At 42.3% G+C, this 57,501-nt stretch carries 57 protein-coding genes and 2 tRNA genes (2 of these 59 cut by a window edge); 31 read left to right on the top strand and 28 right to left on the bottom strand.

The features are described from left to right. From PQ461_RS19175 to PQ461_RS19165, 3 genes are all read right to left on the bottom strand, one after another. Positions 1-2,292 carry the 5' portion of an AsmA family protein gene (locus PQ461_RS19175; protein ID WP_274207167.1) on the bottom strand. It extends 132 nt beyond the left edge of the window, so the window shows 2,292 of its 2,424 coding nt (coding positions 1-2,292); the start codon lies at positions 2,290-2,292; its stop codon lies off the left edge, out of view. A gap of 251 nt (positions 2,293-2,543) precedes the next feature. Then, positions 2,544-2,867, bottom strand: a complete 324-nt coding sequence (locus PQ461_RS19170; protein WP_274207166.1) for a phosphoribosylpyrophosphate synthetase — start codon at positions 2,865-2,867, stop codon at positions 2,544-2,546. Between the two features lie 65 nt (positions 2,868-2,932). Next, positions 2,933-3,877 carry a bifunctional helix-turn-helix transcriptional regulator/GNAT family N-acetyltransferase gene (locus PQ461_RS19165; RefSeq protein ID WP_274207164.1) on the bottom strand — a complete coding sequence of 315 codons (945 nt, stop codon included), beginning with the start codon at positions 3,875-3,877 and terminating at the stop codon, positions 2,933-2,935. A 98-nt stretch (positions 3,878-3,975) separates the two neighbouring features. On the opposite strand from PQ461_RS19165, the gene PQ461_RS19160 reads away from it, so the two are divergent. Continuing rightward, the gene (locus PQ461_RS19160) at positions 3,976-5,058 is read left to right on the top strand and encodes a DUF3810 domain-containing protein (RefSeq protein ID WP_274207162.1); all 1,083 of its coding nucleotides are present in this window, start codon (positions 3,976-3,978) and stop codon (positions 5,056-5,058) included. A gap of 59 nt (positions 5,059-5,117) precedes the next feature. On the opposite strand, the gene PQ461_RS19155 is transcribed toward PQ461_RS19160, so the two are convergent. The 5 genes from PQ461_RS19155 to map all read right to left on the bottom strand — a co-directional run bounded on the left by PQ461_RS19155 (position 5,118) and on the right by map (position 10,306). Next, complete coding sequence (locus PQ461_RS19155; protein WP_274207161.1) at positions 5,118-6,920, bottom strand: DUF885 domain-containing protein; 1,803 nt, start codon at positions 6,918-6,920, stop codon at positions 5,118-5,120. Between the two features lie 63 nt (positions 6,921-6,983). Next, positions 6,984-7,757 carry an exodeoxyribonuclease III gene (xth, locus tag PQ461_RS19150; RefSeq protein ID WP_274207160.1) on the bottom strand — a complete coding sequence of 258 codons (774 nt, stop codon included), beginning with the start codon at positions 7,755-7,757 and terminating at the stop codon, positions 6,984-6,986. A 56-nt stretch (positions 7,758-7,813) separates the two neighbouring features. Then, positions 7,814-8,887 carry an acyltransferase family protein gene (locus tag PQ461_RS19145; RefSeq protein WP_274207159.1) on the bottom strand — a complete coding sequence of 358 codons (1,074 nt, stop codon included), beginning with the start codon at positions 8,885-8,887 and terminating at the stop codon, positions 7,814-7,816. A gap of 54 nt (positions 8,888-8,941) precedes the next feature. Beyond that, positions 8,942-9,439: a nuclear transport factor 2 family protein gene (locus tag PQ461_RS19140; protein ID WP_274207158.1), complete on the bottom strand. Its 498-nt coding sequence runs from the start codon at positions 9,437-9,439 to the stop codon at positions 8,942-8,944. 102 nt (positions 9,440-9,541) lie between these two features. Then, on the bottom strand, positions 9,542-10,306 hold the full coding sequence (map, locus tag PQ461_RS19135) for a type I methionyl aminopeptidase (protein WP_274207156.1): 765 nt from the start codon (positions 10,304-10,306) through the stop codon (positions 9,542-9,544). Between the two features lie 359 nt (positions 10,307-10,665). Here map and PQ461_RS19130 point away from each other — a divergent pair, with 359 nt between their 5' ends. The 3 genes from PQ461_RS19130 to PQ461_RS19120 all read left to right on the top strand — a co-directional run bounded on the left by PQ461_RS19130 (position 10,666) and on the right by PQ461_RS19120 (position 13,224). After that, complete coding sequence (locus PQ461_RS19130; RefSeq protein WP_274207154.1) at positions 10,666-11,985, top strand: outer membrane beta-barrel protein; 1,320 nt, start codon at positions 10,666-10,668, stop codon at positions 11,983-11,985. Between the two features lie 168 nt (positions 11,986-12,153). Then, positions 12,154-12,588, top strand: a complete 435-nt coding sequence (locus PQ461_RS19125) for a VOC family protein (protein WP_274207153.1) — start codon at positions 12,154-12,156, stop codon at positions 12,586-12,588. Positions 12,589-12,648: 60 nt separating this feature from the next. Continuing rightward, positions 12,649-13,224, top strand: coding sequence for a DUF6438 domain-containing protein (locus tag PQ461_RS19120; protein ID WP_274207151.1), 576 nt, complete (start codon positions 12,649-12,651; stop codon positions 13,222-13,224). 48 nt (positions 13,225-13,272) lie between these two features. Here the strand turns inward: PQ461_RS19120 and PQ461_RS19115 are convergent. The 8 genes from PQ461_RS19115 to PQ461_RS19080 all read right to left on the bottom strand — a co-directional run bounded on the left by PQ461_RS19115 (position 13,273) and on the right by PQ461_RS19080 (position 19,962). Next, positions 13,273-13,344, bottom strand: a tRNA-Glu gene (locus PQ461_RS19115). A 79-nt stretch (positions 13,345-13,423) separates the two neighbouring features. Next, positions 13,424-13,495 (bottom strand) — tRNA-Glu (locus PQ461_RS19110). 132 nt (positions 13,496-13,627) lie between these two features. Then, on the bottom strand, positions 13,628-14,611 hold the full coding sequence (egtD, locus tag PQ461_RS19105; protein WP_274207149.1) for an L-histidine N(alpha)-methyltransferase: 984 nt from the start codon (positions 14,609-14,611) through the stop codon (positions 13,628-13,630). Between the two features lie 3 nt (positions 14,612-14,614). After that, positions 14,615-15,769 (bottom strand): ergothioneine biosynthesis protein EgtB, encoded by a 1,155-nt coding sequence (gene egtB / locus PQ461_RS19100; protein WP_274207148.1) that lies wholly within the window; start codon positions 15,767-15,769, stop codon positions 14,615-14,617. 1 nt (position 15,770) lies between these two features. Further along, positions 15,771-17,342 carry an ABC transporter permease/substrate-binding protein gene (locus tag PQ461_RS19095; RefSeq protein WP_274207147.1) on the bottom strand — a complete coding sequence of 524 codons (1,572 nt, stop codon included), beginning with the start codon at positions 17,340-17,342 and terminating at the stop codon, positions 15,771-15,773. Continuing rightward, entirely contained in the window at positions 17,339-18,298 is a 960-nt protein-coding gene (locus PQ461_RS19090; protein WP_274207146.1) for an ABC transporter ATP-binding protein, read from the bottom strand. The genes PQ461_RS19095 and PQ461_RS19090 overlap by 4 nt, the downstream gene beginning before the upstream one ends. Before the next feature lie 3 nt (positions 18,299-18,301). Then, the gene (locus tag PQ461_RS19085) at positions 18,302-19,684 is read right to left on the bottom strand and encodes a mercuric reductase (RefSeq protein WP_274207145.1); all 1,383 of its coding nucleotides are present in this window, start codon (positions 19,682-19,684) and stop codon (positions 18,302-18,304) included. After that, entirely contained in the window at positions 19,681-19,962 is a 282-nt protein-coding gene (locus PQ461_RS19080) for a DUF427 domain-containing protein (protein ID WP_274207144.1), read from the bottom strand. Before PQ461_RS19080 ends, PQ461_RS19085 begins: the two co-directional genes overlap by 4 nt. 313 nt (positions 19,963-20,275) lie before the next feature. Here PQ461_RS19080 and PQ461_RS19075 point away from each other — a divergent pair, with 313 nt between their 5' ends. From PQ461_RS19075 to PQ461_RS19065, 3 genes are all read left to right on the top strand, one after another. Beyond that, positions 20,276-20,539: a helix-turn-helix domain-containing protein gene (locus PQ461_RS19075; protein WP_274207143.1), complete on the top strand. Its 264-nt coding sequence runs from the start codon at positions 20,276-20,278 to the stop codon at positions 20,537-20,539. Positions 20,540-20,575: 36 nt separating this feature from the next. Continuing rightward, positions 20,576-21,229, top strand: a complete 654-nt coding sequence (locus PQ461_RS19070) for an HD domain-containing protein (protein WP_274207142.1) — start codon at positions 20,576-20,578, stop codon at positions 21,227-21,229. A gap of 85 nt (positions 21,230-21,314) precedes the next feature. Further along, the gene (locus tag PQ461_RS19065) at positions 21,315-22,625 is read left to right on the top strand and encodes a carbohydrate porin (protein ID WP_274207141.1); all 1,311 of its coding nucleotides are present in this window, start codon (positions 21,315-21,317) and stop codon (positions 22,623-22,625) included. A gap of 204 nt (positions 22,626-22,829) precedes the next feature. Here PQ461_RS19065 and PQ461_RS19060 read toward each other — a convergent pair whose 3' ends face one another. Further along, on the bottom strand, positions 22,830-23,717 hold the full coding sequence (locus PQ461_RS19060; protein WP_274207140.1) for a UbiA family prenyltransferase: 888 nt from the start codon (positions 23,715-23,717) through the stop codon (positions 22,830-22,832). A gap of 66 nt (positions 23,718-23,783) precedes the next feature. Here PQ461_RS19060 and PQ461_RS19055 point away from each other — a divergent pair, with 66 nt between their 5' ends. The 16 genes from PQ461_RS19055 to PQ461_RS18980 all read left to right on the top strand — a co-directional run bounded on the left by PQ461_RS19055 (position 23,784) and on the right by PQ461_RS18980 (position 38,104). Beyond that, positions 23,784-24,320: a YceI family protein gene (locus PQ461_RS19055; RefSeq protein WP_274207139.1), complete on the top strand. Its 537-nt coding sequence runs from the start codon at positions 23,784-23,786 to the stop codon at positions 24,318-24,320. A 6-nt stretch (positions 24,321-24,326) separates the two neighbouring features. Beyond that, entirely contained in the window at positions 24,327-25,424 is a 1,098-nt protein-coding gene (locus tag PQ461_RS19050) for a type III polyketide synthase (RefSeq protein WP_274207138.1), read from the top strand. 10 nt (positions 25,425-25,434) lie between these two features. Further along, on the top strand, positions 25,435-26,559 hold the full coding sequence (locus PQ461_RS19045; RefSeq protein ID WP_274207137.1) for an NAD(P)/FAD-dependent oxidoreductase: 1,125 nt from the start codon (positions 25,435-25,437) through the stop codon (positions 26,557-26,559). 29 nt (positions 26,560-26,588) lie between these two features. Further along, entirely contained in the window at positions 26,589-27,284 is a 696-nt protein-coding gene (locus PQ461_RS19040) for a methyltransferase domain-containing protein (RefSeq protein ID WP_274207136.1), read from the top strand. Positions 27,285-27,293: 9 nt separating this feature from the next. Further along, positions 27,294-28,364 carry a sensor histidine kinase gene (locus tag PQ461_RS19035; protein WP_274207134.1) on the top strand — a complete coding sequence of 357 codons (1,071 nt, stop codon included), beginning with the start codon at positions 27,294-27,296 and terminating at the stop codon, positions 28,362-28,364. 44 nt (positions 28,365-28,408) lie between these two features. Beyond that, a complete protein-coding gene (locus PQ461_RS19030; protein ID WP_274207132.1) occupies positions 28,409-29,059 on the top strand; it encodes a DUF47 domain-containing protein in 651 nt (216 codons plus the stop codon). A gap of 16 nt (positions 29,060-29,075) precedes the next feature. After that, complete coding sequence (locus PQ461_RS19025; protein WP_274207130.1) at positions 29,076-30,083, top strand: inorganic phosphate transporter; 1,008 nt, start codon at positions 29,076-29,078, stop codon at positions 30,081-30,083. A gap of 40 nt (positions 30,084-30,123) precedes the next feature. Then, positions 30,124-30,837 carry a DUF4197 domain-containing protein gene (locus tag PQ461_RS19020; RefSeq protein ID WP_274207128.1) on the top strand — a complete coding sequence of 238 codons (714 nt, stop codon included), beginning with the start codon at positions 30,124-30,126 and terminating at the stop codon, positions 30,835-30,837. A gap of 114 nt (positions 30,838-30,951) precedes the next feature. Next, on the top strand, positions 30,952-32,487 hold the full coding sequence (gene flxA / locus PQ461_RS19015; RefSeq protein ID WP_274207126.1) for a flexirubin biosynthesis tyrosine ammonia-lyase FlxA: 1,536 nt from the start codon (positions 30,952-30,954) through the stop codon (positions 32,485-32,487). Positions 32,488-32,500: 13 nt separating this feature from the next. Then, entirely contained in the window at positions 32,501-33,229 is a 729-nt protein-coding gene (gene flxB / locus PQ461_RS19010; protein WP_274207125.1) for a flexirubin biosynthesis SDR family reductase FlxB, read from the top strand. A 2-nt stretch (positions 33,230-33,231) separates the two neighbouring features. Further along, the gene (locus PQ461_RS19005; protein WP_274207124.1) at positions 33,232-33,654 is read left to right on the top strand and encodes a hotdog family protein; all 423 of its coding nucleotides are present in this window, start codon (positions 33,232-33,234) and stop codon (positions 33,652-33,654) included. Next, positions 33,651-34,778 carry a beta-ketoacyl-[acyl-carrier-protein] synthase family protein gene (locus PQ461_RS19000; RefSeq protein ID WP_274207123.1) on the top strand — a complete coding sequence of 376 codons (1,128 nt, stop codon included), beginning with the start codon at positions 33,651-33,653 and terminating at the stop codon, positions 34,776-34,778. Before PQ461_RS19005 ends, PQ461_RS19000 begins: the two co-directional genes overlap by 4 nt. Position 34,779: 1 nt before the next feature. Beyond that, complete coding sequence (locus PQ461_RS18995) at positions 34,780-35,391, top strand: hypothetical protein (protein WP_274207122.1); 612 nt, start codon at positions 34,780-34,782, stop codon at positions 35,389-35,391. Positions 35,392-35,493: 102 nt separating this feature from the next. Further along, positions 35,494-36,693, top strand: coding sequence for a beta-ketoacyl-[acyl-carrier-protein] synthase family protein (locus PQ461_RS18990; protein ID WP_274207120.1), 1,200 nt, complete (start codon positions 35,494-35,496; stop codon positions 36,691-36,693). Continuing rightward, positions 36,693-37,751 carry a beta-ketoacyl synthase chain length factor gene (locus PQ461_RS18985; protein WP_274207118.1) on the top strand — a complete coding sequence of 353 codons (1,059 nt, stop codon included), beginning with the start codon at positions 36,693-36,695 and terminating at the stop codon, positions 37,749-37,751. The genes PQ461_RS18990 and PQ461_RS18985 overlap by 1 nt, the downstream gene beginning before the upstream one ends. Next, entirely contained in the window at positions 37,745-38,104 is a 360-nt protein-coding gene (locus tag PQ461_RS18980) for an ApeI family dehydratase (RefSeq protein WP_274207116.1), read from the top strand. The genes PQ461_RS18985 and PQ461_RS18980 overlap by 7 nt, the downstream gene beginning before the upstream one ends. Positions 38,105-38,433: 329 nt before the next feature. Here the strand turns inward: PQ461_RS18980 and PQ461_RS18975 are convergent, their stop codons facing one another. From PQ461_RS18975 to PQ461_RS18940, 8 genes are read right to left on the bottom strand one after another with little or no spacing between them, the layout of a single operon-like run. Further along, positions 38,434-38,697 carry a phosphopantetheine-binding protein gene (locus PQ461_RS18975; protein ID WP_274207114.1) on the bottom strand — a complete coding sequence of 88 codons (264 nt, stop codon included), beginning with the start codon at positions 38,695-38,697 and terminating at the stop codon, positions 38,434-38,436. Continuing rightward, the gene (locus PQ461_RS18970) at positions 38,697-39,974 is read right to left on the bottom strand and encodes an ABC transporter permease (RefSeq protein ID WP_274207113.1); all 1,278 of its coding nucleotides are present in this window, start codon (positions 39,972-39,974) and stop codon (positions 38,697-38,699) included. Before PQ461_RS18970 ends, PQ461_RS18975 begins: the two co-directional genes overlap by 1 nt. Beyond that, positions 39,974-40,729 carry an ABC transporter ATP-binding protein gene (locus PQ461_RS18965; protein WP_274207112.1) on the bottom strand — a complete coding sequence of 252 codons (756 nt, stop codon included), beginning with the start codon at positions 40,727-40,729 and terminating at the stop codon, positions 39,974-39,976. The genes PQ461_RS18970 and PQ461_RS18965 overlap by 1 nt, the downstream gene beginning before the upstream one ends. After that, positions 40,720-41,733 (bottom strand): BtrH-related acyltransferase DarH, encoded by a 1,014-nt coding sequence (darH, locus tag PQ461_RS18960; protein ID WP_274207111.1) that lies wholly within the window; start codon positions 41,731-41,733, stop codon positions 40,720-40,722. Before darH ends, PQ461_RS18965 begins: the two co-directional genes overlap by 10 nt. Next, positions 41,723-42,130, bottom strand: a complete 408-nt coding sequence (gene DarG, locus PQ461_RS18955) for a flexirubin biosynthesis protein DarG (RefSeq protein WP_274207110.1) — start codon at positions 42,128-42,130, stop codon at positions 41,723-41,725. Before DarG ends, darH begins: the two co-directional genes overlap by 11 nt. A gap of 16 nt (positions 42,131-42,146) precedes the next feature. Continuing rightward, positions 42,147-43,295, bottom strand: a complete 1,149-nt coding sequence (darB, locus tag PQ461_RS18950) for a dialkylresorcinol biosynthesis protein DarB (protein ID WP_274207109.1) — start codon at positions 43,293-43,295, stop codon at positions 42,147-42,149. Positions 43,296-43,302: 7 nt separating this feature from the next. Beyond that, entirely contained in the window at positions 43,303-44,202 is a 900-nt protein-coding gene (locus tag PQ461_RS18945; RefSeq protein ID WP_274207108.1) for a hypothetical protein, read from the bottom strand. A 9-nt stretch (positions 44,203-44,211) separates the two neighbouring features. Next, positions 44,212-44,697, bottom strand: a complete 486-nt coding sequence (locus PQ461_RS18940) for a hypothetical protein (protein WP_274207107.1) — start codon at positions 44,695-44,697, stop codon at positions 44,212-44,214. Positions 44,698-45,598: 901 nt separating this feature from the next. On the opposite strand from PQ461_RS18940, the gene PQ461_RS18935 reads away from it, so the two are divergent. The 5 genes from PQ461_RS18935 (at position 45,599) to PQ461_RS18915 (ending at position 52,878) form a co-directional block, all read left to right on the top strand. Further along, complete coding sequence (locus PQ461_RS18935) at positions 45,599-46,924, top strand: APC family permease (protein ID WP_274207106.1); 1,326 nt, start codon at positions 45,599-45,601, stop codon at positions 46,922-46,924. 493 nt (positions 46,925-47,417) lie between these two features. Continuing rightward, on the top strand, positions 47,418-48,800 hold the full coding sequence (locus PQ461_RS18930; protein WP_274207105.1) for a glycosyl hydrolase 53 family protein: 1,383 nt from the start codon (positions 47,418-47,420) through the stop codon (positions 48,798-48,800). 130 nt (positions 48,801-48,930) lie between these two features. Next, a complete protein-coding gene (ku, locus tag PQ461_RS18925) occupies positions 48,931-49,698 on the top strand; it encodes a non-homologous end joining protein Ku (protein WP_274207104.1) in 768 nt (255 codons plus the stop codon). Between the two features lie 3 nt (positions 49,699-49,701). Next, positions 49,702-52,254, top strand: coding sequence for a DNA ligase D (gene ligD / locus PQ461_RS18920; protein ID WP_274207103.1), 2,553 nt, complete (start codon positions 49,702-49,704; stop codon positions 52,252-52,254). Between the two features lie 75 nt (positions 52,255-52,329). Beyond that, positions 52,330-52,878, top strand: a complete 549-nt coding sequence (locus PQ461_RS18915) for a YciE/YciF ferroxidase family protein (protein WP_274207102.1) — start codon at positions 52,330-52,332, stop codon at positions 52,876-52,878. A gap of 59 nt (positions 52,879-52,937) precedes the next feature. Here the strand turns inward: PQ461_RS18915 and PQ461_RS18910 are convergent, their stop codons facing one another. From PQ461_RS18910 to PQ461_RS18900, 3 genes are all read right to left on the bottom strand, one after another. Beyond that, positions 52,938-53,312 carry a hypothetical protein gene (locus PQ461_RS18910; protein WP_274207101.1) on the bottom strand — a complete coding sequence of 125 codons (375 nt, stop codon included), beginning with the start codon at positions 53,310-53,312 and terminating at the stop codon, positions 52,938-52,940. 135 nt (positions 53,313-53,447) lie between these two features. Further along, positions 53,448-53,603 (bottom strand): lmo0937 family membrane protein, encoded by a 156-nt coding sequence (locus PQ461_RS18905; RefSeq protein WP_274207100.1) that lies wholly within the window; start codon positions 53,601-53,603, stop codon positions 53,448-53,450. A 92-nt stretch (positions 53,604-53,695) separates the two neighbouring features. Next, positions 53,696-55,492 carry a M61 family metallopeptidase gene (locus tag PQ461_RS18900; RefSeq protein WP_274207098.1) on the bottom strand — a complete coding sequence of 599 codons (1,797 nt, stop codon included), beginning with the start codon at positions 55,490-55,492 and terminating at the stop codon, positions 53,696-53,698. A 120-nt stretch (positions 55,493-55,612) separates the two neighbouring features. Between PQ461_RS18900 and PQ461_RS18895 the strand changes: the two genes are divergently transcribed. The 3 genes in view from PQ461_RS18895 to PQ461_RS18885 are tightly spaced (at most 9 nt apart) and all read left to right on the top strand, a layout consistent with a single transcriptional unit that may run on beyond the window. Next, entirely contained in the window at positions 55,613-56,089 is a 477-nt protein-coding gene (locus PQ461_RS18895; protein WP_274207097.1) for a MarR family winged helix-turn-helix transcriptional regulator, read from the top strand. Continuing rightward, positions 56,086-57,162, top strand: a complete 1,077-nt coding sequence (locus PQ461_RS18890) for an efflux RND transporter periplasmic adaptor subunit (protein ID WP_274207096.1) — start codon at positions 56,086-56,088, stop codon at positions 57,160-57,162. Before PQ461_RS18895 ends, PQ461_RS18890 begins: the two co-directional genes overlap by 4 nt. A gap of 9 nt (positions 57,163-57,171) precedes the next feature. Beyond that, on the top strand, positions 57,172-57,501 hold the beginning of the coding sequence (locus PQ461_RS18885; RefSeq protein WP_274207094.1) for an efflux RND transporter permease subunit. The gene runs 2,796 nt beyond the window's last position; the window shows 330 of its 3,126 coding nt (coding positions 1-330); its start codon is at positions 57,172-57,174; its stop codon lies beyond the right edge, outside the window.

The following is a 57,501-nucleotide window of genomic DNA, read 5'->3' as shown; positions in this document are numbered from 1 at the left end:
CGGTACATCTAAAGAAATATCCGTACCCCTGCCCAAGCTATAGATACCAGCCACATCGGCATTAATTACGCTTGACGTAATCTGCATAGGATGAATGGTGATCTTTTCGCCGTTGATGTCAAACTGAGCATCAAGCTTTGGTATCTGGATATTATTTAAATCACGGAATGGGAACGCAATTTTACCAACCGTTTTCAGCGGATTAAAGTTTAGTAATGCGCCATCGGTAAGGTTCAGAAGCACTTTACCATTAAGCGAACGCGGAACCAGATCTCCGGCAGATGTTAGCGTACCGCTTATCTGTGCCTTTGCTGATAAATAACCACGAAGGTTTTGATAAGTAGGGCCTGTTAAGCCGAAATTGTTAAACTGGTAAAAGAACTGCTGAATGTTGGCCCGGGTAACAACGCTGGTAATATTAAACCGGTTTGATGTATTGTCCTGTAAAATCCGGCCGCGTATAGCCAAAGAGCCTCCTGCGTGTTTTACATTAAAGTCTTTGATCTCTATGCCGTCTTCAGATAAGTTAACATCCATAACGGCGTTGGTAGCCACAAACTTTTTGTAGTATACTTTGGCAACGCGCATATGGAAGTCTGCCTGTGATTTATTAAGTACCGTACTCAACTGGTCTATCAGGTCGCGGCTGTTTGCCGTTCTTGATGACCTGCCACCTGCCGACTTTCTGGAAGCATGATTATTAAGATATCCTAAAAACTCAGCAATATGTATCTGAGGGCTGTTGATGTACCAATTAATCACAATTTTCTCCGGCGCATCATAATACAGGTTCATCAGGTTTTCTGCTTTGCCCTGCATAGTTACAATGCTGTGTCCGCTTTGTAAACGCAGGTTATCAATGGCCAGGTTGCCGTTTTCTATTGAAATAGCCACGGAAGAGTTTCTGAAATTTAGTCCTGACGGTACATAATTAATATCAGCATTATTAAAGTTAATATGACCGGCAATAAATGGTTTATTGATTTGCAGGTTTACCACATCAGCCTTAAACCGCATATTGATATCAGCATTACCGGCACTAAACTTGGCCACCTGCGGCATCATATAGTTCATGTCAGAAAGCGGGAACTTCGCCCTGAAATTACCCCTGATGATAGGCGTGGTTAAGTTGATAACGCTGGCCGTGTCCGTTGTAAAGGGAACATGCTTGTAGGTGCCAGTGAATTTATAAAAGTTGATGATCGAATTTTCGTCAGTTAAACCTTTACCTTTCAAATACTCATTGGTAAACAATCCGTTGAAGCTGCAATTATCAATCACTATACCCGGAGCATTAAGCTTATTATTTTTAACAACTGTGGTTATGTAAAGCAAGGGATCACCACCACCAAAATTTCCTGAGATGGTAGCATCTATTGATATAGGTTTCTCCAGGTTGAATTTATAAAGCGTTTTAGAGATATTATTTGATACCAGCGATGCCGCATCTTTCCATAGGATCTGGTCGGCAATTAAGTGAAACTTAAAGTTGCGCGATTTAGGTGCAGGAGTGAAGAGGGCATTAAGTTTAAATACATCGCCGCCAATGCTCAGGTTATCCGAATGTACATTGATAATATCCTTGCCTTCATTGTAGCCTGCTTTAAGATCGCCCTCAATCAACTTATCTTTTATAAAACTGCCGTTGGATGTTTTGAATGCCAGACTGCGGGATCTTACTTTTAAATGTACATTACCCACCCAGCCAGAATCGGGGAAATCCATTTTACCGTTTAGCTGATCAACATCAAACTTATATAGCTTATTAGCTTGTTGATTATTAATAGTCAGGCTGACATTATTCAGGTTAAAACGGCTCAATTCGGCATCGGCACTGCTGCCACTTTTATCAGTTTTGTTTTCTTTCTTATTCTTCTTTTTAAAGATAGATGTATTGCTGTAACCGGTACTGTCAGAGTAAATATCTATAGCTGCATTGTTAATATCAATATGATCAATACTTATTGTGCCAGATAATAGCGGCCCTGTATTTACAGCTACATCAAAGTCTTTGGCATCAAGCAAAGTATGTTTATGCTCGGCCCATCTTTTATCCCTTATCACCACATTGCTTAGCGATAAAGAGGCATGCGGAAAGTTTTTGAAAAACGATGCCGACATGTCGCCGATCTCAACTTTGCCGTCAAGGCTGCTGTTTAGCTTTTGATTAATAAGCGCAATTACTTTGGCTTTGTGCGTGTTAATATAGATGCCCAAACCTGTGAGCAATAAAAGCACAAACAGGATGACACCTGCCAGTACTTTTAATAGAATTTTTAACCATTTGGGCATATCAGGTAGTTTAATGATAGATAACACCAAAAACCCTGCCTTTGTGTGTTTTATGCTTCTAAACCAATGTTTTACAACAATCAGGTTTATAAATCAGGTGAAAATTTCGTTCTGACAACTGCTTAATAACTAATACGATAAATATATGTGCTATGCTTGCTGCATTATGTATCTTGTGTGATACAGTATCAGGAACAGTTAAAATGATAAAAGCCTCTGGAAGAGGCTTTTATGTGTAATTGGATATCAGATTACTCTCCGTAATGGTGGAGGTATTTGTAATGCAGTTGTTGTAAGGTATTTGCAGAATCCTCGTCTGTTGAGTTGCCGTAACCTGATACCAGTAAGCCCTTTAAGCCTGATTTAGAAGCCAGCGCATAAACAATGGATTCGTCCGCAGGGTCTGACGGGCCTTCGTAACGATACAGGTCAACAATCTCAAACTCATCGGCAGGATATGCCTGCTCGCCCACTAAAAACTGGTTCTCTTTTAAGTTAAGGTCGAGTGTGAAGCCTTGTTTCTTTAACTCTTCAATAGCCTGGGTTATGGTAGCATAATGAAATTTCTGTTTCATAGGTATAGTATCTGTTTGTTTTATAAAGTTACGCAACTCCGTTTAAAAACCAACCCTCTACCTGCTTAAATATCCAATTCCATCTGGATATTGCAGCGCTCATAAGGGGAAGGCACACCGGTGATTTTCTTAAAGCCAAGCTTTTGGTAAAGGCTTAATGCTGGCTTTAAAACGGTGTTACTTTCCAGGTAGAGTTTGTTTGCTCCAGCCGATTTAGCTTTTGCAATGGCAGCTTTACCCAGTAACTCACCAATGCCTTTGCCCTTAGCTTTTGGCGATACCGCCATTTTAGCCATCTCAAATTTATGCTCGTCCATTTTTATTAATGCACAGGTGCCAACAGGTTCTCCGTTATAAAGGGCAATTAGTACATAGCCGCCTTTATCAATGATATATTCCTGCGGATGATCGAGCGAACGGTAATCAGCTTCTTCCATTTTAAACCAGGTTGAGATCCATTCTTCATTGATCTCCCTGAACGCACTTTTAAATTCGGGGCGATATGCTACTATTTCTACTTCTTTACTTTCTCTCATTTTCTTTTCTTCGGCTACACGTTTATCCAGACTTTTTTGCTCGAGCAGGTATTCCCACTCTTCTATGGCTTTCCACAGGTTGTTGTTGGTTTCGCTTAATGCTTTTTCAATAGCTGCATTCACATCGGTGTACTGGTGTTGTATGCGGTCATTTATTGCCAGCCCGCTTTCGGTAAGTTGAACATAATTACGGCGTGCATCGCCGGTATGTTTTGCCTCTTCGGCAATGCCTTTGCGCATCATTTCTTTTATAATTGTACTTACCGAAGGGTGCGAATGCCCGATCTCCTGTGCTATTTGCGTAATGGTTTTCTGTTCGCCTGTAGATAAAGCGTAAAACACAGGAAACCACTTCGGCTGCAGATCAATATCGTAAAAGCCATATACCTGGCCGGCCTGTTCTGTTATTTTTTCGCTTAACCGGCGCAGGCGGCTACCAATAGCCATCTTACCCGTCTTATCATAAAATTCCATAATAAATCAATTACGTAATCAATTACGCAAATTTAATTTTTGGTTTGATAAATACAAACTTTAAGTGAAAATCTGAGCATGCAATGTATATTTACCCTGTGAGCAGGTTAAAAGCATTTGCAAAAAATAAGGTTGTCATCATCATATTATTGGCAGCAATAATTGTAATCATCACCAATTTGCCGCCGCAATTTGTAGAGACTTTTTACAGCGAAGGCTTATATAAAGGTATTAGCTGGATCCTGCACCCGCTTTTAGGTTGGTTGCCCTTTAGCGTTGGTGATTTGATTTACATCGCAGTGATTGGCTATTTAATTTATGCGGTATTCAATTTCTTCCGCTTACTCTTTACAGCCAGATTTAAAGCCGTTGGTACTGCGGTACTAAAGTTCTTTATTGGTTTTGAAATAGCTATTTGCTTGTTTTACCTGCTTTGGGGCATTAATTATTCGCGCCCGGCAGCTGCCGACTTACTTAATCTGCGAGACACCAGTTATACCATTAAAGATGTTGCCACAGTTACAAAGCTGCTTATTGATAGTACCAACACCTTACGGAATGAATTAAAGCCGCAAGATTTTAACCGCGACAATAGCGCTATTTATGATACTGCTGTTAGTGCGGTAAAAAGATTAAGTACCGTATCTCCTAAATACCAAAGTATAGTACCGCGAATAAAACCATCGCTGATTACGCCATTGCTTAATTACCTCGAAACGTCAGGTTATTTTAACCCGTTTACCGGTGAAGCACAGCTGAACTGGCAAATGCCTGTGTTCGACCGTCCGTTTACAGCCTGCCATGAAATGGCACACCAGATAGGTTTTGGCAGGGAGGACGAAGCTGACTTCGGCGGTTACCTGGCAGGTATACGTTCGCGGGATAAACTACAGCGATATTCGGCTTACTATGCAGGCACAATCGAATTTTTACGCTACCTGCGTCGCCGTGATACCACTGCACATCACCAGTTAAAAGCCATGCTGAATACCGGTGTGCGGCAAGACTTGAAAACTGATAGTCTGTACTGGACAAAATACGCCGGACAGATCGGTATGATCAGCGGCCGCTTTTACGATAATTTCTTAAAAGCCAATAAACAACCCGCCGGCCTGTATACCTACAACCGCATGATCAGGCTGACCATGGCTTGGTATAAGCGCGAGGATGTATGGAAATAAGCAGTTGAAAGTTTAAAGTTAAAAGCAATAAAATTTAGCTTTAAACTTTCAGCTAAAAGCTATTTCTTCTCTGCTATCCAGGCGTTGATCTTGCTTTCCAGTACGCTTAAAGGCATTGATCCGTCCTTAAGTATCTGGTTGTGGAAATCGGCGAGGTTAAATTTGCTGCCTAATTCTTTTTCGGCTTTATTGCGCAACTCACGTATTTTAATCGCACCTATTTTATAACCCAAAGCTTGACCAGGATTTGCCATGTAACGTTCAATCTCAGCAGTGGCGCCCTGCTCGTCGATGGCCTCGTTGCTCATCATATAATTGATAGCCTGTTCGCGGGTCATGCCCTTGGTATGGATGGCAACATCAACCACCAAACGTACGGCGCGGTGCATTTCATCGCCCAAAGCACCCATGTGCTGGTAAGGGTCGGTAAATAAACCAAGCTCTTTGCCTAAAGATTCGCAGTAAAGCGCCCAGCCCTCTACAAATGCATTATCTACCTCAAACCTGCGGAATTTTGGAAGCGATGTATTTTCCTGTGCTAAAGAAATCTGGTAATGATGTCCCGGTATCGCTTCATGCAAAAACAGCGACTCCATGCCCGACGTCACGTTAAACTGCGTAGCATCTAATATCGGCACATAAAATATACCGGGACGCGTACCGTCTGCACTGCCTTGCAAATATTCGGCGCTGGCCGATGCTGCACGGAAGGCTTCTGTCTGCCGTATCTCGAACGGTGTTTTAGGCACATTTGTAAACATTTTCTTCAGGTTGGGCTGCATTCGCTGGTGTATATTCTCGAAAGCATCTAGCACCTGCTTAGGGGTTTTATAAGGTTTAAATTTAGGATCGGTGCGCATGTATGCAAAAAACGCTTTCAGGTCGCCTTTAAAGCCAACTTTATTTTTAATGCTGTCCATCTGGCTTTTGATCCTTGCAACCTCGCGTAAGCCTAACTGGTAAATCTCTTCGGGCGATTTGGTAGTGGTGGTATTTTGTTTAACCATGTAAGCATACATGGTTGTGCCGTTTGGCCATGCCGACAAGCCAGACGTGCTAAGCGCATGCGGCAGATACGTGTTTTTAAGATAGTCGCCAAGCTTTTTATAGGTAGGTACAATATCAGCCATGATCGCTTTTTTATAAGCGGCCGTTAGCCTGTTTTTATCTGCCTCGCTGAAAGATTTAGGCAGGCTGTCAATCGGTCCGTAGAAAAGGCTTTTTTCAGGCGATGCCACTACCATGCTTTGCATCTGCGGAATCATTTTTACCACATTGGCCTTTGGCCAGATGATGCCCAGTTTTATGCCTTTATCCATGTTGGCCATAGCGGTATCAGCCCATAATTTAAAAGCGCTTACACGTTTCAGCCAGTTGTCGTAATCTGCAACGGTTTTAAACGGCTGTGCCCCGGTTCCAGATCCTAACTGGCCCATGGTAAGCGGAATGCTCACCATTTGGTTAAATGGCGTATATACAGAATGTGCAAAGTTTAGCACATCATAATAAATATGTAGCTCCTGACCCTCAAGTGCGGTATTCAATTGGTAAAGCAGAATATCATAAGATAATTTATCCTCATCGCTGAGTTTATCGCGATCAAAGGCTTTGAGCTTTGTTAAATAACCGGCAAAAAAATCATGCGATTGTTTTTGAAATGCTGCAGAGCCATCGTTCTTTAATTCGCCGTTATAGCGTTTATCGCCATTGAAAGTAGCTTCGAGTGGATAAAGCTTCAGGCGGTCCTCATAATAATTGTCGAATAGCTTGGCAATATCCTGGTTTGATGAAGTTTTGTTTGCAGGTTGTTTACAGCCAGCCAGTGCTGCTGCACATACAAGGGCTAATAAAATCTTACGCATGATGTGGGGTTAAAGGCTAAAAGTAACCAATATCATGCTTGCAACAAAATGAATGGAAATTGGTCAGACGGCCAGCTCGATCCATACCGGGGCATGGTCGCTTGTTTTTTCCCAACCGCGAACATTTTTATCAACGCCTGCTACTTTTAGTTTGCCTTCAATTTGCGGACTTAACAAAAAGTGATCGATGCGCAGCCCGGCATCGCGGCCATAGGCATTGCGGAAATAATCCCAAAAGGTATAGATCTTTTGATCCGGATATAATTTGCGGATGGCATCCGTCCAGCCCTGATCAACTAAAGTTTTAAAGGCCTGGCGAGTCTCCGGGCGGAACAAGGCATCGTCCACCCAGCGTTCGGGTTTATAAACGTCAAGCTCGGTTGGCATCACGTTATAGTCGCCTGTTAGTATAACGGGGACTTTTTCCGATAACAGACCTGCTGCATGAGCTTGCAGGCGTTTAAACCAACTCAATTTGTAATCGAATTTTGGCCCTGGTGCAGGGTTGCCATTCGGCAGGTATAAACCACCTATGATGATGCCGTTAATTTCAGCTTCAATGTAGCGGCTGTGCAGGTCTTCATCATCGCCGGGTAGCACACGGCGGCGCTCTATGATATCATGATCTTTTGAAAGAATCGCTACGCCGTTCCAGCTTTTTTGGCCATGCCATATGGCTTTATAACCGGCATCATTAATCGCTTCCTCGGGGAATTTCTCCTGCGGGGCTTTTAATTCCTGAAGGCAAACCACATCTGGTGCGGTTTCATTTAACCAGCGAAGTAAAACAGGCAGGCGGCCGTTAACGCCATTTACATTGTAGGTAGCTATTCTCATGATAATTTATAACGCACAATAAATGTAGCTGTTCTTACCGAAGTAAAAAAGTGTAGTTACACTGCTTGGGGCCGGTTGAATTTTAAGGTTAAGAATCTTCTTACCGGCTTATCGTAAAAAGTCATGACAAGCCAGGCAAATACTACAAGCAAGATAATACTGCTTACAATAACAAGTGCAAGCGTTGTACTATCCGGTTTTTGCGATGCATAATAATTGCCAAACATCCATAACACGCAATAATGCGTCATGTATAAAGGATAAGATATTTCACCTGAGAAATTGCAAAGCTTTTTCAAACCTCCTGAAACTGTACCTGCTCCCAAGGCTACAATCAGCGGATAATAAATAAGCACCACAAATGGTTCGGTAAGCCAGTTCCATTTGCCAAAAGGCATTAAAAAAGTAAGCAGTAGTAAAATACCCATACCAATAAAGCCAAGTGGATTTTTGATGATGAGGTTAAAACGATAAATGATAAGCCCGGCAAGGAAAGAATAGGAGATACGTGCAGAACCATCCCAAAAGCTGGGGCCGCCCCAACCACCCATTACCGAGCCCGAGCGGTAAGCCACATAGCAAATACTACCCGCGGCAATGATAACCAGCGGAATTAGCCATTTGCGGTTTAAGCGGCACAGTACAAGCGCATAAATAATGTTTGCGATATACTCCCAGAACAGCGACCATGCCGGAGCATTGAGTCCGAAAAGATTATTTGCCCGGTCATTCATCACCGGGAAGGGGATCAATAAAACAGAGGTAATGAAAAGAAGCAGTATGCGGCCGGGGCTGTAAGCAGATAAATTTCCGCCAAACGGATCAAACAAAAAAGTAATCAGCCCTAATACCGACCCTAAAAAAACTAACGGGTGCAGCCTTATCAGCCTCGACTTGAAAAATTGGCCTAATCCTATTTTGCTGATACGATCGTCATAAGCGTAACCAATTACAAAGCCCGACAGGCAAAAGAAAAAATCTACCGCAAGAAAACCATGACCGATGAAGTTTTTGCTGTAATCGGTGATAAACATCTCCATGAAATGAAAGGTAACTACAGCTAAAGCCGCAATACCCCTCATGCCATCCAGTACTTCAAAATGCTTTTTGGTTTGCAGCAGATTAGTCATACCGGTAAGTATACAAATAACTTTACCGCATGTAGCGAACCGTCTGTAACTTTATTAATGCAAACTGATTACCCGCGTCATTTGCCACTTGCCATCTTTTAACCGCCAGATAATGACAAATTTATCCGGACGACTTTCGCCCGGTTCCTGAATGTTGCGAAAAGTATGATAGCCAAATTCTACGGCACCATAGCCCTTTATTTCATAAACTTCGATACTGCCTTTAACCAAGGTACGGGTCACTTTGCCGCAAATGTTGTTTTTAATAGATTGTATTAATTCCTTTTTTGAAGTGGTTAGTCCGCCGCGATCATGATAAAACTCAATATCCTCGGCAGTAAGCGAATCCATCTTTGACAAGTTACAATGATTGTAAGTATCAAAGTAAGTGCTGTCCAGTTTTACTATGGTATTGTAAAGTTCTATAGAAGCCGGTTTGTAAGCCTCAGGTACGTAAGGTTTATCGGCAGCACCTGTTTGTGCAAAGCTATTTGTACTTGCAATCAGTCCCAGGCAAATGGTAAGTAATAAGGATGAGATTAATGTTTTCATACTTATTAGTCGGTTGTAATATGCTGATTGTTACACGTTAGACTAAAAACACAAAAGGCGCCTACCATAGTAATCGCCTTTTATATAGTGGCTTGTAGGCCTTTAATCCCAAACGCCGTTTTGTGCCGTAAATATAAACGGCTCGCCGCCGGTTACCATAATGGTATGTTCGTGCTGGGCAACAAAGCCGCCCCTGTTGCCGGTTAATGTCCAGCCGTCAGCTTCTGTTTCAGCAATGGTCGACTTGGTAGAGATAAAAGTTTCTATAGCCACCACCGAATTCTTTTTAAAACGGGTTAGGTTAAACCTGTCGCAATAATTGGCAATCTCATGCGGTTCTTCGTGCAGGCTGCGGCCAACGCCGTGGCCAGTAAGGTTTTTGATAACGGTATATCCTGCTTTTTTAGCTTCGGTTTCAATCAGTTTGCCAATCTCCGAGATCCTGACACCGCCTTTGATATTGCTGATCGCTTTTCTTAATATATCTTTAGATGCCTCTACCAGTTTGCCATGACCGTGTATATCTTCGCCTAAAACAAAGGAACCGCCATTGTCGGCCCAATAACCATTAAGTTCGGCAGATACATCGATGTTAATTAAATCACCTTCCTGAAGGATCTTGTTTTCAGATGGTATGCCGTGCGCTACTTCGTTGTTAACACAGATGCATGTATATCCGGGGAAATTATAAGTAAGCTTCGGTGCCGATTTTGCGCCCATTTGAGCCAGTAACTCACCGCCATATTCGTCAAGCTCTTTGGTAGAGATACCCGGTTTGGCATACTCCCGCATCTTTTTTAGCGTGATGGCTACAGCATCGCTGATCTGCTGCATTCCTAATTTCTCGTTTTCGGTGGATATCGACATCGTGTAAAATATTAACAATACAAAATTAGCGATAAATCAGCTTGTAAAGGTTCATTGAATGTCAAGTTACGCAAGTATGATTTACAAGTGCTTACCCCGCCTCAATCTTCGTTTTTGAAAACCATCGTTTTCATTTTGGAGATGTTCTATTTCATCTTTAACTATCAAAGGCTAAATAAGGTATTTCAATTACTTAATAATCAATAATTTATTTGTTAATGGTGGCTGGTGGCACTCTGTTTGACAAGCGCATATCAAATTGAGAGGATGATATCTCATGATCGAAGCTTTCAATTTTTACAAAGATTTAAACGAGATGCTTTAAAACAGACAGTCATAAATAAATACCCCCCTGTTAAATGAAAAAAATAGTCTTTTTAGTGGCTGCGTTCGCAGCAATTACTTTTAGGGTCAAGGCCCAAAATTCTACCGTTAAAACTGATACTGTTGCACGTTCGCTGCCATCTCCGCTGGATTCGCCGCCTTTTCCTTCGAGCGACTGGGATGGTATGCCGCTTGTTGGTGTGGATGCTACTGCACCCATTTATCCCTTACAAAAGGCACTTGGCGCTACCAATACCCGTTTCAGGTTTTATGGCTGGGCTGACGGCGGCGGGAATATCAGTTCTTCAAAGCATTCCAATGCGCCAATGTCATACGGTATTATTCCTAACCAGGTAGTGCTTGACCAGTTGGGTATTAAAATGGAGCTGCAACCCAATACCGTACAAACAGACCATGTTAGCGCAGGCTTTTTGTTTACCAATATCTTCGGTACTAATTACCGTTATACTACTGCTAAAGGCTATTTCAGCGATCAGTTATTACAGCATAACAACAAGTACGGCTGGGATCCGGCTGAAATTTATGGCTTGGTTTACTTTCCTAAAATTGCCGATGGCATGCTGCTTAAATTCGGACGTTTTATCTCACCTGCCGATATCGAGGCGCAATGGGCACCCGACAACTACCTCTACACCCATTCTTTGATGTTCAGTGTTGACCCCTATACATTTACAGGTGCGCAGGCTACCTTTAAAATCGGATCGTACTGGCAACTGGAAGTGGGCGTACATGCCGGTAATGACGTAGCGCCCTGGAGCAATTCGGCCAGTGTAAATGGTTTGTTAATGGCACGTTGGGTATCGCACGATAATAACGACTCGTTTTACGGCGGTATCAATTCGCTTGGTGCAGGTAAATACAAAAATAACCACGACGACCTGCAAATGATAGTAGGTACCTGGGGGCACCGTTTTAACAGTACCTTCCACATGATGACCGAGGCTTATTACATGTGGCAAAAAGACGCCTTGGTTGGCGGAACAGTTGTTGATAGGCCGCCTCGTCCGTTTTTTACTGGTGTAGGCCCGGGTTCCATGATTCCCGGCTTATCGCAGGCTGTAGGTGCGGTTAACTACTTCCAGGTGAAATTGTCTAACAACAACTACCTGTCTATCCGTAACGATTTCCTGAGCGACCCGCAAGGTAACCGTACCGGTTACGCCACTACTTACAGCAGCCATACCATTGGTTTTGTGCAATACCTGAACAAGTATATGCGCATTAGACCAGAGATCCGTTATGAGCGTGCTTATGCCGATGGCATTACACCGTATGATAACGGCGCCAAAAAAGATCAGTATACTGCCTCAATGGACCTGATTGTAAGGTTTTAATATTCGAGTTATAGATATTTACGGAAAGCCGCTTTACGAAAGTAGGGCGGCTTTTTGTTGTTAGTAATTTGGGTTACATATTAATAGATAGTATATTTATTTAAATATCTGTATATCAGATATGTTCAATTTAGGCGCACTAATAGCAACACTAAAACCAATTAAACCATGAGAGCAATTAATCCCTGGATCAACTTTAATGGTAATGCCGAAGAAGCATTCACCTTTTATAAATCAGTTTTTGGTGGAGAATTTACCAAGATTGTCCGTTTTAAAGATATAGCAAGCGAGGATTTTCAGCCATCAGAAAGTGATACGAATAAGATCATGTACATCGCTTTGCCGCTTGGTAAAAATAACTTGTTAATAGCTAACGATGTTCCTGAATTTATGGGCCGGGTAAGCGAAAATGAAAACAGGTCTAAAATATTATTGAACGCCGAAAGCCGTGAAGAAGCAGATAAAGTATTTAACGATTTATCAGCAGGTGGAGAAGTTGAAGGCCCGATTGGAGACAGCCCTTGGGGGACTTATGCCGGAATGTTCAGGGATAAGTATGGCATTGAATGGATTATAGAGTTTGATCCTAATTACAATGGGTAAGTAAATATAAAGGTGGCTACTGTTCAACGTTAAATCTTGACTAAGTATCAGCTTGTAATTATGAAGAACCATATCTTATTCCTGCTATTCACAATATTGTCTTTATTATCTGTCTGTAGTTGTAACTATGGTAAAAGATATAATGAGATCACCAAAATTGAAATAGCCACAGGTAGCTGCTTTGGGCCTTGCCAGCCAACTATAACTAGTATTGATAGTTCTCTTAAATATTATTTTTTTGGTGATAACATTCCCTTTGAGTTGAAATCAAACACTGTTAAAGGGATTAAACTTGTAGGACACTATTCAGGTAAAGTGAGTAAGGAATTTTGGGATACTTTAAATATTAAAATGGAGAGTATTAATTATAAAAATCTTGATACGTCTTATAACCACTCTATAGATGATCAAAGCTTAGAAGTATTCATTCATTACGGCGATAAAATTAAACACATAAGGGCTCAGTCTGGTAGTTTACCAGATAACGTTGCAAATGTATTTTACTATGTGATTTATAGTTATAAAACAATAAAGCTTAAACCGATTAAAGATACAATTCGATTTGAGTCAGAAGCTCAGCGGCCTGTGCACATGCTGAATGTTAAGAAGATCAAGTTTCCGCCTAACGGTAAGTAATTAAAACAGAAAAGCCGCTCTGCAATAGCAAAGCGGCTTTTCATTTAGTAGCCCGTAGGGGAATCGAACCCCTGTTTCAAGAATGAAAATCTTGCGTCCTAACCCCTAGACGAACGGGCCTTTTGTTAAGTTTCGAGTTACTGAATCGTGAGTTAGCGAATCATTTAAAATCCACTCCTTCAAAATTCTAAATTCAAAGTAGCCCGTAGGGGAATCGAACCCCTGTTTCAAGAATGAAAATCTTGCGTCCTAACCCCTAGACGAACGGGCCTTTTATCAAGGCAATTTTTTAGTTAAAGAACTGCTTTCCCTTATTTTGGGATTGCAAAGATATAAACTTGTGGCTTAAATCAATAGCCTAAAATAAATTTTTTTAAAAAGCTTAATTTTTATGGTTTCAGCATTACAAAGCAAGCCATACGGTATCTAAAAACCAGCCTTTACTATCGTAAAAATCCTGCAGTGGTTTAAAGCCTGCCTGTATAGCCATACGGCGTGTTTGTTCAACAGTATATTTTTGCGATACTTCCATGTAAATGTATTCGTCTTTCTTAAAGTCGAAGGTTTCATCACAAAGGCTAATGTTCTGGTCGCAAAGGCTGATCAGGTAGCTTTTGCAGGCCCCGGTTTCAGGATCGTAAGTGGCATAATGCTCAAACTGGTCAGGTTTAAAATCTGCGCCAAGCTCGTTATTAATGCGGTGTAATAAGTTGATATTAAACTGCTTGGTAATGCCCTGCTTGTCGTTATAAGCATCCAGAATTACTTTCGGGTCTTTCTTCAGGTCAAAGCCAACCAACAGCATATCTCCGGGCGAAAGATACTTACGCAGGTTTTTACAAAAGGCTTCTGCATCTGCAACCGGCATATTGCCAATATTTGATCCCAGGAATAGCACCACTTTGCGGCGGTTAGAATAATGCTGCGCTTTATCCAGTGCCTCAAAGTAATCACCCTGTATACCTTCCACTTTCAGGCCGGGAACGGCAGGAGGCAAGGTTTCGTTTAGCAGGTCTATTACATGTCCCGAAATATCTATCGGTACATAATTGAAATCGGCATGACTATTTACCAGTCCGCGCAACAGGTGAATTGATTTTGTAGCATCCCCCGCACCCAGTTCGATCAAATCGAACGGGCTGTCGTCTTTAAGTAGTTTGCTTAAATCGGCAGTTTGCTCCGAAAATATTTCCATCTCGCAATCAGTCGGGTAATATTCGGGCATGTTCATGATCTGCTGAAAAAGCTCATCGCCTTTGGCGTCATAAAAATACTTGGCATCCAAATGCTTAGGTACCGAGCTTAATCCCTCTATTACATCACGGCAAAACTGGCCGTTAGTAATGTCAGACTGATCATTTAAGTGCAGGTTTTTTACAGGTTGCATGTTTTATTTTGCTAAGCGCAGGCCGCTAAACAGCCAGCGCAGGTTTGGATGAAAAAAATTGCGGTAAGTAACACGTTCATGGCCCGGTGGCGTAACTTCTGATGCCCCACGCAGCACTTTTTGATTTACCATAAACTTACCATTGTATTCGCCGATGGCACCGGGTGCTTTTGTAAAGCCCGGATAGGGGAGATAGGCACTTTCTGTCCATTCCCAGCGTAATCCCCAGTTAAATTTGCTGGCAGCGGCTTCCCACTCAAATTCGGTAGGCAGGCGCAAGCCTTTCCACGATGCATAGGCATAAGCTTCATAATAGCTGATGTGGCAAACCGGTTCATCAGCATTCAACGGTTCAAGTCCGCGGTACGTGTAATTGTGCCACTGCTCGTCTATTTTGTACCAGTACAGCGGTGCTTCAACCTGGTTGTTCTTTACCCAATCCCAGGCTTCGGCGTGCCAGTAACGGAAATCATGATAGCCACCGGCTTCAATAAACTTTACGTACTCTTCGTTAGTTACCAGGTTAGGGCTGATCTCGTAAGCGTTAAGATATACCTTGTGGCGGTTAAGCTCATTGTCGAAACAAAAGCCTTCGCCCTGGTGGCCAACTTCATACACGCCTTCGGGCATGGCAATAAAATTGCCGCTTGCATCGGCTTCTACTTTTGGCGACGAATACTGAGGGTTATAAGCAGGAAACAGCGGGTTATGCCCTAAAATATATTTAATGTCGTAATATAAAAGTTCCTGGTGCTGCTCTTCATGGTTGAAGCCAAGAATCAACAGTTCCTTTAATTCTTCAGACGGCTCATTGTATAGGAAATGAAACATCGCCTCGTCAACATAAGCGCGGTATTTATACACGTCCTGCACGGTAGGGCGGCTTAAATTGCCGCGGTCTGTGCGAATAACCCGCGCGCCAACACTTTCGTAATAGCTGTTGAATACATAGTTGTATTCGGGATCGTATTCCTGGTACCCGGTAACATAAGGCTTCAGGATAAAAGTTTCGAAAAACCAGGTAGTATGCCCAAGGTGCCACTTCGGCGGACTAACGTCTACAACAGGTTGTACCACATAGTCTTCCGTTTGCAGGTAGCTGCAAATTTGTTCTGAGCGTTGCCTTAATGTTTTATAGGTATCGGAAAACGACGACATATTAATTATTATTCAAATAGCGTTTTAAATCGGAAATTGTTTTAATGTTCAGTTGGGCCGCCTGCTGCCCGCGCATCATCAAAGCGTATGCATTATTAAAGCCGATGGGTTTTAACCACTGCAGGTTGTATTTTTTTGCGAACTCATCTTTAACATAAGCATAAGTTTTATCCGGATCGTGGCTTATGGCATCAACAGTTTGCTGGCTGGGTTGTAGCATTACCAGTAGGCCAGTGCCGGTATATTCGGGGTAAAAATCAATCTGGTCGTTGTTCAGTGCATCAAAGCAGATTTTGGTTCCGCCTAATCCTGTTTTGGTTGATACCTGGTAATCGGTATAGCCGCGGATCAGCATGCTGTACATTGCTGCCAGGATATATTGCTCGCCGAAGATTTTTGAGCCGATGCGTACTACATCGCCATGCCCGTTTCTTGACGGTTTATAGAGGTGTTGTGTTATTAAAAAATCCTTTGCCACTTTTTCGGGACTTTGGTGCAGGTAATCGGTTCGGTAATTCAGTTCGGTCATTACCCCATCCGTGATATGGCCCGATAGCAGGTTCAGCGTTTTCTCTAATTCTGGGAAACGGTGTAAAGCGCCTTCGCGCACTAATGGTGCTGCATAATAAGGTGGAAAAATGCCTTTATCATCTTTAAGTACCGTAAGGTTGAAAGCTTTAAGGCGGCCGTCTGTTGAGTAGCCGCTGATTACATCCAGTTGTTTTTGGTAAGCCGCCTTATACATAATGGCATCGCTTAAAACAAGGGTGTGTATTTTAAGACCATACTTTTGTTTAAGACCCAGGTCGCCATCCTGCCTGCCCATAAACTCGGGTGTAAAACCGGCTTCAAGCTTACCTGCATAGGCTGAAGGAATAATGTAAAGCATAGCCAGTGCAACAATAAATATTGGCAAGATTTTAACAGCAGTTTTAAAACGTTTTACATCCAGTTTTTGTAACAGCGCTAAGAGGGTATCAAACAATATCGCCAATATGGCTGCGGGAATAGCCCCGGCCAATATCATGTTGGTATTGTTAAGCGATATTCCGCCGAAAATAAACTCACCCAAGCCACCGGCAGCTATTAATGAGGCCAGCGTGGCAACGCCAACGTTGATAACCGCAGCGGTGCGTATACCTGCTAATATTACGGGCATAGCCAAGGGCAGCTCAACCTTGGTTAATATCTGTGCCTGCGACATGCCCATCGCCTGTGCCGCTTCTTTAACCGAGGCATCAACCCCGGAAATGCCAGTGAACGTGTTGCGAATAACCGGCAGTAGTGCATAGATTAATAATGCAGCTATGGCAGGTTTGGGGCCTATACCTAATACGGGGATCATAAACCCAAGCAATGCTATGCTGGGTATGGTTTGTAATATACCGGCTATGGTTAATACAATGCCCGAGTATTTTTGCCTGCGCGCTATAAATATGCCCAATGGCAGCCCCACAAGAATAGCTAACAGCAATGAGATAAACGTAAGGCCGATATGCTGCAAGGTTTGGGTCAGCAGCTTGTCCGACTCCTGCACCATAAACTGCCAAAGGTTTTGAGGTTGCTCGTTCATGCGGCAGATTGCGTTTGTTTTTGATACTGGTTAAAAGCCGACATCAACTGCTGAAAGGTAATTGCTTTATACCCATTCTGATATTGCACCGTAACAGCATCATGCTTTTGACCAAATATGTTAAGGCAATCCCAAACGCTGGTTTTAGCATTGACATTAGGAGCAGATTGTGTAGTTGGGGTAGCTTCCAAGAGATACCAAAGCTGCTCCATTGTGATCAGCCTTAACTCTAATTGCAGGCGTTGCCCTTCTAAGAATTGCTTTACAAAATCATTAGCAGGCTTGAATAGCAGCTCTTGCGGTTTACCAATCTGAATGATATGGCCCTGATCCATCAGGCAGATCCGGTCGGCTAATTCAAATGCCTCCTGAACATCGTGCGTTACCATTACAATGGTTTTGCGCTTCAGCTCGTCCAACTCTTTAAATTCTGTTTGTATCCGGGTGCGGGTGATGTTATCCAATGCCCCGAAAGGCTCATCCATTAACAAAACAGGAGGGTCGGCAATTAATGCACGTGCCAGCCCAACCCGCTGCTGCTGTCCACCGCTTAATTGAGATGGGTACTGTCGAAGCATCTCTGTCGGTAAATGCAGTTTTTGCATTAACTCGTGCATACGTTCAGTGGTTTTTGCCTTATCCCATTTCAAAAGGTTGGGTACAATGGCAATATTTTGCTCTATGGTATAATGCGGAAACAGCCCGGTGTTTTGTAGAACATACCCAATGCCGCGGCGTAATTCCTCCGGCGATTGTTTTTTGATGTTGACGCCATTTACAGCCACATCGCCACTGGTGGGTTCAATCAGGCGGTTAAGCATCTTCAGCGTAGTTGTTTTCCCGCACCCGCTTGATCCTAAAATGATCAGCGTTTCCCCTTCATTAACATCAAAGGAGATGCGGTCAACTGCTATTTGTTGATTGTAATGTTTGCTTAACTGGCGTACAGATATCATGGCTTAATCATCAAGCTTCATGAATAAATTATTCAACGATTCTGAGTAAGTAGGGTGCGCAAAAACACAATACCGGATACGGTCATACGTAATGCCGCCTTCCATAGCCATTTGCATTACTGACATAATTTCGCCGCCTTCTTCGCCAAGTATGGCTACACCCAATACCTCTTTAGTATCAGCATTAACCACTGCTTTCATCACGCCGCGCGTTTCACCGGTTTCAATGGCACGCGCCACGTGTTTCATTGGTAATGTCGCGATTTTAATATTCAGTCCTTTTTCTCGTGCCTGTTTTTCAGTGATGCCGACACGGCCAAGTTGCGGATCGGTAAACATGCAATAAGGTACCGGCCTGTCGGTGGTGCTGTAATACGTGCCTTCAAAAAGGTTTCGGTAAACTATGGTGTAATCATTATAAGCGATGTGCGTAAATGCAGGGCCTCCGTTAGCATCACCCAAAGCGTAAATGCCTGGTGCTGTAGTTTCCAGCTTATTATTTACTTTAATGAAGCCTTCTTCGTCGAGTTCAATTCCGGTTTTGTCCAAGGCAATGGATTGGGTTTGTGCCTTTCGGCCGGTTGCTATCAATACGTCTGAGCAGGTAAGTTGCTTTATATCTTCACCAACTTTTACAGTGGCTTTAATGGTTTCGCCTTCTTTTTCAAAAAGCGTAACATGGGCATTGGTTAACATATCAAGCCCTTCTCCAATCAAAATTTCTTTCAGTTCATCGCTGATATCTTCATCCTCATGCGACATGATACGCGGGCCACGTTCCAATACGGTTACCTTGCTGCCAAAGCGGTGAAACATCTGTGCAAACTCAAGTGCCACATAATTGCCGCCGATAATTAGTAGGCTTTCCGGTATCTGTTCTACATCGAGCAGGGTAGTAGAGGTATGATAATTTATGGTATCAAGTCCGGGGATTCCTGGAATAATTGGTGTTGTACCGATGTCGAGAAAAAACAGGTCGGCCTGCAATTCTTCTTCACCGCCATTGTTCAGCAGTACTTTTACAGTTTTGTGCCCGGTAAATATGGCTTCGCCCCATATCAGGTCAAGGTTCTCGGTTGCTTCTATGGCCTTTTGGCCACCATTGCGCGATTGAAGCACGATCTCGTCCTTACGGCGTTTGATCTGCTTCATGTCGATATGATAGCTGTCTATACTTACCCCTAAGTTACTGCAACGTTTAGCTATGTAAGCCGCCTTTGCCGATGCCACCATGGCCTTTGTTGGCGTGCAGCCATCATTAACGCAGGTGCCGCCAATAAATCTTTTCTCAATAAGTGCGGTTTTTTTGCCCGCCTTCGCCAACTTTTTGCAAAGCGGCGAGCCTGCCTGCCCCGAGCCTATTACTATGGCATCGTAATGTTTCATTCAGTTACCTTAACCCCTTTCCAAAAAGCCACATAGTTTTTAATGTTTGCTGCTGCTTCTTTGGGTTCGGGGTAGTACCATGCTGCATCTTTGTTTTCCCGGCCATTAACATTTAACGTGTAATAAGAAGCCAGTCCTTTCCATGGGCAGGTAGTGTGTGTGCTGCTATCTTGCAAAAAGCTTTTATTTACACTTTCTGCGGGAAAATAATGATTGTTTTCTACAACAATGGTGTTATCGCTCTCGGCAATAACCTGATCGTTCCATATTGCTTTCATGGTATAGTTTTAAGGTATCAGATTTACTAAAGATACAATTTCTGCATAATGTTTTCAGTCGCAGAATAATTATTACAACCTCCTTTTGTTATATGTCAAATAATTTTTTGATGGTTTAAAACGTAATTATTTAAAATACTTATGACTATATATGAACAACTATGGGTTGTAACAAAATATAATCTTTTATAAAAGTTTTGTGTTAACATTAACCTTGGGTGAGGCGGTTATCAAAAATAAGTTAACCATTAATTAAAATCTGAATCCAAATCGAGGCACGCTCCGTATCTATACTTAAAATTGTTATTACAAAATGGCAGACATATCATCAAAAATAAAATCTGTAGCTTCTAACATACGCCAAATAAGAGAAAGAAAAGGGTATACGCAAGAGTACCTGGCCATGAAACTGGGTATATCACAAAATGCTTACAGCAAAATCGAATTGGGCTATACTAAAATTACTTTAGAAAGATTATTTCATATTGCCAGACTGATTGAAACTGATGTGATCAGTTTATTGGGCGAGGAACCGGCCGAAGAGCAATTACATCAAAGGCGCGCTGCTTCAATGTAGATATCAATAAATATATTTGCAGCCTGAACTGCAAATATGGACAACCTTAATTTAATAAACCTCACTGTTAATTTCGTAAAAAAAGAACTGCAGAATGCGGAAGCCGGACACGACTGGTGGCATATTTTGCGCGTATGGAATAATGCCAAACTAATTGGCAGTACTGAAAAGGCCAACATGCTGGTTGTTGAACTTGCTGCTTTGCTGCATGATATAGCAGACAGCAAGTTTAATAACGGCGATGAAGAAATAGGCCCACAAACAGCGGCTGATTTTTTACGCTCTGTGAATGCTGATACATCTGTCGTTCACGAAGTGGAAATGATCATCAGGCATATGTCTTTCAAAGCCAGCTTTGATGAGCAGTCTTATTTTTCTCCCGAACTGGCTGTGGTGCAGGATGCCGACCGCCTGGATGCCATAGGCGCCATTGGTATTGCCCGCGCATTTACTTACGGTGGTTTCAAGAACCGTGAGCTTTATAATCCTGAAATAAAGCCCGATTTAAACTTAACCAAAGAGGCTTATAAGAAAAGTACCGCACCCACCATCAACCATTTTTACGAAAAACTTCTTTTACTTAAGGATAAGATGAATACCGTTACAGGTAAGCAGTTAGCCGCTCAGCGTCATGATTTTATGCTGCAGTATCTTGATCATTTTTATAGGGAATGGAACGGAGAGGCTTAAAATTTAGATTAGTCTAAAAAAAACTTTAGATTGATTTAATAGTTTTTATATTTGCAGCAGGTAGTCAATAAAAAATTGAACATTTATGGTGAAAAAATTACCCCTATTATTGGTATTAATCATTTGTGCAGTAAGTGCAAATGCACAAGATACACTAAAGCAGCAACGCTTTAACTTTCATTTTCAACAAACGGTTATCACCCAGTCAAAGCTTGGTTTTAGTGCGCCTTACACCGGTCAAAATAGTTTGTTAACACAAAAAGAAACGCAAACCTCCATAACCACGTCGTTATTTGGCGGTGCCAGGTTATGGAAAGGAGCGCAGGCATTTTTTAATCCTGAAATGTCGGGTGGTTCGGGTTTAAGTAAAACGCTTGGTGTAGCGGGTTTTCCAAATGGTGAAACCTTCCGTGTAGGATCTGCTGAGCCTAAAATCTATATTGCACGGTTGTTTCTTACCCAGAATTTTGAATGGGGTAAAGATAAGGACACACTTAATGATGATTTTAACCAGTTGGCAGGCTTAAAAAGTAAGCGATACTTTTCTGTTACTGTGGGTAAATGGGGCATGGCGGACTATTTTGATCAAAATAGCTTTAGCCATGATCCGCGTAGCCAGTTCATGAACTGGTCGCTGATGAGCAACGGCGCATGGGATTACCCAGCTAATACGCGTGGTTATGCTATTGGTGTGTATGCCGAGTTAGGCCAGCCGACGTGGACATTGCGCTATGCCATGACGATGGTAACAACACAACCAAACGGCTACATTTGGGACGAGCGCATTGGTAAAGCCAATTCGCAAACAGTGGAATTCGAGAAGCGCTATGCCATCAGTAATAAAAAGGGGGCTTTCAGGATACTTGGATTTGTAAACAATGGCAAACCTGGAAATTACAACCTGGCCCTGGCCGAATCTCCGGTTGCGCCTGATGTGGAATCAACGGAAAAATATGGCCGCAATAAATATGGGTTCGGTTTAAATGCAGAGCAGAACCTGACAAAAGACTTCGGTGTATTTGCACGCGCCAGCTGGAACGATGGGCACACAGAGACATATTTCTTTACCGAGATTGACCGGTCGTTGAGCTTTGGTGGTGTATTGAACGGACAATCATGGAAACGTAAGTACGACGAGATCGGGCTTGCATTTGTAGGTAACGGTTTGTCAGGCCCGCACAGAAATTACCTGGCAGCAGGAGGCTATGGGTTCATCATTGGTGATGGTAGGCTAAATTACGGTACTGAAATGATCGGCGAGTTGTATTACAAGATCAATGCTTTCCAGCAGAAGTTCTTTATCTCGCCAGATTACCAGTTTATCCTGCACCCCGCTTACAATAAAGACCGCGGACCTGTAAACGTGTTTTCACTCAGAGCGCACGTTGAGTTTTAAGACATTGACCCTCTCACTCGAGAGGATTTTTTGTTTAGGGGTTGTGAGTCGGATAAGAAGTTATGAGGGCCTCATGCCAACCCTTCTCCAAAAGAGAAGGGTTTAAAATAAATATTTATAAAACTGAAGTCCTCTCCAAAGGAGAGGACTTAGGTGAGGCTATATGAATTTCTCTTTTTTTTAAGAGGATTTAGGTGAGGCCAGTTAGCTGAATATCCGCACAACCATTAATCCGCCAAAGTAGAGCAGCATACAACCTGCGCTGATAAAATTCATGCGCATGGCATTTTTGTAATTGGCGTTTGCTGTTGATTTGCCCACCAGGTAAAACCAGTAGTTGAAAAAGATAAATACTGGCGCAGAGCAGACTAAAAATACGTAAAAGGGCAGTAAGGAAATATGGTGCCAGTAGATAAAAGTAAGCGCAATAGCCGTTGCAAACAACGCTCCTGAAAATATAAACGAGCCTTTATATCCCAGCACAATGCTTAAAGTACGGTCGCCTCGGCTGCTGTCTTCCTCGTGTTGATAAACCTGGGTTAAGGGATATGATGCGCCAATAAGCAAAGAGCTTATGACACCGGCAATAATAAAATGGGTATCCCACTTGTTAAAAATACTAACGCCTGCAAGGGCGGTGTAGGTAGTCCAGTATATAAAACATCCCTGAAAGATAAACACAGTTAAAAAGCTGATGACTGGATATTTTTTTAACCGGGTTGAGGGGTGGCTGTATAACTTTGACATGATACCATAAAGCAATACGGCCGCGGCAAATTGCCAGCTTATGAATAAACCGAGTAAAAAGGCAAGCGCTTCGATAAATATCGAAAAATAATAAAGTGATATATCTACGGCTGGCGGTTTCTCGAGTAAGCCTATACTATCTTCATCCCTGTCAAAATAGCTGTTATAACCATTGCTTGCCGGGAAAGCCAGAAAATGCCAGATAAAAAAGATCAAAACGGCTTTTCCGGTTATTATCTGCGGCGCCTGGCTGTATGCGAAGCAAAATACAGGCAATAAAAAAAGGGAAAATACAAAGCGCAGATGTGCAATTGCCGAACGTGTGGGAATTAAATGTTTTAACATTAGTAAACCAAGGTAGTAATACTTACGTCATATATTTTATATATGTTTGAATACATTAGTAAAAATATGAAAAAGTATATTCTTATTACGTTGATGTTGGCAGCTACGGTTGCCTTTGCACAGGTAAAACAAACAGTAACCAGATCATCTGTTAAATACCAGATCAAAAATATGGGTATCAATACCGATGGTGTATTTGGCGAGGTTGCCGCTGATATCCGTTTTGATGATGCTCATCTGAATACCAGCAGCATTGATGCCTCAATTGATGCGGCAAGCATTAATTCTGAAAACAACATGCGCGATAACCACCTGAAAAGCAATGACTATTTTGATGTGCAGAAGTATCCGAAAATTACCATGAAGTCGGTATCATTCAAACGCAAAAGCGCAGGCAACTATACAGGTGTTTTTAACGTAACTATAAAAGATAAAACAAAAAGCATTGAGGTGCCTTTCACCTATACTGAAAAGGGTGAAGCCGCCGTTTTTAAGGGAAGTTTTAAAATTAATCGCCAGGATTTTGGCGTAGGTGGTAAAAGTTTAATGCTTAGCAACGAAGCTACCATAACCATAGAAGTAGAAACAAACAAGATACCCTGATTATATATGAGCAGTTGCATAAGCGCAATAGGTACAGCCAACCCTGAAAATAAAATTGACCAGACAGATATTTTTCAGTTTATGGCCAATGCTTTTGCGCTGAATGACATTAACAGATCACGCCTTAAAAGTATTTATGACCATGCCGGAATAAACTATCGTTATTCGGTAATTCCCGACTTTGGTTATACCAATCCGGATGATTTTTCATTCTTTGAGAAAAATGCCGGACTGGAGCCCTTTATTCCTACAGAAAAGCGTATGCAGGTTTACCAGCAGCAGGCAATTAATGTTGCTGTTGAATCTGTTAAAGATTGTTTAAAAGGCCGTTCGGAAGATATATATCAGCAAGTTACCCACTTGATTACCGTTAGCTGTACGGGGATGTATGCACCCGGGCTGGATATTGACCTGGTTGAACGCCTTGCGCTTAACCGCCATACCGAGCGTACCTGTATTACATTTATGGGTTGTTATGGTGCAGTAAACGCACTTAAAACGGCTGATTACATTTGCCGGGCAAACGCAAACGCTAAAGTATTAATCGTAAGTGTTGAGCTATGTACGCTGCACTTTCAAAAACATAATACGCTTGATAACTGGGTGGCTAATTCGCTTTTTTCAGATGGGGCAGCGGCCGTATTAGTTGAAAGCAACGCCCAAGCCGGCAGTATTGCCATGGAAAGTTTTTATACCGAATTTTTGCCGGAAGCCCGTAATGAGATGGGCTGGTATGTAGGCAATACCGGTTTCGAGATGCGTTTAACATCGCGGGTATCTAAACAAATCAAAAATTATATTAAGCCTATAACACACCGTTTGCTTAAACATGCAGGTTTGGATATAGGCAAAATTGGGGCTTATGCCATCCACCCGGGTGGTAAAAAAATACTGGAAGCGGTGGAGCATGCGCTTGAGCTGCCCGAAGAAAGTAATACCTACGCTTACGAGGTATTGCGCGAATACGGAAATATGTCATCAGCCACAATATTGTTTGTGCTTAAAAGAATGATGCAGTCGGGGGATTTTTCCGGCAAACGGATATTAAGTTTCGCCTTTGGTCCAGGCCTTACGGTAGAGGGTATGGTACTTCAAATGCATTAATTATACTGCCATGAGCGATGTAATTATCATTGGCGGGGGGCTTGCCGGTTTATTTAATAGCCTATTGCTTAACCGTGCAGGGCTATCGGTAACTGTAATTGAAAGAAAAACTTATCCTTTTCACCGGGTTTGCGGCGAATATATTTCTAACGAGGTACGCCCGTTTCTTAAAAGCCTTGATATTGATGTTGACGATCTAGGTGCCTCGCACATCAAACGGCTACAGGTAACTTCGGCAAACGGAACAAAGCTATCTCAAACACTTGATTTGGGTGGTTTTGGGTTAAGCCGCTACACGTTTGATCATTATCTTTATCAAAAGGCAGCAGCCGAAGGCGTGAAATTTTTGCTGAATACCCGTGTAGAGGATGTGCAATTTGCCGGTGACGAATTTCAGGTAACTATCCCAAATGAAATTTTGGAAGCTCCCATGGTGATAGGCTCATATGGTAAACGGTCCAATCTTGATCAGAAACTGAAACGGGACTTCTTTTATAAACGCAGCCCTTACCTGGCTGTAAAGTTTCATATTAAGACTGATTTTCCGGATGATGTGATCCAGCTCAATAATTACCAAAATGGGTACTGCGGTATCAGCAGGGTAGATGGCGATAAATATTGCATGTGTTACCTGGCACACCGCGATGATCTGCGTAAATACGGCAACCTGGCAGAGCTGGAACAAAACATAATACTTAAGAACCCGTACCTGCGCCAGATTTTCACCAACGCAGAGTTTTTGCTGGATAAACCTGAAGTGATCAATGAGATCTCTTTTGAAAAGAAGCAGCCCGTTGAACAACATATTTTAATGAGCGGTGACACTGCCGGCATGATTGCACCGCTTTGCGGCAACGGCATGACGATGGCGATACACTCGGCAAAGATCCTATCTAACATTGTCATCAAGCATTATCAGGCTGGCAATTTCAATGCGCAGCGCCGTGGCTTGCTTGAACAGGAATACACAACCGTTTGGAACAAGCACTTTGCACAGCGCCTTTGGATAGGCAGGCAATTGCAGCGCTTGTTTGGAAATAATACCACAACCGATCTTACACTCCGCGCCCTGAAAATGTTGCCTCCGGTAACAAATTATCTTATTAGTAAAACGCATGGCAAACCTTTTGCCTGATGCGTCGATTTATATAATAAAGATAATTTATGATTGACCTGAGCGAGCGTTCGGTAGCAGCCGAATTAATGGATGATTTTAACCTGCCCTCAAGCGAGATTGACCCGGTATTGGCCGGCCTTGCTAAAATGAATGCATTGTTTGGCGGCCATCAGTCCATCATAAATGCTTTAAAACAATTTCCGGTCGATAATAAAAATATCATAAGCGACTGGGGTTGTGGAGGCGGGGATGTGCTGATAGCCATTGCGCAATGGGCGCGAAAACTTAATATAAATTTAAAACTGACCGGTGTTGATGCCGCTCCTGCTGCTATTAACTTTGCCCGGCAACAATCAGCCGCTTTTCCTAACATCGGTTATGTAAAGGCTGATGTTTTGCAGGATAATTTTGCAGAAAATCAGTTTGATGTTATTATCTCAAGCTTATTTACGCATCATTTTACAGATGATGAGTGGGTAGCCCTCATCAGCAAAATGTATCGGGCGGCTAAAAGGGGCATCATTATTACAGACCTTCACCGGCATTGGGTGTTGTATTATGCAGTTGTAGCTATAACAAGGCTGTTTAATAATAAAATGGCCAGTTATGACGGGCCACTTTCTGTGCAGCGCAGCTTTACACGCAAAGAATTAAAAAAACTGCTGGCAATGGCCGGTATAAAAAATTACAGATTACAATGGAGATGGGCCTTCAGATGGCGTATCGTAATTTATAAGTCGTAGATTTAGATTATGAAATTTCGTGTACTCATATTTATTAATGCCCTTGCGGTAGCCCTCGCGTTGTCGGCCGTTAATTACTACTTCCGGCATAATTGGTACGACATGAGCATCACCTTTGGCGCCAGCTTTCTGATCAGCTTTGTGGTCTTCTATTACCTTATCGAAAAATATGTTTACTCGAAGATCAAGATCATCTACAAGCTGATTCACAACCTGAAGCTTGGCCGCGACCTTCGCGATGCCTTAGGTGAGAGTACCAGCGCTGACCCGATCAATGATGTAGAAAAAGAAGTGAAGGAATGGGCTCGTCAGAAAAAAACGGAAATTGATGCGCTTAGAAGCCAGGAGAAATTTCGCAGAGAATTTCTTTCCAATATCTCGCACGAGTTTAAAACCCCGCTTTTTGCCATACAGGGTTATATTGATGCCATCGTAGACGATGATTTTGAAGATGTGGACATGGCACGCCAGTTTCTGCAAAAAGCATCAAAAAACGTTACCCGCTTAACTTATCTGATTAAGGACCTGGATGAAATTTCAAAACTCGAAAGCGGAGAGATCCCTATTAACTACAGCAAGTTTAAAATTAACGACCTGATTAAGGAAGTGCTGGAATCCATGGAAATGAAGGCGAGCCAGCACCATATTAGGCTTGTTTTTAAGCAAAAATATGATGAACCTATTTTGGTTAATGCCGACAGAAATAAGATTACACAGGTGCTTACCAATTTGTTGGATAACGCGTTAAAATATGGTAAAGAAAATGGTACTGCTGCCGTAAGTCTTTTTGAATTGCATGACCAGGTTTTAATTGAAGTAACAGATGACGGCCATGGTATTGAAGAAAAAAACCTGAACCGTTTGTTCGAGCGTTTTTACCGTACCGACTCCAGCCGATCACGCGAGATAGGTGGTTCTGGCTTAGGTTTAGCCATTGTAAAACATATAGTTGAGGCACATCAGCAAACCATAAGCGTACGCAGTACAGAAGGTATTGGCTCTACTTTCGGCTTTACGTTACAGAAAGTACATCAGGGTTTGCCGCTTCCTTTTCAGACTTTACCTGGATTAAAGAGTTAACATTAACTTAACATAGTAACCGTACATTTGTCAAAATTAGTATCATGTCACTAAACAGTATTTTCCAGTATTTTGTACCGAAAGATAAAAAAGTATTTTTCCCATTGTTTGAACAAGCTGCAAGTAATGTAGTTGCTATGGCAACTGTGTTAGTAGAAGCAGTGAACACTAACAACACCGCTACCCGCGAAGAGCTGTTTAAACAAATTGACAAACTGGAAAACAAGGGTGACGAAATTACGCACCAGGTTTACCTTGAATTAGGCAAAAACTTCATTACTCCTTTTGACCGTGAAGACATTCACGCTTTAGCCTCAGCTATTGATGATGTGGCTGATAATATTCAGGGTTCGGCTAACCGTATGTTACTGTACCGTATAGAGGAGGTGAACGAGCCGATTTCAAAACTGTCTGAACTGATATTGCAGGCAAGTATTGATTTAGAGAAAGCCGTACGCGAACTGAAAGATCTTCGTAATGTGCGTAACATTGCAGATTCATGCATCCGCATCAACAGCGTTGAAAACCAGGCAGATTATGTGTTTGACCGCGCCGTTGCCGACTTGTTCCTTTACGAAAAAGACGCACTAAAAGTAATTAAGCATAAAGAGATATTGGCAGCCTTAGAGACAGCCACAGATATGTGTGAAGACGCAGCCAACGTTATGGAATCTATCTTAGTTAAAAACGCCTAAGCAATATAAACTTTTCATGGTTACTACGATACTCGTTGCAGTAGTTATACTGGCCCTTGCGTTTGATTTTATCAACGGCTTTCACGATGCCGCCAACTCAATAGCTACCATTGTATCAACAAAGGTACTTACGCCGTTTCAGGCTGTGTTATGGGCTGCTGCATTCAACTTTCTGGCCTTCTTTTTAATTAAAGACCATAAAGTAGCAAATACCATAGCCAAAACAGTATTTGAACAGTACATCACCATTCATGTAATTCTTGCCGGGCTTATTGCGGCAATTACCTGGAACCTGATCACCTGGTGGTTTGGTATACCTTCAAGCTCGTCGCATACGCTGATAGGTGGTTTTGCAGGCGCAGGTATGACAAATGCCCTGTTTTTGGGTGTAAACCCGATGCATGCGGTAAACTTTGGTCCTATCATCAGCATTGTACTTTTTATATTTCTGGCGCCAATTATCGGCTTAATTATCGGTGTAATCATCAATATCCTGATCTTGCATATCTGTAAAAATGCCCGCCCGGCAATAGCCGAAAAGTGGTTTAAGCGTTTACAGTTGGTATCGTCAGGTGCATTGAGCTTTGCACACGGTGGTAACGATGCGCAAAAGGTGATGGGTATTATTTACGTAGCCCTGGTATCGCAAAAGGTGATTTCAAGTGATCATAAAATGCCCGACTGGATCCCGCTGGCTTGTTATACTGCTATTGCGTTAGGTACCATGTCTGGTGGTTGGAAGATCGTTAAAACAATGGGTACTAAAATTACCAAAGTAACACCGCTTGAGGGTGTAAGTGCTGAAACTGCAGGTGCGGTAACTTTATTGATCACCGAGCGTTTCGGTATCCCGGTATCAACTACACACACTATTACAGGTTCAATTATCGGTGTAGGTTTAACTAAACGTGCTTCGGCTGTACGGTGGGGTGTCACCATCAACCTGATCTGGGCATGGATAATTACCATTCCTATTTCAGCTATAGTAGCCGCCCTGGTTTATTCTGTCATTCATTATTTATAGTCTCAAACTAAGCGGCAAGTATTTCGTTTCTTTATTTGCTATGAAGAGAGGGATTTTTACGCTAATGCTGCTGATTGCAGCTATTTCATTAAGTAGTTTTGATAAGGCACCGGCAAGAGTATTGCCCTTGCCTACCAATACCGAAATGATCAGCGGCCTTAAACAGGCGCTTGAACAGGGAACCACTAAAAGTTCAGATCAGCTATCGGCGCTTAACGGCTTTTTCGGCAATGCAGCAGTTAAAATTTTAATGCCGCCTGAAGCTAAGAAAGCAGAAACCACATTGCGTAAGTTGGGATTAAATAAACTTTGTGATAATGTAATTCTTTCGCTTAATCGTGCGGCAGAAAGCGCTGCAGGGAAAGCCAAACCCATCTTCATCAACGCGCTTAAACAAATGACCGTGCAGGATGCTGCCAATATTCTTTTAGGCAGCCAGGATGCAGCTACTCAATATTTCAAACGGACTACTACAGCACAGCTAACTACGCAATTCAGGCCGGTAATCCATACCAGCCTCTCCAATGTAGGCGCAACCAATTTATATAGCCAGCTGGCAACACAGTATAATAAAATTCCGTTTACCTTTAATAAGGTCAACCCCGATCTTGATGATTATGTTACTCAAAAAGCCATTGATGGCCTTTTTTATGAGATTGCGCTGGAAGAACTGAACATCCGCAAAAATTTATCGGCCCGTACAACGCCATTGCTGCAAAAAGTATTTGGCTTTGTTGATCAGAAATTAAAATAATTTAGAAAGCTGCCTGTTTATATGGTGCTTATATCTGACCTTAGTTACTGTTTAACAAGAGATTTTTTCTAAATTTACCAGCTATACATTTGCTCAAATAATAAAAATTTGCCCATGATCGTAATTGGACAAAGTACGCTTCCTTTACAAGACTTTGCTGACATTATTTTCAATAATCAAGAGGTTTCTTTAGATCCTGCTGCTTTAGAAAAAGTAAAAACCAATCATAGTTTTCTTAAAAGCTTTGCTTCAAACAAGCTTATTTACGGTATTAATACCGGTTTTGGGCCAATGGCTCAATACAAAATCAGCGACGAAAACCTGTTGCAGCTGCAATATAATCTGATCCGCAGCCACTCGTCTGGCAGTGGTAACCTGATACCGGCCCATTTGGTTAAAGGCTTAATGGTTGCCCGCTTAAACAGCTTTATGCAAGCCCGTTCAGGCGTGCATCACGAAACTGTTGAACTACTGGTAACGCTGATTAATAAAGGCATAACCCCATGTATTTATGAACATGGAGGAGTGGGTGCAAGCGGCGACCTGGTGCAATTAGCACATTTAGGATTAACACTTATCGGTGAGGGCGAAGTAACCTTTGAAGGTCAGATTCGTGATACTGCCGAAGTGTTTAAAGAGCAGGGAATTAAACCGCTTACCATTTACGGCCGCGAAGGTTTAGCTGTACTTAACGGTACATCAGCTATGACGGGCATAGGTATGATCAACATCATACGTGCTAAAAAGCTGTTGAACTGGTCGGTAATGCTATCGGCCTTAATGAATGAGATCGTTGAAGCTTATGACGATCATTACTCGTACGAGTTAAATGTGGTGAAACGCCACAAAGGCCAGAGTGATATCGGCGTGATGTTGCGCGATGTGCTGAAGGATAGCCAAATGATACGCGACCGTTCTGAGCACTTATATAATCCGGATAACCTGGATCAGGAAGTATTTGAAGATAAGGTACAGGAATATTACTCGCTGCGTTGCGTTACACAGGTTTTAGGGCCTGTACTTGATACCATAAGGCATGCGGAAGAAACCGTAACTAATGAACTGAATTCGGTAAATGATAACCCGGTAATAGACCATGAAAATCAAAACGTTTTTCATGGCGGTAACTTCCACGGCGACTATGTTTCGCTGGAAATGGATAAGCTGAAAACAGCTGTTACCCGTTTATCCATGCTATCAGAACGCCAGTTAAATTATCTGTTAAACAACAAGCTTAACCAGAAATTCCCGCCGTTTGTTAACCACGGCATCTTAGGTTTAAACTTTGGTATGCAGGGTGTGCAATTCACTGCGGTATCAACGGTTGCCGAAAACCAAACACTATCGTTCCCGATGTATGTACACAGTATCCCAAACAATAACGACAACCAGGATATTGTGAGCATGGGTACCAATGCGGCATTGATCGCCAAAAAGGTGATCGATAACTCGTTTGAGGTATTGGCTATTCAGCTGATGTCAATCACGCAGGCAATAGATTATTTAGAGTGTACCGACAGGTTATCCAGCCATTCGTTAACGGTTTACAATAAAGTACGCGAGGTATTCCCGAAATTTGTGGAGGATGCTCCGCGTTATAAAGAACAAAAACAGGTAAAAGAACTTTTAGAAAATAACGATCCATTATAATTAGCTATCTACAATGAAATGTGCATTGGTTACAGGCGGTTCGCGAGGTATTGGCAAGGCAATTTGCATTAAGCTTGCCGAGTTGGGTTACTATGTACTGATCAATTATAAAAGCAATGCCACCGAAGCCGAGCGTACACTTGATATCATCAAACAAATTAACGGCGAAGCAGAATTATTGCCGTTTGATGTGGCTGCTAAAGAGCAGGTACAGGAGGTATTGGGTAAATGGATAGATACCAACCCGGATAAGCACATTGAGATATTAGTGAACAACGCCGGTATCCGCGATGATAGTTTACTGGCCTGGATGAGCGACGAGCAGTGGGACAATGTTTTAGATACTAACCTTAACAGTTTCTTTTACACCACCCGCTTGGTACTTAACAGCATGATGATGCAGAAGTATGGCCGGATCATTAACATAGTTTCATTATCAGGCTTAAAAGGCTTGCCTGGGCAAACCAATTATTCGGCTGCCAAAGCAGGTGTAATTGGCGCTACCAAAGCACTTTCACAGGAAGTGGGCCGGCAAGGAATTACTGTAAATGCGCTTGCTCCCGGTTTTATCAAAACTGATATGACCGAAGGGCTGGATGAAAAGGAGTTGCGGGCTTTAATCCCTGTTAGGCGTTTCGGTTTACCCGAAGAGGTTGCCCATGCGGCGGCATTCCTGGCATCGCGCGAAGCGGCGTACATCACCGGCCAGGTGTTATCAGTTAACGGCGGTTTATATTCTTAAATATGTTTCCGCAAAACGCTGTTCCGCTTATTCCGCAAAAGGAGCCATTTGTATTGGTAGATACCTTGCTGTATGCAGATGAAACCTCAGCAAGATGTGGTTTCACCATCCCCGAAAGCCATGTACTGGTAAACAACGGTTATTTTACCGAAGGTGGTTTGCTCGAAAACATAGCACAAACAGGAGCAGCACACGCAGGCTATCTTGCTCAGCAAAACAATGAAGAAGTTAGGGCCGGATTTATAGCATCGGTAAAAGACCTCGTTGTATTTTCTTTGCCCAAAGCAGGTGATGAGCTGCAAACAGAAGTAACTATTGAAAATAATATTGCCGGTGTAAACGTTGCTTTAGGTACTGTATGGAACAATGGCGATATAGTTGCCACTTGTGAAATGAAGATATTTATACAGGAGGCAAGCGAATGAGTGCAGGTAGAGATTGTTACATTATAGCCGATAACATATATGCTCCGTTAGCCAATACCACGGCATCTAATTTTGAGCAGTTGCTGAAAGGCGAGTCTGCTGTACATGTTCATAACCGCCCTGATTTATCAGAAGTACCATTGGCTGCATCTTTGTTTAATAAAGATGAATTTGCAGAAAAGGAAATATACTCAAAATTCGAGCAACTGCTTATCGCTTCTGTTCAGGAAGCATTAAACCAAACTGATATAGCAGTTAATAGTCCGCGTACTGGATTAATTATCTCTTCCACAAAAGGGAATATCGCTTTGCTGGAAGATCACCCTTACAGCGCGGAATTGCAGAAAAGGATTGCGCTTACTACTTCGGCAGATCTTGTAGCAAATTATTTTGGTTTTGTGAGCAAACCTGTTGTCATATCTAATGCCTGTATATCGGGTGTTATGGCAACGGTAACAGCCATGCGGTTAATTAAATCAGGGTTATATGATGATATTGTAGTTACCGGAGCTGATGTGGTATCAAAATTTATTGTTTCAGGCTTTCAATCGTTCCAGGCGCTAAGTGCTACGCAATGCAAGCCATTTGATAAGGATCGTACAGGTTTAAATTTGGGAGAAGGAGCAGCTACGGTGATCTTATCTTCAAATGAAAAATATAGGGGTAGCATCAGGGTTACAGGTGGCGGAATCAGTAATGATGCCAATCACATCTCCGGGCCGTCAAGAACCGGCGAGGAATTAGCGCATGCCATAAAGCAGGCTATGCATACCGCCGGCCTTAAGCCACAGGGTATCGACATGATATCGGCCCACGGTACCGCTACGCCATACAACGATGAAATGGAGGCTAAAGCGTTAACCATTGCCGGGCTTGCCAATGCGCCTTTAACAGGTTTGAAAGCGGTTTACGGGCATACGCTGGGAGCCGCAGGGCTTATTGAAGCTATTATAACTGCGGAAAGTATGCGGAGAAGCATTATTTTGCCTACTGCCGGGTTTCATGAAACAGGGACGGCTCCTTTAAATATCAGCACATCAATAACCAGGACAGATATCCATAATGCGGTAAAAACTTCTTCAGGATTTGGGGGATGTAATGGTGTATTAATTTTGAGCAAATAAGATGGCAGAAGCGTCTTTACATATCACAGGTAGCTGTATCATTCAGGAGAATGCCATATATCGTAATGGGCAACAAGTACTGAATGTTCCAGATGCTGATATGAATACGTTTTTATTAAGCGCTTATCAGCAGCTTGAACTCAATTATCCAAAGTTTTATAAAATGGATAATCTGAGCAAGCTTGGCTGGCTGGCCTCAGAAGTTTTATTGAAAGATAAACTGCTGCTGCAAATATATCAACCAGAGGGAGTAGGGTTGTTATTAAGTAACCGAAACTCAAGCCTTGATGCCGACGTTAAATACTGGGCATCGGTCCATGATTTTGCAAGCCCGTCGTTATTTGTTTACACCTTGCCAAATATCGTAACGGGTGAAATTTGCATCAGGAATGGGTTTAAAGGCGAAAACGCTTTTTATATTACCGAGGGCTTTAATGCAGATTTTATTCACAAGCAGGTTGCTTACTTAATGAATAATGATATTTTGCAGGTATGTATCTGTGGCTGGGTTGATGTAATAGGAGAGGAATACAAAGCCGCATTGTTTTTAGTAGAAAAAGACAAAGAAGGTGCTGTTTTTACAGATGAAGCATTGGAAAGAGCTTTTAAGTAAAGCACTTAATATTTCAAACAATAGCGTCATTGCGAGGTACGAAGCAATCACAAACTATATAGCTGATCTCATAGCGAGATCAGTAAATGATATAAATTATAAATGAGTTCAAAGGTTTACATAGCAGGATTAGGTGTAATATCAGCCATCGGCAACAATGTTGACGAGTGCTTTGCGGCATTGAAAAGCGGCGAAGCTGGCATAGGCGATATTAACTATCTAAAAACCATTTACAAGCATGAAATCCCTGTAGCCGAAGTAAAGCTTGATAATACAGCGCTTGCTTCAATGGCGGATATGCCTGAGCATGTAAGCCGTACAGCATTGTTAAGCACTGTTGCAGCAAAAGAAGCACTTAACGACTCGGGTGTTAAAAATATAGAAGGCCTGCGTATCGGGTTTGTATCGGCTAATACGGTTGGTGGTATGGACAAAACTGAGCGGTTTTACGAAGAGTTTATCACCGACCCCGATGCAGGAGAGATTGAACAGGTACGCAACCACGGCTGCGGGAATATTACAGAATTAGTTGCCGACCAATTAGGGGTAAACCACTATACCACTACCATCAGTACCGCATGTTCATCATCTGCTAATGCCATATTTTATGGTGCAAGGCTAATCAGGAGCGGTATGGTTGATGTCGTGATAGCGGGTGGTGTGGATGCCTTTACCAAGTTTACCCTGAACGGCTTTAATACCTTAATGATCCTCGACCGTAATTTTTGTAAGCCATTTGACGAAGAGCGTAAAGGCCTTAACCTGGGCGAAGGCGCAGCTTACGTAGTTTTAGTGTCTGAACAGGTGGCACAGCGTTTAGTCAAAAAACCTTACGCAACACTTAGCGGTTATAATAATAGTAACGATGCTTATCACCAAACGGCATCGTCGCCGGATGGAGACGGACCTTACTTAGCCATGCAGGGCGCACTTAAAAAAGCTAACCTGCAACCGGCAGATATCGATTATATTAATTTGCATGGCACGGGTACGCCTAACAACGATGCCTCGGAAGGCAGAGCTATTACACGCATTTTTGACGGAAATTACCCGCCTCTAAGCTCTACCAAATCATATACTGGTCACACTTTAGGCGCAAGCGGTGCTGTTGAAGCTGTTTTTTCTGTATTAGCGCTTCAGCATGGGGTAATTTATCCTAATTTACGTTTCGAAACACCAATGAAGGAATTGCCTTTCACTCCTCAAAAAGATTTGCTGCAAGGCCAGGAAATAAATCATGTACTGTCAAACTCTTTCGGATTCGGCGGGAATTGTTCATCATTAATATTTTCAAAAGTATAATGGCGAAGATTTATATCCGGTCGGCATCTTGTATATCGCCGCAAAATACTTTTGGTGATGTTCCGCTTTTGACTGACATTGTTCAATACAATGAACCGCGCTTAAGGGTAATAGAGCCAGACTACAGGCAATTTATGGATCCCAAGCAGAGCCGCCGCATGAGCAGGGTCATCCGCATGGGGGTAGCTGCCGCGAAAGATTGTTTGCAACATGCAGGGGCAGATATGCCTGATGCTATTGTTACCGGAACTGCCTATGGTTGTGTTGAAGACACTGGGATATTTTTAACACGTATTATTGAGCAGGAAGAAGAGATGCTGTCGCCAACGGCATTTATTCAATCAACACATAATACGGTGGCAGCGCAAATTGCCCTGGCGTTAAAATGCCATGCCTATAACAATACCTTCGTTCATAAGCATTTTTCTTTTGAAAGTGCTCTGCTGGATGCTGCCATGCTAATGGAAGAAGGCGAAGCTGCAAATGTACTGGTAGGCGGAACAGACGAAATCACTGATATTAACTACGCTATATTTAAACGTTTTAACCTTTTTAAAAAAGGCGAGTTCGTAAATACCAACCTTTACGCCGACAAAACACCCGGAACTGCAGGTGGAGAGGGGGCGGCTTTCTTTTTATTAGCCAATGAAGCATCAGAAACGGATTTAGCTTGTATCAAAGGTTTTGAAACAGTTTACAAGCCAGCCGATATTAAAAAGAATATCAGCCAGTTTTTAGAAAGATATGAAACAAGCCTTACTGGTATAGATCTGGTAATTTCTGGCCGAAATGGTAATGAAGCCACAGATATATTACCTGCCGAGCTTGAGAATGAATATTTTGCCGGTATCCCCGTTATTAATTATAAACATCTGTGCGGTGAATATCCGGTGGCATCGTCATTTGCACTGTGGCTTGCAACCAATATTGTAAAGCAGCGTAGTTTACCGCCTGTCTTTAATCCTGAAGTTGCTGTCTTGGGTGAAATTAAAACCGTGTTGATCTGCAACCAGTATCAAAATAAATATTGGTCGTTAATGTTGCTTACGGCATGCTAAAAGGAAATCTGTATCAAATTTCTGATCTGCAATTTCAGCATGGCATTGTCAACGCCACCATAAGGCTTGATGCAGGGCATGAAATATTTAAAGGGCATTATCCTGCACATCCGGTATTACCCGGCGCCTGCATGCTGGAGATGATCAAAGAAGTTTTGAGCGATGCGTTGGTCAAACCACTCATGATGCACAAAGCCACTCAAATCAAATTTTTGAAAATGATTGATCCCCGTGAAAATAGGGAGTTAAAGTTGGAAATAAAGCTAAGTGAGGATGAAGGTGCTTACAAGGCTAATGCTACGTTAATAGTAGCAGGCTCAGCAGCTTTGAAATTTCAGGGAGTTTTTAAGTAGATAGTTACCTTTTGTCATCCTATGTTTGTGAGGAATCTATAAGTTAGGTTAAGCATATCTCAGAAGATCTCTCGCCATGCTCGAGATGACAGTATGGTATCCAAATTAATTTGGGATTCTGAGCATCGCGAAGAATCTGTATTTTAAATCACAATAGTTATTTATAGATTCTTCACTTCGTTCAGACTAACAGGACGATCTTTATAATTATTAATTTGAAACTTCAGGTGGAATAGCTGTATAGTTATTTTGTCATTCCGAACGTATGTGAGGAATCTATTAATTAAACAAGATTCTTTACATACGTTCAGATGAGTTTTGTTATGCAATTACTTTGTAGAATGCTCTGCAATGTAATCAGCCATTGAGTTTACGTCGGTTAAAATCTTACGGCCGTCTTTAGGATCTTTAATGGTAATGCCGTATTCTTTTTTTAACAGAACAATAAGTTCAAGCGAGTCGATAGAGTCAAGCCCTAAGCCATCACCAAACAACGGTTCATCATCTTTAATATCTTCTGGTTTAAGGTCGGTAAGGTTCAAAAATTGTATGATCTGTGCTTTCAGCTGTTGTTTCAGCGCTTCTTTTTCCATTATATCAGGTTCTTTCTTTTTAATCCAATAAACGACACTAACTGAAAAATTAGTGTAATTATGAGCAAAGGTATAAGATTAGGAATTACATCGGCTAATCGTCCGCCTTCTAAAAATAATTTATAATAAGCCTCAAGGCACCAATGCAACGGCGAAATTGCGGCTAATGTTTTAAAAAACGCAGGCATAGCAAATATAGGTACCATTAACCCGCCTATGGCCGCTAATATTACTATGGAAATTGCGCCAAGGCTGTTGGCCTGTTCCTGCGTTTGTGCATATACGCCGATACAAATGGCAAAACTTACGGCGCACCATCCGCATAACAATGATACTACGATAAGGGCGAGTATATCTGACGGTGGGTTCAGTATCGGCAACCCTAGATGCGGGAATAGCCACAAGCCCAAGGCAAAGATGACAGCTGCCTGTAATATGGTAACAGCCATATAGCTGATTTGCTTGGAGACAAGATTAATCACAAAGCTTGTAGGCAGGGTTTTAAGCCTGATAAAGCTGCCGCTTAGTTTTTCGCGCACTACGCTGCCACCAAGTGACACCGTGATAAAAAACATAGCAAATACTGTCCATGCGGGTACGTTATGCTGCGATGCATTAGGCGTTGCACTGCTGCCGCTGATAGATACGGGTACCTGGTTGATCTTGGCCTGATTGCTTAATAATTCATTCTCTAATTTAGCAGGTAATGGCGCATTGTTAATAGAGAAGTAAAGCTTGCGAAGTGTTTCGCGGCTTTCTACAATCTGTAACGCGCTCATTAAAGCACCCTGCACCGAAAGCCGGTATGATTCCTGCATTACGGGCTGGTAATATACCGTAAGCGGACTTACCTCTGTTCTTTTTTTTGTGGTGTCACCTTCTAAACCAAAGCTGTTGAGCGCTTTGCCTGTCAGGTTTTTTGCCTTATCGGCAACCTTTACAGAAAAATCTGATGGTATGATAACTGACAGCAAAGCATCATGATCATGCATGCTGATTTTTATTTGCTCATCGGTTTCATTTGATGCAGCGTTTATCAGTTTAAACATCCCGATATGGTCAACAGCCTCTACAAATTGTTTACTGGCTTTTCCTGTATCGCGGTTGGCAATAATGAGCGGAAGTTTGTTTTTATTAACCAACTGAAAGGTACTGCTTTGGATGGCAGTAACTACAATTACCAGCAGTATGGGCATGGCAAACATCAGGATAAGCCCTACCTTATCGCGAAGTAAAACCCTTACATCTTTTTTTATGGCTGCCCAAAGTTTATACATCAATCGCGGTATTTACGGCCGGTTAAATTTAAAAATAAGTCTTCGAGCGAATGTTGGTTATATTGAGCTAAAAGATCATTAAGATCACCACGTGCAATGATCTGTCCCTCGTCAATCAGTGCAACATCATTACAAAGGTCTTCTGCCTCATTTAGCTGATGCGAAGTATAGATAAGGGTAGTACCCTGCTCATTTAACTGATGGAGGTAGTTGATGATAGCATGCCGGCTTTGCACGTCGACACCTACGGTAGGTTCATCGAGTAACAATATAGCAGGATTATGTATAACACCTATAGCCAGATTTACACGGCGTTTCATACCGCCCGAAAACTGCCCCACGGGTTTATTGCGTACATCATCAAGCCCCAGAATTTCTAATAGCTCTACTATACGACGACGTATCTGCATCCCTGATAGCCCGTACATTGCACCGAAAAATTCCATGTTTTCTTTAGGGCTCAATTCGTTATAAAAAGAAAAATCCTGCGGTATAAGCCCGAAAAGTTTATTAACCGACTTATCGCTTACGCCCACCTGCTGCCCAAGCATACGCACGGAGCCTTCTTCTGTACAAAGTAGGCCGGTCATTAAGCTCATTAGCGTGGTTTTACCGGCACCATTTGGACCGAACAACCCAAAGCGTTCGCCTTTGGGTATTTGCAAGCTAAAGCCGTTAAAATGCACACCTTCTTCGTCGTTGTACTGGAACCGGAGGTTCTGTATGTCAATTGCAAAGGGTGCTGTTACGTCCATTTGATGTGATTTAGCGCGGTGAATGCATTGCGCTCAATTTCAGATATTTCTAACAGATAATCACCCATTTTGTTATAATCTTCCTGGCTGCCCAAACGGCCTTTGTAAATACCCGCCGCCTGGATAGCGCCTTCGCGCCACAGGTCGCCTGCCCGGGTAAATTCGTTAGAGATATCCATTAACTCATCTATGGGCCACCATTGAGTAGCTTCCTGCAAAAATGCGGCATACATATACCGGAAACCACCACCACCGGTACCAATTTCTTCCTGCATGCGCACTAACTGCGCCAAGTATGATCCCGCACGTTGCGGCCCCAGGTTATCGCGCCATTTTTTAATGCGCTTGCCTGTAAATTTGATACCCTTTGTCCCTGCAAACCATCCCGGTATGCGTAGCATGTTATCGATGTTTTGTTTGATGCCATGCTTGATGGCTTTTTTTATTACTTCGTCTGTCACTTCTACATGAGCCGCCGGGTAATAAATTTGCCCTTTAGGCGCTAAGGCCCCTTTCGCAAAACGGACCCGCTCCAGTTCATAGCTGGTAAGCATGGTAGGCGTTTCCATAATCGGGTCGCTGATAAGGTAATTGTCTTCCTCTTTGCCAAAAACAATTAAATTATGGGCATTAAAATGAAAACGGTATTCGCGCGGAAAGTAGGACAGGTAATAAACACCTACCTGGCAACCAACAGGCTGGCCGCTTTGCAGTGCATTCTGTAAGTATTGTTCGGCTTCTTCCTTGGATCTGAATTTTTTACGGATAATAGGAATACCGAGTGCTTTGCAGGTACGCTTAAAAATTAAGCCCGGTAACGTGCGGAACGCAATGGCTGGGCCATTATTCACCTTGATAAGCGGTATATAAGCGAAAAATAAACCAGCGCCAATACCAAAAGCCAAAGGCTCGGTAATTTTTTCGGCACCGGCATTTTTTAATAAACTGGAAGTAACACCTGATTCGCAATGAGCAGACTGGCGGTGTGTAAAATCAACTTTCATGCACGGTCATGCTTTTAAGGTCGTTAACCTTAACATTAAACGCTTCGGCGTATTTTTGTAATTTTTTATCTGATAAATTCTTAAACACATCGGGTTTTAAGTGCCGCTTGATCTGCCATTTCCAAAAGCCGGTATAATCGGCCACCAATTGCAAATCCATCAACCGGTATTCCATGAAGAACAACAGCTGACTGGCTTCTCCTGCCTCCACTTTTTTACGCGCTTCTGTGATGCGATTGTCAATGTCATTCCAGGCAACATCAAGCGCCCTGGATTTAATGTCCCAGCCGCTGCTCAGTTCAGTAGTATACTTACCGGTACTATCGGTAGCATAGCATACTTCACGGGTTACTTTGCCCAGTGAGCCATTATCCTGCGGAACATCCTCTTTCTTCATCTGATCAACCTAATGTTTAAACCACGGTAAGCATGGCATACATATAAGAGAAACGCGAGCTTTCTGGTACTAAAAGCAATAACTTTTCACCTTTTTTAAGGCGCCCGCTGTTAAACAGCTCATTTATCATCAGGTATATTGATGCTGCGCCCACATTGCCTACGGTATAAAGGTTGATAAACCATTTTTCGTAAGGGATGCCACCGCCATAGATCTGGATCAGATCATAAATTTTACTGCGGAAGAAATCGCTTGATATGTGTGGCAAAAAGTGATCGATATCATCGGCAGTTAAACCTTTGCGCTCAAATATCTCTTTGATTTTCTGACCACCTAAGGGAACAATATTGTCGCTCAATAAACCAATATCCTGCTTAACGCTGAAGATAGACTTGGTCATTACTTCTTCGGGTGTAAAATCCATGAAACCTTTTAATGTACCGTCTGGCTGTTTCTCGGCACCCATGTACATGCAGGTTTCCATTTCATTAGCGAAAGATACTCCCTCGATCCAGTCGATACGCAGGCTGATGCCTTCCGCGTTCGGCTTGTCGCTCATTAAAAATGCCGATGCACCGTCAGAAAGCATCCAGCGAAGAAAATCTTTTTGAAACGCGATGTACGGATTCTCGTTAAGCTCTTTCAGTTTCTGTGCTTCTTCTTCAAAAACATCAGAAACCAGCAAACCTGAAAACCGCTCAGAACCTGTAGCTACTGCTTTAGTAACATCACCTGTTTTAATAGCAAGATAAGCGTATTTTAAAGCGTGCATGCCAGCACAGCAAACGCCTGAAGGAGATACTACTTCAACAGGGCCAATTTCAGGCATCCATCCGTGTGTCATTACACCGTGGCTAGGCATCATCTGATCTGGCGACGATGTACCGCATGATAGCAGGTCGATCTCTTTTATTTTATCAGGATCATCCTTGAATAGTTCTTTAACGGCAGATGCTGTCATCTGCGCATTGGTATGCGTAGGTTTGCCGCCTTTTGTTAAAGCGTAATAACGGTTGGTAATACCATTATTGCGAAGTACTATTTTCTTTGATTTAGAAGGTTTATTATCGATATAACCCAGGTAAGCTTCCATTTCATCGTTTGAAACAGGCTCGTTTGGGAAATATGCCGATGTCGCATTAATATATACCGTATTGCCAGACATGTATGTTTTAATTAAGTAGCAAGTAATGTTTTTTCTTGTTCCGTATTTGTTTCCCTGTAAAAGGGCGTATTAAAAAAGCATCTAATGTAAGCAGAATAGGGGCGCCCAAAAATAGTGCAATAAATAGATAATATTTAAAGGCCTCTGTCCACGGCAGCTGGTTTTTGCGTTTAACAATGATTTTGGCCCATGCTTTAAAAATATGTTTAGCCTTGCCTTCAATTACCATTAATGGGTATTTGATCATCACTGCGCCTTTATCAACCAGTTGCTGCTGTAGCCCTTCCCAGTTTCCGCTTAGTAAATGTTTATTTACTATTTCGCCATAAACAGCTGTTTTTTTGATGTCCTCATCAGAAACACCAGGTTTGGGGAAAATGTTGAGGTAACGTTCTTTTTTTCCTTTCAGCATCCAGTAAAAAATAGTGACGAAGCTTACCGGGTTCGAGTGCCTGTCTACAAGCGCCACGTTGCCCACATGTTTAGCGCCTGCGTCAGCAAGTAAAAGCTTAATCTTGTCAAAAGCATTAAGCCACATGTTGCGGCCGGCACTGATGGTTACAACAGGTGTATCTTTAATTACAGCTTTAAATTTTTCGTCCTGAAGTAAGGTACTCGATGGGATACTTGGTGATAAAAACCAGGGCTGATAGCCTAAAATGATCAGGTCGTACTTGTTTTCGTTTAGCGTGTAAGGCTGCAATGGTCTTGGGTTACCCATCACGCAATCGGGCATTACGCTGAAAAATCGTTTACCGGTCCACGGGAAATCAAAGTTGGTAACCGGATGTACCTGTACCTTTTCAACCGTTACATCAGGCGCAGCAATTGTTGATGTAAAGGCATCAATAATTTCCTGCATCTGCCCCGACTGGGTATAGTATATAGCTAAAACCTTTTTTCCCACGTTACAAAATTACAAATCTTCCGGACGTAACACTTTAGAGGTTTTGCTATACTCTTTTATGGCATGTTGTACTACCGGCGACTGGTTTTTAAAATGGGCAATTACATAAGCCTTATCAGCACTGATGTCGCTTTTATATTTTACAATGTTGGGGGCGTGTTCCTGAATGGTGAGGCGCAAAAAATGAAGTTCTGTATTGGTGCTATCAGTATTATAAGCCTGCTGAAATTTAATGCGGCCATTTTTAAAGTATTTAAGCTTGGTTTTAGGGATGGTTACCAACCCCGCTTTACGCATTAAAAGCGCACCTTCATAGCCGTTATATTCGCTGCCTGCATTTTCAAGTATAGTTAGCATAGCATTTACCTGTTTTAAATCACCAGAAGCCATAGCTTCATAAAATGCTGATTTTTCAAATTTTTGAAATAACCCGGCAGCATGCGCTAAACTGCAAAACAGTAATACAAAGGAGACGGCTATTAACTTTTTTCTCATAGATAGATACAGTGCGGTATCAAACATAATAAAATATAAACGGGTGTACAACCTTAATGTGTCGCCCAATGTTTGATGCCGGAAATGCGCGATGGTTTAATTGGGGGTGGGTGATGTATTACTTGCTAATATTTTGACCCCTTGTGAAAGTTATTGCCATAGCAGTGACGGTGCTTTCCCCTTTCAAGGGAAGACTATTAGCTGTGGTGTTTTTACTGTTGTTGCTAAAGGGGTATGTAAGTAGCTTTTGACCCCTTATGAAAATTTGTGCCCCGGCAGTATCAGTGCATTCCCCTTTAAAGGGGAAGTTTACAGGCAGTGCGGTATTACTGACTTTACTAAAGGGGTAATGTGAAATATGTGTTTAATTCTTAACCCCTTGTAAAAATTATTGCCATAGCAGTATCAGTGCACTCCCCCTTAAAAGGGGAAGTTTACAGGCATTGGTATATGTACTGCCTTTAATAAGGGGTATTGTTTAAAGTATGATCAGTTTTGACCTCTTATGAAAGTTTCTGCCTCGGCATTGTCAGTGAATTCCCCTTTTAAGGGGAATACTATAGGCTTTGACGTATTGCTGCCTTTATTATAGGGGTAATTATCCAGTTTATTGATCCCTTATGAAAGTTTCTGCCATAGGAGTATCGTGCATTCCCCTTTTAAGGGGAAGACTATTGGCTGTGGTGTTTTGCTTTTGTTGCTGAAGTGGTATTGTTGAAGTTTACCCCTTATGAAAGCTTCTGCTATGGCAGTATCATTGCGTTCCCCTTTTAAGGGGAATATTACAGGCTGTGAGTGTATCTACTGCCGTTTAATAAGGGGTATAATATTTACATTAACCATTATTCAAAACTTCAACATTCCTCAATTTTTTTTCACATCTTCAGAGGCTAAATATTAAATGACAAAGCCTGCGCCTAAGAAGCTTCGAGCTATACAATTGGTGTTCATCGTGTTTTTTACGGTGGCAGGTGGCCCTTATGGTTTAGAGGAACTGATCGGCTATGCAGGTCAGCATGCATCGTTATTATTACTGGTTGTTACTCCTTTTTTGTGGGATATGCCAGCCATCTTAACCGTTGCCGAGCTTAACAGCATGATGCCGGTTGAAGGCGGTTATTATCAATGGGTAAAACAGGGGCTAGGTACCCGATTTGGGTTTTATGAGGGTTGGTGGACCTGGTTGTACACCTTTATAGATTTGGCCATTTATCCGGTAATGTTTGTACAGTACGGCTCTTTCTTTTTCCCGTGGATGCAGCAGCACCAACTAATGGTTTGCCTGGTGTTTGTTTGGTTATCTGCCGTTATTAATGTACTTGGCATTGCGCAGGTTGGCCGCACATCTATGATATTAAGTGTTGCTGTTTTAGGCCCGGTCTTGATTCTTTTGATAACCGCACTCATTAATCATTCGTTATCTCCTACATTGCCTGCACCATCATTAAAGCATTTGACCTACCCATCGTTGGCTATGGCCTTGTATACAGTAATGTGGAACTGCCTCGGGTGGGACAATGTAACCACTTATGCGGGCGAGGTAGAACGGCCGGTTAAAGCCTATCTATTTGCTGTATTTACAGCCTTCGGCATGACGCTGCTTATTTATATCATCACCATTGTGGTGGCGCAGCAGTCGGGCATAAGCACAAAAGTATTAACCGAACAGCGTTTCCCGGCATTAGGTGTGCTGATAGGTGGCAGATGGCTGGGCATATTTATCGCAGCCGGGGGCATGGCCTGTGCAATGGGTATTTATACAGCCGTATTGTTGTCTGTTAGCCGCATACCCAAGGTAATGGCTGATGATGGTTTGCTGCCAAAAGCTTTAACAAAATTACATCCAAAATTTAATACACCCTACTTATCTATCATTGTTTGCTCGCTGGTGGTTAGCGTGATGGTATTATGGTCGTTTGATGAGTTATTGATTATAGATGTTACTGTATATGGTGCAGGTTTATTTTTAGAGTACCTGACGTTAATTGTACTTCGCATTAAATCGCCGGATGTTATCCGCCCGTTTAAAATACCTTTAAGCACTAGGGCGCTTTGTGGCTGTCTTATCATTCCGGCATCTGTTTATGTGGTTGCATTAACAGGTGCTTTTGTGTCGAAAGAGCAGGCGATTATCCCGGCAGTTTTTGCTTTGCTGGCGCTTTGTACCGCCGAAGTTGCGTGGCAGGTGATTATGTTGGTGAAAGGGAGGGGAGAAGTTCGCGTTTAAATGCTTACTCCGCCTTTAGCCGCGGGGCGCTTTGTTACTTTTTCTTGATAAAAAGTAACCAAAAATCAAGACGAAAAAATCCTTCCACCCGCTCTGGCGTTTTTACGCTTTTGAGTAACGCTATCGCGCCAAAAGCTAAAACGCCATTCACTCCAACGCATGGCCCGCGTTTTTCGTCAGCCCTGCGCACATTCTAAAAACTTATTTAAGAAATTCTTTATGTTATTTAATATTATGACAGCAAGCAGCTTCTGGGTGAAAGCCGGAAGATTTGGTGCGAATGCCTTGCTGCGATTCCGGGATTGGACGGCTTTGCAGAATGGTATATTGCGATAAAGAAGCATTTTGCTGTCTTGGCCTTTTGGTTACTTTGTGGCTAAGACAAAGTAACATCCTGAACTGTAATTGAGTGGCGGCCGACAATAAGTAATATTAAGGGTAAATTGTCAAGCCAACAATTTAAATCTAACTTTACCCCTCCAATTATTACACCATGCTTTCTAAAATAATAAGATTTATAAGCTTTGCTTTATTATTCACCCCAGCTATTGTTAATGCGCAAGCAGGTAGTCCGGCTGAGGTAGTGGTAACGCCCTATAAAACCACCATGCTTGCTAATGGCAAAGATCTGGCAAAGATTAAAATCACCATTATCGATAAGCAAGGGCACACCTTAACCAATGCCGACGAACATATTGTATTTACCGTTACAGGCAATGCTAAAATCACCAGTTTTGGCGATAAAAGGAATTACTATACAGCAGGTAAAACTACTGAAGGGCACCTGGTTAACGGAGTATTGTGGGCAAACCTTTTGGCTGGCAATAAGACAGGTAAAGTAAAGTTCGAAGCTAAGTCGGGTAGCTTGTGGCCCGGTTCAACACAAATACAATTAGTGCATACAGGTAAGCCCCATGTGGTGACCAACGCAAAATACACCCCTCAGCATGTTGCGGGTAAAATTTTAGGTGCCGATATCTCTTTTCTGCCCGAGCTGGAAGCAAAAGGCTTTAAATTCTCAGACAAGGGCAAGCAAAAAGATGCCATTGAGATATTGAAAGATCATGGCTTTAATTATATCAGATTACGGATTTTTAATAACCCTGCGCGCGATAGCGGCTACTCTCCGGGTAAAGGTTTTTGCGATCTGGAGCATACCAAGCAAATGGCTAAACGCGCAAAGGCTGCCGGCTTTAAACTATTGCTTGATTTTCATTACAGCGATTACTGGGCAGATCCGCAGCAACAATATAAACCATTGGCATGGCGTAAAGCCAGCTTCAGTGCCTTAAAGGACTCGGTTTATACCTACACCGTAATGGTGCTTAGCCAATTAAAGGCACAAGGTACATTGCCGGATATGGTACAGGTTGGCAACGAGATCAATCACGGCATGATATGGCCCGACGGTAGGATTAACCACCTGAATAGTTTAGCGCAATTAATATATGCAGGCGTAAGGGGAGTTAAAGCGGTAAACAGCAAAACGCCTGTTATGCTGCATGTGGCGCTTGGCGGACAAAATGCCGAATCGCGTTTCTTTATGGATAATATGCTTAAACGTAATGTTCCTTTTGATGTGATCGGATTGTCTTACTATCCTAAATGGCATGGCACACTTACCGATCTTAAAAATAACATGGGCGACCTGGCATTACGTTACAAACGTCAGGTAATGGTAGCCGAATACACCCAGCTTAAAACCGAAGTCAACGATATTGCCTTTAATGTGCCGAATAACCAATGGTTGGGTACTTTTATATGGGAGCCGCTATTTACCTGGGAAAAGATATTTGATGATGATGGTAAATCAAATCAACTGATCGACCTTTACGATCAGATCGTCAAAAAGTATCACATACCGCCTGCAAAGTAATCTCGATCATAATTTACGGAATTCAAAAATTTACAGAATGTGGTATTCTGAAAATCCTTCAATCCTGTAAATTCTGATCGAAACCGTTTTGCCAATTTGATAGTTATAGTTAGACGTAAATCATCTAACTATGAGATCAATATGGAAAGGCTCGATAGGCTTCGGGCTGGTCAACATTCCTGTTAAATTATATTCTGCAGTTCAAAACAGCTCTATCGACTTGGACATGCTGGATGGCCGCGACCATGCGCGTATCCGTTTTCAGCGGGTAAACGAGAATACTAAAAAGGAAGTTCCGTATGATAAAATCGTGCGTGCTTACAAAATGGACGATGATTATGTGGTTGTGGAAGAAGCTGATTTCGAGGCAGCCATGCCCGAAAAAACAAAGCTGATAGAGATAGAAAGCTTTGTGGAAATGAACGAGGTAAACCCCATGTATTATGAAACCTCGTATTATGCCGAGCCCGAGCAAAAAAACAGTAAAGCCTATAATCTTTTAGTTAAAGCGCTTGAGAAAAGCAAAAAAGCCGGCCTTGCCCGCTTTGTACTGCGCAGTACAGAAAACCTGTGCATCATTCACCCGGAGAACGGTGTGCTGGTGGTTACACGAATCCGCTTTGCGCAGGATATACGCGCAACAGATGAACTGAATATCCCTCAAAGCAAAGACTTGAGCAAGAAAGAAATGGATATGGGGCTGGCATTGATCAACCAGTATTCTGAAAAATTTGATGTCAAAAAGTTTAAGAATGATTACGTAGACGAGTTGCTAAAAATTATACATGCCAAAGCGAAGGGTAAACGTCCAACCATTAAGAAGCTGAAGGTGAAGAAAACGTCAGAAGATGATTTGTACGATCAACTGATGGCCAGTTTAAACAGGAAAGGGGCATAGGTTATGGGCTTAAAAGAATATGAGAAGAAGCGTGATTTTAATAAAACATCCGAACCCAAGGGCGGTAAAAGTGATAACAAAGAGCTGAAATTTGTGGTGCAGCGGCATCATGCCTCGCACCTGCATTACGATTTCAGGCTGGAGCTGGATGGCGTGCTTAAAAGCTGGGCTGTGCCCAAAGGCCCATCCATGAACCCGGGCGATAAGCGCCTGGCTATGATGGTAGAGGACCATCCCTATGATTACCGCACTTTTGAAGGTGTTATTCCCAATGGCGAATATGGTGCAGGCATAGTAATCGTTTGGGATCAGGGTACTTACGAGTCATTGGCCGAAGACCCTGCTGATAACATTAAAGCCTTACATGCTGGGCTTAAAAAAGGCGACCTGAAATTCAGGTTGCACGGCGAGATTTTGAGAGGTGAGTTTGCTTTGGTCAAGCTTCACTCAGATGAAAAGTCGTGGTTGCTGATTAAGCATAAGGATGATTATGCCGTAACTACGGCTTATAACAGCGAAGACTTTGTGCCTGATAATATAAAGGAACTGCTTAATAACAAAAGCGGTAAAACCAAAAAGCTGCCCAAGCACCAGAATGCTGCTGACATATATCACGAAGTTGCTGGCGATGAATATGTTAAACAAGAGGCTGATGTAGATAATCCTGGCGAGGTAAGTGTTGATGAAGCGCCTAAGTCGGCTGCCAGATCTTACCAGCCCATGATGGCTAAGCTGGAAGCCAAATTATTTGATGATGCCGACTGGATTTATGAGCACAAACTGGATGGCTACCGCGCAGTTGGCTATACCGGTAAAAAAGCTAAATTAATATCGCGCAATAACATCGACTTTGGCGACAAGTACAAGCAAATCATGGATCAGGTAAAGCTGATTGACAGGCCTGCAGTTTTAGACGGCGAAATTGTAGTTGAGGATAAGCATGGTAAAAGTAACTTCCAGGAACTGCAGAACTACCAGAACAGCAGTAAAAAGCTTCCGCTGAAATATTACGTGTTCGATTTACTGATGCTGGATGGGCACGACTTGCGTTCGCTCGAACTCTGGAAACGCAAGCAATTGCTTAAAACATTACTCAGCTCATACCCTAATCTAAAAAATATTATTTACCATGATCATGTGGAAGGTAAAGGCGCCGAACTGATGAAAGAAGCCCGTGAAAATGGATGGGAAGGTATCATCGGTAAAGACAAAAACAGTACTTATGAAAGCGGCAAGCGCAGCGATCGCTGGTTGAAGTTCAAACTCCAAAATTCGCAGGAGGCAATTATCTGTGGCTTTACCAGGCCCGAAGGTTCGCGGCATTATTTTGGTTCGCTGATCTTAGGCATTAAGGAAGGCGGTAAGCTGCGTTATATTGGTAACGTAGGTACGGGGTTTAATGATGTATCACTGAAAAATGTGTACAACCGCATGGAGCCGCTGATGACTAAAGACCGTACACTTGCCGAAAAGGTACACCAGCGTGGCCCGGTTACCTGGGTTAAGCCCGAATTAGTTTGCGAAGTTTGGTATAGCGAATGGACTGGCGAAAATCATCTGCGCCACCCGGTATTTAAAGGGTTAAGGTTGGATAAACAGCCAGAGAACGTTGTTCCCGAAACGCCGGATACCCAACTTGCGGACGACCAAACTATTAAACTCAACGGCCACAGCATAAAGCTTACGCATCAGAATAAATTATGGTGGAAAAACGAGGGCATTACCAAAGGTCAGCTATTGCATTACTACATGCAGGTGGCCGACTATATGGTGCCCTATATGAAAGACAAGCCTATCTCTATGCGCCGACAGCCCAATGGTATAGAAGATGATGGCTTTTTTCAGAAAGATGTTGATCCCGGCCAAATCCCTGCATGGGTTAAAACGCAGCCATTATATTCAGATAGTATCAAAAAAGATGTTAACTGGATCATTGGAAAAGACGCAGCCACGTTAGTACTACTTGCTAATATGGGTTGTATAGAAATTAATCCGTGGTTAAGCTCTTATAAAAAGCCGGAAAATCCGGAGTTTGTGGTCATTGATATTGACCCGCACGATGTGCCCTTTACCTGGGCAGTCGAGGTAGCTTTAAAAACCAAGGAAATATTTGACCGAATGCAGCTGGATGTTTTTATCAAAACATCCGGTTCAAAAGGATTGCATATATTTTGCCATGTAGGCTCAAAATACGACTATGATTTCATCCGGGTATTTGCAGAGTATGTGGCCAACCTGGTGCATGATGAGTTACCTGATACGACAAGCATTGAACGCAGCCCTGCCAAACGGCCAAAAAAAGTATATATCGATTTTTTGCAAAACAGGCGCGGGCAAACTATTGCGGCTCCTTACTCGGCAAGGCCAAAGCCGGGGGCTACGGTTTCCATGCCTTTGCACTGGCATGAAGTAAATGATAATTTAAAACTTTCGGACTATACCATTTTCAATGCGCTTGAACGTATCAAGGCTGTTGATGATCCCTGGGCAAAAATTCTTGACAGTAAAGCAGATCTTAAAAAGGCATTGAAACTGATGAAAGAATCCGAAGTTTAAATTTTAACTAATTCATCAAACTTTAATAAGTAGTTAAGTGTTGATATTATTAATTAAATATAAGACACATCTACTATGGCAACTAAAACTAAAACACAAGAGCCGGTTGAAGCAACCGGTGTTGAAGATTCAGCATTAAACGAATTATTTGTTGACGAATTAAAAGATATTTACTGGGCTGAAAAGCACCTGACCAAGGCTTTAGCCAAAATGGCAAAAAACGCTACATCTGACGAATTGCGCCAGGCATTGGAAACCCACATGACTGAAACCGAAGGCCAGATCGCCCGTTTAGAGCAGGTATTTGAATCAATCGGCGAAAAAGCGTCAGCTAAAAAATGTGAAGCGATGGAAGGCCTGATCAAAGAAGGCGAAGAGATTATGAAAGATACCGAGGATGGTACCATTACCCGCGATGTAGGTATTATTTCAGCGGCTCAAAAGGCAGAGCATTATGAAATTGCTTCATACGGTACCTTAAAAACGTTAGCCTCTACATTAGGTTATAACGAAGCTGCTGATCTGTTAGCACAAACTTTGGAAGAAGAAAAGAAAACAGACGACCTGCTTACTCAAATTGCGGAAGGTAACATCAACCAATCTGCTAAAAGCGAAAAAAAATAAGTACGGGATAAGATGTTTAACTTGTTCAAAGGCGCCAATTTTGGCGCCTTTGTTGTTGATCAGCAGTTGTAAAACCTGCCATCAACCCAGTTTAAGTTTAAGCCGGTATCCAGAAGGCCGCGCATTACCACTGAGTTTACAATTAAGGCAAGATCAAATTTTTGAAAGCGGATGCAGGTATTGTAAAGTGCTTCTGTTAGTTTAAGTACGGTATCAAAGTTTCCGTTACTGATTTTAGTTAAATTGTATTGGCCCGAAACATATTCTTTCGGAAAATGGTGCTCAAATACAACACCGGTACTTTTGCAAATATCAGTTAGCATGTAAACATTTACAGGCTCGTCATCATCTAAAATGTCAAATAAAGTTTTTTCAATTTTTTGTGTGAATAGGGATTTAGAAGACTCTTCGCTAACTTTCGTTATAATTGACATTGTTTATTTCTAATTAAAAAACGAAGATATATTATTCTCTTATAATCACTCATAATATTTTTTAAATGCTCAAAAACTTTACAAAACACAAAAACCCGGCTTAACCGGGTTTTGCAATGATATTTGTATGATACTTTATATTGTTGTTGGCCTTCTGATAATGCCCAGTAATAAAGCAATAATAGCAATTACTAATAAGGCATGTATTAAACCAGTTGCCGAATAAACAAATACACCTAATAGCCAGCCTATAATCAGGATTACAGCTATGATATACAATAATGATCTCATGACAGATGTTTTTTAAAGGTTAATGTTTTAAGTTACTTATATAACTACAAGTTAAAAAACACCAAAAAGTTTTAAAAAATTTCACTACATCATTAAAGAGAAAGCCATTTGTTGCGCACAGCTATTTGTTGGGCTGTTGGTGCAGCAACGCTTTCAATCTTAGTTTTAACATCGTTATTGCGTAACAGGGTAACCGGTATCTGTAAGCTTTGTCCGTCACGGGCAACAGTAACAGTAATCTTATCGCCTACCTTTTTACCTTCGAGCATTTTCTTAGGGTCAGTAATTGGCTGGCCGTCTATAGCGGTGATCTCGTCGTTAACATTCAGCCCATCAACCCATGCTGCACTGCCACGCAATACACCTGCTATACGGGCAACATTGCCTTGTGCGAGCCTTACACCTAACGATGGTACATTGTTATCTTTATTCTGATCTACTAAATGATAACCGGCATAGCCCAAGTAATGATCATAATCAATCGGGCTTAAACCGTTTATATATTTTGCATAAAAGCTATCAAGGTTTTTACCGGCAAACCTCTCAAGGCCTGCTTTAAATTCAGCATCAGTATAACCACGTTTCTTAAGCTTGTAATACTCGTTATACATGTATTTCATGACATCATCAAGGCGATATTTGCCTTTGCTATCGTTAATGATTTCAAGATCAAGCAACAGCGCCATTACAGAGCCTTTGTTATAATAAGATATTGCGGTGTTGATGGTGTTTTCATCCGGGCGGTAAGCTTTTATCCACGCATCAAAGCTCGACTGCGACAATGGCTGAACTTTGGTGCCGGGTGTATTTTCAACAATATCAATATCCTGTGCCAATACATTCAGGTAGTTCTCGGTAGAATAAAGCTTGGTACGATGAACAATCATGTTATCGTAATAAGCAGTAAAGCCCTCGGCTATCCACAGATCGGTGGTGTAGTTTTCGTTATCATAATCAAACGGGCCTAAAGCAATTGGGCGCAGGCGTTTTACATTCCATAAATGGAAATGCTCATGCGATACCAGGCTCAGGAAGTTTTGGTAACCGGCGTCTGTATTGTAATTGTTTCTTGAAGCGCCTAAAACGGTTGAGCTTAAATGCTCCAGGCCGCCGCCACCTCTGTTGTAGTTATGTACAATAAATGTATAATGCTTATTTGGGTTTTCACCGTACACAGCGGTTTCCAGCTCTACTATATGCGCCATGTCTTTTTTAAGGCGTTCTTTGTCGTAATTGCCACCACCGTACATACACACTTCATATTTAACGCCCGCTGCATCAAAGTAAAAAACATCCTGGTTGCCTACTTCAATCGGCGAATCGAAAAGGATATCGTAATTAGGTGCAGTACGTGTAAACGGATCATTATTTACCATTTCTAAACTGGTAGAAACCTTATCCCAGTTTTTGTAAGGTTTGATATGAATAGTTGAAGGATTTTGCAACATGCCAGCCGGATACAGGAACATTCCCGATGTTGACAGGAAAGCATGGGTAGCATCAATAAACGCTGTACGTACAGAGATCTCGAAGCAGTACATGCGGTATTTTACCTTAATGCTGCTCAGGTTGGCGGTATTAATATGCCAGGTATTTTTACGTGTTTTAACAAAAGGGATGGTTTTGCCGTTGGCCTCAACCGCAAATGATTCCAGGTTTTTAGCAAATTCGCGCACCAGGTATGAGCCGGGTGTCCATACCGGCATTTTTAAGTCAATTGATTTTTGAGCAATACCGCTGATGTTCATTTCAATATCAGCATAATGTGCCTGTGCTTCAGGGAAGCTTACCTCATAGCTGATCTTCAAATTAGCGGCAGCAGCTTCGCTATTCGTATAGTTCGTCATCATTATAATTAACAGTACAATAGATAAAGTAAATCTCTTCATGCCGCCAAGTTATAAAAAACTTTTTAGCAGTATCAGGCTAAGCTGAAAGTGTTGTAAAATGGTTGATACACACAACTATTATGCTTTTTAACCAATTATCTTAGATTCCGCATTTTATAAATGGAAATTACAATACCGATATCGCGTAAACTTTTTCAGTTAGGCCGCATCTATGTTACTGCGTTAGCAAAACAGGTGGCTCATCTGGATATTTCGCGCTATATGGATATACTGGTAATTATCCATTTGCACAATGGCTGGCTTACACAAAAAGGGCTTTCGCGTTTGCTTAATAAGGATAAGTCTGCCTTGGTAAGTATCATTGACCAGCTTACCCAAAAAGGTTACGTTTATCGCGAAACCAATCCTGCCGACCGCCGCGAACATTTGCTGAAAACCACAGATAAGGCAGCTGAGGAAGTGCCGCAGATACTGGAGGCATTTAAGCAGATGAACCAAAACAGCACAGAGAACATATCTACAGATGATCTTGAAACCTTTAATCGCGTGCTGTTGCAAATAGAGCAAAATTTAAAAAACCAAATCTCCGCTGAACCAAGTACATACACCCAAATAAGCGATACCAATAATTTATGAAAACGAGGTACATCGTATACATTGCACTGGCCCTGGTAGTAGGGTTTCTGATCTTTAATAAATTTCATGGCGCCAAAGACAAAAATGGCGGGCCTACGGCATCGGGGGGTAAGGGCAAGCGTAAGAACGGGCCGGTTCCTGTTAACGTAATGATTGTTAAGGACACCAGCGTAAGCAATAGCATTGATATTACAGGTAATGTTGACCCTAACGAAAAGGTAAACCTGATCAGCCAGACAGCAGGCAACATCACCGGTATTTATTTTAAAGAAGGCGGCCACGTATCTAAAGGGCAGGTGCTGGTAAAAGTTTATAACCAGGATCTTGTGGCATCCTTAAAGCAAAACCAGTATCAGATTGCTTTAGCTAAAGAGAACGAGTACCGCAGCCGGGTATTGCTGCAAAAAGAAGCGGTAAGCCAGCAGGAATATGATACCTCACTTTCAAATTATCAATCGTTGAGGGCGCAGGGGGAAGTAATCAAGGCACAAATTGCCAAAACAGAGATACGGGCTCCATTTTCTGGTACTATTGGCTTGCGTAGCGTAAGCCCGGGTGGTTATCTGTCGCCAACTACGCCGATTGCTACATTGGTAAGCACCGACCCTATGAAACTTACCTTTTCGGTAGCCGAGCGTTACGGGCCACTGATTAAGCCCGGAAGCAAAGTTAATTTTACCATAGCCAGTTCGCGCGAAACCTTCAGTGCTACGGTATATGCAATTGATCCTTCAATAGATCAAACATCGCGTACACTTACCGTACGTGCAAAGGCATCTAACCCGGATGGCAAGATCACAGCAGGCGGCTTTGCTAAGATCACCCTTACGCTTGACCAGATCCCAAAAACCATTATGGTGCCTACCGAATGTGTAATACCGGATATCAAATCGAGCTTGGTGTATATCGCTCATAACGGAAAAGCCGAGCAGAGGGCTGTACAAACCGATTTGCGTACTGATACCAAAATTGAAATTACGCAGGGCTTAAAGGCTGGTGATAGCCTTATCGTATCCGGCCTGATACAGATGCGACCAAAGGTGCCGCTGAAAATTGTAAAAATTATTAAATAATAACGAGCAATGAGTTTATCCTCAACCAGTATAAAACGGCCGGTGCTGGCAACGGTGTTGTCGGTAGTGATAGTCGTGTTCGGTATTATTGGCTATAAGTTTTTAGGCGTACGCGATTTCCCGTCTGTTGATCCGCCTATTATTACGGTAAATACCAGCTATTCGGGTGCAAATGCCGAGGTAATTGAATCGCAGATCACCGAGCCGCTCGAAAAGGCGATTAACGGTGTGCAGGGTATCCGTAATATTTCATCTACAAGTAGTGTGGGTAACAGTAGTATCACCGTCGAGTTTACCCTTGATGCTGATTTGGAAACTGCTGCGAATGACGTGCGCGAT

Source organism: Mucilaginibacter sp. KACC 22063 (genome assembly GCF_028736115.1).
GTDB lineage: Bacteria > Bacteroidota > Bacteroidia > Sphingobacteriales > Sphingobacteriaceae > Mucilaginibacter.
Note: the sequence above shows the minus strand (reverse complement) of the source record. Positions and strands in the feature narration are given on the sequence as shown.

Excerpts from the sequence above, each read along its gene's own strand:
- PQ461_RS19065 (WP_274207141.1), top strand. The coding sequence starts at position 21,315 with ATGGTGAAAAAATTACCCCTATTATTGGTATTAATCATTTGTGCAGTA.
- PQ461_RS19030 (WP_274207132.1), top strand. The coding sequence starts at position 28,409 with ATGTCACTAAACAGTATTTTCCAGTATTTTGTACCGAAAGATAAAAAA.
- PQ461_RS18980 (WP_274207116.1), top strand. The coding sequence starts at position 37,745 with ATGCTAAAAGGAAATCTGTATCAAATTTCTGATCTGCAATTTCAGCAT.
- PQ461_RS18995 (WP_274207122.1), top strand. The coding sequence starts at position 34,780 with ATGGCAGAAGCGTCTTTACATATCACAGGTAGCTGTATCATTCAGGAG.
- PQ461_RS19025 (WP_274207130.1), top strand. The coding sequence starts at position 29,076 with ATGGTTACTACGATACTCGTTGCAGTAGTTATACTGGCCCTTGCGTTT.
- PQ461_RS19080 (WP_274207144.1), bottom strand. The coding sequence starts at position 19,962 with ATGAAAGCAATATGGAACGATCAGGTTATTGCCGAGAGCGATAACACC.
- PQ461_RS19005 (WP_274207124.1), top strand. The coding sequence starts at position 33,232 with ATGTTTCCGCAAAACGCTGTTCCGCTTATTCCGCAAAAGGAGCCATTT.
- PQ461_RS18970 (WP_274207113.1), bottom strand. The coding sequence starts at position 39,974 with ATGTATAAACTTTGGGCAGCCATAAAAAAAGATGTAAGGGTTTTACTT.
- PQ461_RS18895 (WP_274207097.1), top strand. The coding sequence starts at position 55,613 with ATGGAAATTACAATACCGATATCGCGTAAACTTTTTCAGTTAGGCCGC.
- egtB (WP_274207148.1), bottom strand. The coding sequence starts at position 15,769 with ATGTCGTCGTTTTCCGATACCTATAAAACATTAAGGCAACGCTCAGAA.
- PQ461_RS18905 (WP_274207100.1), bottom strand. The coding sequence starts at position 53,603 with ATGAGATCATTATTGTATATCATAGCTGTAATCCTGATTATAGGCTGG.
- PQ461_RS18975 (WP_274207114.1), bottom strand. The coding sequence starts at position 38,697 with ATGGAAAAAGAAGCGCTGAAACAACAGCTGAAAGCACAGATCATACAA.
- PQ461_RS19075 (WP_274207143.1), top strand. The coding sequence starts at position 20,276 with ATGGCAGACATATCATCAAAAATAAAATCTGTAGCTTCTAACATACGC.
- ku (WP_274207104.1), top strand. The coding sequence starts at position 48,931 with ATGAGATCAATATGGAAAGGCTCGATAGGCTTCGGGCTGGTCAACATT.
- PQ461_RS19040 (WP_274207136.1), top strand. The coding sequence starts at position 26,589 with ATGATTGACCTGAGCGAGCGTTCGGTAGCAGCCGAATTAATGGATGAT.
- DarG (WP_274207110.1), bottom strand. The coding sequence starts at position 42,130 with ATGAAGAAAGAGGATGTTCCGCAGGATAATGGCTCACTGGGCAAAGTA.
- PQ461_RS19170 (WP_274207166.1), bottom strand. The coding sequence starts at position 2,867 with ATGAAACAGAAATTTCATTATGCTACCATAACCCAGGCTATTGAAGAG.
- darB (WP_274207109.1), bottom strand. The coding sequence starts at position 43,295 with ATGTCTGGCAATACGGTATATATTAATGCGACATCGGCATATTTCCCA.
- PQ461_RS19070 (WP_274207142.1), top strand. The coding sequence starts at position 20,576 with ATGGACAACCTTAATTTAATAAACCTCACTGTTAATTTCGTAAAAAAA.
- flxA (WP_274207126.1), top strand. The coding sequence starts at position 30,952 with ATGATCGTAATTGGACAAAGTACGCTTCCTTTACAAGACTTTGCTGAC.
- PQ461_RS18940 (WP_274207107.1), bottom strand. The coding sequence starts at position 44,697 with ATGAGAAAAAAGTTAATAGCCGTCTCCTTTGTATTACTGTTTTGCAGT.
- PQ461_RS19145 (WP_274207159.1), bottom strand. The coding sequence starts at position 8,887 with ATGACTAATCTGCTGCAAACCAAAAAGCATTTTGAAGTACTGGATGGC.
- PQ461_RS18985 (WP_274207118.1), top strand. The coding sequence starts at position 36,693 with ATGGCGAAGATTTATATCCGGTCGGCATCTTGTATATCGCCGCAAAAT.
- PQ461_RS18910 (WP_274207101.1), bottom strand. The coding sequence starts at position 53,312 with ATGTCAATTATAACGAAAGTTAGCGAAGAGTCTTCTAAATCCCTATTC.
- PQ461_RS19155 (WP_274207161.1), bottom strand. The coding sequence starts at position 6,920 with ATGCGTAAGATTTTATTAGCCCTTGTATGTGCAGCAGCACTGGCTGGC.
- PQ461_RS18915 (WP_274207102.1), top strand. The coding sequence starts at position 52,330 with ATGGCAACTAAAACTAAAACACAAGAGCCGGTTGAAGCAACCGGTGTT.
- PQ461_RS19120 (WP_274207151.1), top strand. The coding sequence starts at position 12,649 with ATGAAGAACCATATCTTATTCCTGCTATTCACAATATTGTCTTTATTA.
- PQ461_RS19035 (WP_274207134.1), top strand. The coding sequence starts at position 27,294 with ATGAAATTTCGTGTACTCATATTTATTAATGCCCTTGCGGTAGCCCTC.
- PQ461_RS19140 (WP_274207158.1), bottom strand. The coding sequence starts at position 9,439 with ATGAAAACATTAATCTCATCCTTATTACTTACCATTTGCCTGGGACTG.
- ligD (WP_274207103.1), top strand. The coding sequence starts at position 49,702 with ATGGGCTTAAAAGAATATGAGAAGAAGCGTGATTTTAATAAAACATCC.
- PQ461_RS19095 (WP_274207147.1), bottom strand. The coding sequence starts at position 17,342 with ATGAACGAGCAACCTCAAAACCTTTGGCAGTTTATGGTGCAGGAGTCG.
- PQ461_RS19090 (WP_274207146.1), bottom strand. The coding sequence starts at position 18,298 with ATGATATCTGTACGCCAGTTAAGCAAACATTACAATCAACAAATAGCA.
- PQ461_RS19020 (WP_274207128.1), top strand. The coding sequence starts at position 30,124 with ATGAAGAGAGGGATTTTTACGCTAATGCTGCTGATTGCAGCTATTTCA.
- PQ461_RS19130 (WP_274207154.1), top strand. The coding sequence starts at position 10,666 with ATGAAAAAAATAGTCTTTTTAGTGGCTGCGTTCGCAGCAATTACTTTT.
- darH (WP_274207111.1), bottom strand. The coding sequence starts at position 41,733 with ATGAAAGTTGATTTTACACACCGCCAGTCTGCTCATTGCGAATCAGGT.
- PQ461_RS19045 (WP_274207137.1), top strand. The coding sequence starts at position 25,435 with ATGAGCGATGTAATTATCATTGGCGGGGGGCTTGCCGGTTTATTTAAT.
- flxB (WP_274207125.1), top strand. The coding sequence starts at position 32,501 with ATGAAATGTGCATTGGTTACAGGCGGTTCGCGAGGTATTGGCAAGGCA.
- PQ461_RS19055 (WP_274207139.1), top strand. The coding sequence starts at position 23,784 with ATGAAAAAGTATATTCTTATTACGTTGATGTTGGCAGCTACGGTTGCC.
- PQ461_RS18990 (WP_274207120.1), top strand. The coding sequence starts at position 35,494 with ATGAGTTCAAAGGTTTACATAGCAGGATTAGGTGTAATATCAGCCATC.
- PQ461_RS18930 (WP_274207105.1), top strand. The coding sequence starts at position 47,418 with ATGCTTTCTAAAATAATAAGATTTATAAGCTTTGCTTTATTATTCACC.
- egtD (WP_274207149.1), bottom strand. The coding sequence starts at position 14,611 with ATGCAACCTGTAAAAAACCTGCACTTAAATGATCAGTCTGACATTACT.
- PQ461_RS19060 (WP_274207140.1), bottom strand. The coding sequence starts at position 23,717 with ATGTTAAAACATTTAATTCCCACACGTTCGGCAATTGCACATCTGCGC.
- PQ461_RS19125 (WP_274207153.1), top strand. The coding sequence starts at position 12,154 with ATGAGAGCAATTAATCCCTGGATCAACTTTAATGGTAATGCCGAAGAA.
- PQ461_RS19085 (WP_274207145.1), bottom strand. The coding sequence starts at position 19,684 with ATGAAACATTACGATGCCATAGTAATAGGCTCGGGGCAGGCAGGCTCG.
- PQ461_RS19000 (WP_274207123.1), top strand. The coding sequence starts at position 33,651 with ATGAGTGCAGGTAGAGATTGTTACATTATAGCCGATAACATATATGCT.
- PQ461_RS19165 (WP_274207164.1), bottom strand. The coding sequence starts at position 3,877 with ATGGAATTTTATGATAAGACGGGTAAGATGGCTATTGGTAGCCGCCTG.
- PQ461_RS18890 (WP_274207096.1), top strand. The coding sequence starts at position 56,086 with ATGAAAACGAGGTACATCGTATACATTGCACTGGCCCTGGTAGTAGGG.
- xth (WP_274207160.1), bottom strand. The coding sequence starts at position 7,757 with ATGAGAATAGCTACCTACAATGTAAATGGCGTTAACGGCCGCCTGCCT.
- PQ461_RS18965 (WP_274207112.1), bottom strand. The coding sequence starts at position 40,729 with ATGGACGTAACAGCACCCTTTGCAATTGACATACAGAACCTCCGGTTC.
- PQ461_RS19050 (WP_274207138.1), top strand. The coding sequence starts at position 24,327 with ATGAGCAGTTGCATAAGCGCAATAGGTACAGCCAACCCTGAAAATAAA.
- PQ461_RS18935 (WP_274207106.1), top strand. The coding sequence starts at position 45,599 with ATGACAAAGCCTGCGCCTAAGAAGCTTCGAGCTATACAATTGGTGTTC.
- PQ461_RS18900 (WP_274207098.1), bottom strand. The coding sequence starts at position 55,492 with ATGAAGAGATTTACTTTATCTATTGTACTGTTAATTATAATGATGACG.
- map (WP_274207156.1), bottom strand. The coding sequence starts at position 10,306 with ATGTCGATATCCACCGAAAACGAGAAATTAGGAATGCAGCAGATCAGC.